Origin of the sequence: Tahibacter aquaticus (assembly GCF_004363655.1) — a bacterium.
GTDB lineage: Bacteria > Pseudomonadota > Gammaproteobacteria > Xanthomonadales > Rhodanobacteraceae > Tahibacter > Tahibacter aquaticus.
This window is the reverse complement of record NZ_SNZH01000001.1, coordinates 54,569-112,239: the sequence shown is the minus strand read 5'-3', so window position 1 is coordinate 112,239 and position 57,671 is coordinate 54,569. Positions and strand designations below refer to the sequence as shown.

42 protein-coding genes (1 of these 42 cut by a window edge) are annotated in these 57,671 nt (G+C 66.8%); 27 read left to right on the top strand and 15 right to left on the bottom strand.

Annotated elements, in window-relative coordinates:
- The 3 genes from DFR29_RS00410 to DFR29_RS00400 form a co-directional block, all read left to right on the top strand.
- Positions 1-493, top strand: partial view of an MBL fold metallo-hydrolase RNA specificity domain-containing protein gene (locus DFR29_RS00410; RefSeq protein ID WP_133816579.1) — the end only. It extends 887 nt beyond the left edge of the window; 493 of the gene's 1,380 nt are visible here — the last part of the coding sequence; its start codon lies beyond the left edge, outside the window; the stop codon is at positions 491-493.
- A 71-nt stretch (positions 494-564) separates the two neighbouring features.
- On the top strand, positions 565-1,311 hold the full coding sequence (locus DFR29_RS00405; protein WP_166653782.1) for a type 1 glutamine amidotransferase: 747 nt from the start codon (positions 565-567) through the stop codon (positions 1,309-1,311).
- A gap of 58 nt (positions 1,312-1,369) precedes the next feature.
- The gene (locus DFR29_RS00400) at positions 1,370-2,977 is read left to right on the top strand and encodes a flavin monoamine oxidase family protein (RefSeq protein ID WP_133816577.1); all 1,608 of its coding nucleotides are present in this window, start codon (positions 1,370-1,372) and stop codon (positions 2,975-2,977) included.
- A 202-nt stretch (positions 2,978-3,179) separates the two neighbouring features.
- Here the strand turns inward: DFR29_RS00400 and DFR29_RS00395 are convergent, their stop codons facing one another.
- From DFR29_RS00395 to DFR29_RS00380, 4 genes are read right to left on the bottom strand one after another with little or no spacing between them, the layout of a single operon-like run.
- The gene (locus DFR29_RS00395) at positions 3,180-4,538 is read right to left on the bottom strand and encodes a M1 family metallopeptidase (RefSeq protein ID WP_133816576.1); all 1,359 of its coding nucleotides are present in this window, start codon (positions 4,536-4,538) and stop codon (positions 3,180-3,182) included.
- The gene (murU, locus tag DFR29_RS00390) at positions 4,535-5,251 is read right to left on the bottom strand and encodes an N-acetylmuramate alpha-1-phosphate uridylyltransferase MurU (protein WP_133816575.1); all 717 of its coding nucleotides are present in this window, start codon (positions 5,249-5,251) and stop codon (positions 4,535-4,537) included. Before murU ends, DFR29_RS00395 begins: the two co-directional genes overlap by 4 nt.
- Complete coding sequence (locus DFR29_RS00385; RefSeq protein ID WP_133816574.1) at positions 5,248-6,255, bottom strand: aminoglycoside phosphotransferase family protein; 1,008 nt, start codon at positions 6,253-6,255, stop codon at positions 5,248-5,250. The genes murU and DFR29_RS00385 overlap by 4 nt, the downstream gene beginning before the upstream one ends.
- 13 nt (positions 6,256-6,268) lie before the next feature.
- Positions 6,269-8,530 carry a winged helix-turn-helix domain-containing protein gene (locus DFR29_RS00380; RefSeq protein ID WP_133816573.1) on the bottom strand — a complete coding sequence of 754 codons (2,262 nt, stop codon included), beginning with the start codon at positions 8,528-8,530 and terminating at the stop codon, positions 6,269-6,271.
- 121 nt (positions 8,531-8,651) lie between these two features.
- Here DFR29_RS00380 and DFR29_RS00375 point away from each other — a divergent pair, with 121 nt between their 5' ends.
- The 17 genes from DFR29_RS00375 to DFR29_RS00295 all read left to right on the top strand — a co-directional run bounded on the left by DFR29_RS00375 (position 8,652) and on the right by DFR29_RS00295 (position 26,308).
- On the top strand, positions 8,652-10,037 hold the full coding sequence (locus DFR29_RS00375) for a Vgb family protein (protein WP_133816572.1): 1,386 nt from the start codon (positions 8,652-8,654) through the stop codon (positions 10,035-10,037).
- Positions 10,038-10,246: 209 nt separating this feature from the next.
- The gene (locus DFR29_RS00370; protein WP_133816571.1) at positions 10,247-10,696 is read left to right on the top strand and encodes an SUF system Fe-S cluster assembly regulator; all 450 of its coding nucleotides are present in this window, start codon (positions 10,247-10,249) and stop codon (positions 10,694-10,696) included.
- A gap of 19 nt (positions 10,697-10,715) precedes the next feature.
- On the top strand, positions 10,716-12,155 hold the full coding sequence (gene sufB, locus DFR29_RS00365; RefSeq protein WP_133816570.1) for a Fe-S cluster assembly protein SufB: 1,440 nt from the start codon (positions 10,716-10,718) through the stop codon (positions 12,153-12,155).
- Between the two features lie 63 nt (positions 12,156-12,218).
- Positions 12,219-13,013: a hypothetical protein gene (locus DFR29_RS00360; RefSeq protein WP_133816569.1), complete on the top strand. Its 795-nt coding sequence runs from the start codon at positions 12,219-12,221 to the stop codon at positions 13,011-13,013.
- A gap of 54 nt (positions 13,014-13,067) precedes the next feature.
- Positions 13,068-13,835, top strand: a complete 768-nt coding sequence (sufC, locus tag DFR29_RS00355) for a Fe-S cluster assembly ATPase SufC (RefSeq protein WP_133816568.1) — start codon at positions 13,068-13,070, stop codon at positions 13,833-13,835.
- On the top strand, positions 13,832-15,130 hold the full coding sequence (gene sufD / locus DFR29_RS00350; protein ID WP_133816567.1) for a Fe-S cluster assembly protein SufD: 1,299 nt from the start codon (positions 13,832-13,834) through the stop codon (positions 15,128-15,130). The genes sufC and sufD overlap by 4 nt, the downstream gene beginning before the upstream one ends.
- On the top strand, positions 15,127-16,353 hold the full coding sequence (locus DFR29_RS00345) for a cysteine desulfurase (protein WP_133816566.1): 1,227 nt from the start codon (positions 15,127-15,129) through the stop codon (positions 16,351-16,353). The genes sufD and DFR29_RS00345 overlap by 4 nt, the downstream gene beginning before the upstream one ends.
- Before the next feature lie 2 nt (positions 16,354-16,355).
- Positions 16,356-16,802, top strand: a complete 447-nt coding sequence (sufU, locus tag DFR29_RS00340; protein WP_133816565.1) for a Fe-S cluster assembly sulfur transfer protein SufU — start codon at positions 16,356-16,358, stop codon at positions 16,800-16,802.
- The gene (locus tag DFR29_RS00335) at positions 16,799-17,353 is read left to right on the top strand and encodes a GNAT family N-acetyltransferase (RefSeq protein ID WP_133816564.1); all 555 of its coding nucleotides are present in this window, start codon (positions 16,799-16,801) and stop codon (positions 17,351-17,353) included. Before sufU ends, DFR29_RS00335 begins: the two co-directional genes overlap by 4 nt.
- 22 nt (positions 17,354-17,375) lie before the next feature.
- The gene (locus DFR29_RS00330; RefSeq protein WP_133816563.1) at positions 17,376-17,699 is read left to right on the top strand and encodes a non-heme iron oxygenase ferredoxin subunit; all 324 of its coding nucleotides are present in this window, start codon (positions 17,376-17,378) and stop codon (positions 17,697-17,699) included.
- 321 nt (positions 17,700-18,020) lie between these two features.
- Positions 18,021-18,641 carry a PepSY-associated TM helix domain-containing protein gene (locus tag DFR29_RS00325; RefSeq protein ID WP_133816562.1) on the top strand — a complete coding sequence of 207 codons (621 nt, stop codon included), beginning with the start codon at positions 18,021-18,023 and terminating at the stop codon, positions 18,639-18,641.
- A gap of 16 nt (positions 18,642-18,657) precedes the next feature.
- Complete coding sequence (locus DFR29_RS00320; protein WP_425598814.1) at positions 18,658-19,191, top strand: DUF2271 domain-containing protein; 534 nt, start codon at positions 18,658-18,660, stop codon at positions 19,189-19,191.
- Positions 19,192-19,206: 15 nt separating this feature from the next.
- The gene (locus DFR29_RS00315) at positions 19,207-20,013 is read left to right on the top strand and encodes a DUF4198 domain-containing protein (RefSeq protein ID WP_133816560.1); all 807 of its coding nucleotides are present in this window, start codon (positions 19,207-19,209) and stop codon (positions 20,011-20,013) included.
- 72 nt (positions 20,014-20,085) lie between these two features.
- Positions 20,086-21,078, top strand: coding sequence for an FAD:protein FMN transferase (locus DFR29_RS00310; RefSeq protein WP_133816559.1), 993 nt, complete (start codon positions 20,086-20,088; stop codon positions 21,076-21,078).
- The gene (locus DFR29_RS00305; RefSeq protein ID WP_133816558.1) at positions 21,075-22,700 is read left to right on the top strand and encodes a sulfite reductase subunit alpha; all 1,626 of its coding nucleotides are present in this window, start codon (positions 21,075-21,077) and stop codon (positions 22,698-22,700) included. The genes DFR29_RS00310 and DFR29_RS00305 overlap by 4 nt, the downstream gene beginning before the upstream one ends.
- Positions 22,701-22,970: 270 nt before the next feature.
- Positions 22,971-25,406, top strand: a complete 2,436-nt coding sequence (locus DFR29_RS00300; RefSeq protein ID WP_133816557.1) for a TonB-dependent receptor — start codon at positions 22,971-22,973, stop codon at positions 25,404-25,406.
- A 215-nt stretch (positions 25,407-25,621) separates the two neighbouring features.
- Positions 25,622-26,308, top strand: a complete 687-nt coding sequence (locus DFR29_RS00295) for a Fe2+-dependent dioxygenase (protein WP_133816556.1) — start codon at positions 25,622-25,624, stop codon at positions 26,306-26,308.
- Between the two features lie 135 nt (positions 26,309-26,443).
- Here DFR29_RS00295 and DFR29_RS00290 read toward each other — a convergent pair whose 3' ends face one another.
- From DFR29_RS00290 to DFR29_RS00265, 6 genes are all read right to left on the bottom strand, one after another.
- Positions 26,444-27,052: a HutD/Ves family protein gene (locus DFR29_RS00290; RefSeq protein WP_133816555.1), complete on the bottom strand. Its 609-nt coding sequence runs from the start codon at positions 27,050-27,052 to the stop codon at positions 26,444-26,446.
- Positions 27,052-27,519, bottom strand: coding sequence for an SET domain-containing protein-lysine N-methyltransferase (locus tag DFR29_RS00285; protein WP_133816554.1), 468 nt, complete (start codon positions 27,517-27,519; stop codon positions 27,052-27,054). Before DFR29_RS00285 ends, DFR29_RS00290 begins: the two co-directional genes overlap by 1 nt.
- Positions 27,520-27,556: 37 nt before the next feature.
- Positions 27,557-28,561 (bottom strand): polyprenyl synthetase family protein, encoded by a 1,005-nt coding sequence (locus DFR29_RS00280; protein WP_243745916.1) that lies wholly within the window; start codon positions 28,559-28,561, stop codon positions 27,557-27,559.
- Between the two features lie 238 nt (positions 28,562-28,799).
- Positions 28,800-29,441 (bottom strand): response regulator, encoded by a 642-nt coding sequence (locus tag DFR29_RS00275; RefSeq protein WP_133816553.1) that lies wholly within the window; start codon positions 29,439-29,441, stop codon positions 28,800-28,802.
- A 60-nt stretch (positions 29,442-29,501) separates the two neighbouring features.
- The gene (locus tag DFR29_RS00270; protein ID WP_133816552.1) at positions 29,502-31,331 is read right to left on the bottom strand and encodes a sialidase family protein; all 1,830 of its coding nucleotides are present in this window, start codon (positions 31,329-31,331) and stop codon (positions 29,502-29,504) included.
- Positions 31,332-31,516: 185 nt separating this feature from the next.
- Positions 31,517-35,110 (bottom strand): GAF domain-containing protein, encoded by a 3,594-nt coding sequence (locus DFR29_RS00265; RefSeq protein ID WP_133816551.1) that lies wholly within the window; start codon positions 35,108-35,110, stop codon positions 31,517-31,519.
- Between the two features lie 231 nt (positions 35,111-35,341).
- Between DFR29_RS00265 and ssb the strand changes: the two genes are divergently transcribed.
- Entirely contained in the window at positions 35,342-35,902 is a 561-nt protein-coding gene (gene ssb / locus DFR29_RS00260; RefSeq protein WP_133816550.1) for a single-stranded DNA-binding protein, read from the top strand.
- Between the two features lie 454 nt (positions 35,903-36,356).
- Complete coding sequence (locus DFR29_RS00255) at positions 36,357-44,699, top strand: beta strand repeat-containing protein (RefSeq protein WP_133816549.1); 8,343 nt, start codon at positions 36,357-36,359, stop codon at positions 44,697-44,699.
- A 432-nt stretch (positions 44,700-45,131) separates the two neighbouring features.
- Here the strand turns inward: DFR29_RS00255 and DFR29_RS00250 are convergent, their stop codons facing one another.
- From DFR29_RS00250 to DFR29_RS00235, 4 genes are read right to left on the bottom strand one after another with little or no spacing between them, the layout of a single operon-like run.
- Positions 45,132-45,782 (bottom strand): 2-dehydro-3-deoxy-6-phosphogalactonate aldolase, encoded by a 651-nt coding sequence (locus DFR29_RS00250; RefSeq protein ID WP_243745915.1) that lies wholly within the window; start codon positions 45,780-45,782, stop codon positions 45,132-45,134.
- A complete protein-coding gene (locus DFR29_RS00245; RefSeq protein ID WP_166653781.1) occupies positions 45,764-46,642 on the bottom strand; it encodes a 2-dehydro-3-deoxygalactonokinase in 879 nt (292 codons plus the stop codon). The genes DFR29_RS00250 and DFR29_RS00245 overlap by 19 nt, the downstream gene beginning before the upstream one ends.
- A gap of 1 nt (position 46,643) precedes the next feature.
- Complete coding sequence (locus DFR29_RS00240; RefSeq protein WP_133816547.1) at positions 46,644-47,402, bottom strand: SDR family NAD(P)-dependent oxidoreductase; 759 nt, start codon at positions 47,400-47,402, stop codon at positions 46,644-46,646.
- 1 nt (position 47,403) lies between these two features.
- A complete protein-coding gene (locus DFR29_RS00235; protein WP_133816546.1) occupies positions 47,404-49,140 on the bottom strand; it encodes an SMP-30/gluconolactonase/LRE family protein in 1,737 nt (578 codons plus the stop codon).
- An 84-nt stretch (positions 49,141-49,224) separates the two neighbouring features.
- On the opposite strand from DFR29_RS00235, the gene DFR29_RS00230 reads away from it, so the two are divergent.
- The 4 genes from DFR29_RS00230 (at position 49,225) to DFR29_RS00215 (ending at position 56,248) form a co-directional block, all read left to right on the top strand.
- Positions 49,225-50,367, top strand: a complete 1,143-nt coding sequence (locus tag DFR29_RS00230; protein ID WP_166653780.1) for a mandelate racemase/muconate lactonizing enzyme family protein — start codon at positions 49,225-49,227, stop codon at positions 50,365-50,367.
- A gap of 100 nt (positions 50,368-50,467) precedes the next feature.
- Complete coding sequence (locus DFR29_RS00225; RefSeq protein ID WP_166653779.1) at positions 50,468-52,897, top strand: TonB-dependent receptor; 2,430 nt, start codon at positions 50,468-50,470, stop codon at positions 52,895-52,897.
- Positions 52,898-52,973: 76 nt separating this feature from the next.
- Positions 52,974-54,713 carry a sodium:solute symporter family transporter gene (locus tag DFR29_RS00220; protein ID WP_133816543.1) on the top strand — a complete coding sequence of 580 codons (1,740 nt, stop codon included), beginning with the start codon at positions 52,974-52,976 and terminating at the stop codon, positions 54,711-54,713.
- A gap of 116 nt (positions 54,714-54,829) precedes the next feature.
- A complete protein-coding gene (locus DFR29_RS00215) occupies positions 54,830-56,248 on the top strand; it encodes a hypothetical protein (protein ID WP_133816542.1) in 1,419 nt (472 codons plus the stop codon).
- Here the strand turns inward: DFR29_RS00215 and DFR29_RS29585 are convergent.
- On the bottom strand, positions 56,222-56,428 hold the full coding sequence (locus tag DFR29_RS29585; RefSeq protein WP_208113479.1) for a hypothetical protein: 207 nt from the start codon (positions 56,426-56,428) through the stop codon (positions 56,222-56,224). The genes DFR29_RS00215 and DFR29_RS29585 overlap by 27 nt on opposite strands.
- A gap of 35 nt (positions 56,429-56,463) precedes the next feature.
- Between DFR29_RS29585 and DFR29_RS00210 the strand changes: the two genes are divergently transcribed.
- On the top strand, positions 56,464-57,671 hold a 1,208-nt coding region (locus DFR29_RS00210), incomplete at its 3' end, for a glycoside hydrolase (RefSeq protein ID WP_208113478.1).

Genomic DNA, 57,671 nt, shown 5'->3' with positions numbered 1-57,671 from the left:
CCGCGCATTGTGGGCGCGCCGGCCGCATCCGCTGCGCCTGCCCAACCTGCAGGTGACCGAGTCGGTGGCCGAATCGCAGGCGATCAACCAGCACCGCGGCGGTGCCATCATCATTGCCGGTTCCGGCATGTGCAACGGCGGCCGCATCCGCCATCACCTGCGCCATCACCTGGGCCGGCACGACGCGCATATCGTGTTCGTCGGCTATCAGGCCCAGGGCACGCTGGGGCGGCTGCTGGTCGATGGTGTCAAGCGCGTAAAGCTGTTCGGCGACACCATCGACGTGCACGCGCACCGGCATACCGTAGGCGGCCTGTCGGCGCACGCGGACCAGGCCGGCCTGCTCGACTGGTACGCGGCCATAGGCACGCGTGCGCCGGTATACCTGGTACACGGCGAGGACATCGCGCGCGAAGCCTTGGCAGAAAAGCTGCGCACGCATTTCCGCTGCCGCGTTGAGCTGAGCATGCCCGGCATGCAGGTACTGGTATAGCGAGGCGGAATATGCGCCTCGTGCGGCGCAGGCCTGGGTTACAGTGGCCTGCCCGCCGTCATCGCCGAACCATGTCCCGATTACTCGTCTTCCAGCATGTTGCAGCCGAGCCGCTGGGCACGCTGGACCGCCTGATCCGCCAGCGTGGCCACCGCATCAAGTTCGTCAATTTCGAGCGTCACGCCGAGGCCAGTCCCTGTGTGGACCGCTACCGAGGACTGGTCGTGCTGGGCGGCCCGATGAACGTCGAAGACCGCGCCCATCGCGCCCACCTGCTGACCGAGATGCATGCGATCGAAGCCGCTTTGCACCAGGGCAAGCCCGTACTGGGCATCTGCCTGGGGGCGCAGCTGCTGGCGCATGTGCTGGGCGCGCCGATACGCCGTCAGCGCGACGCCGAGATCGGCTGGTACGAGGTGAATACCACGGCGCAGGGCCAGGCCGACCCGGTGCTTGCGCCGCTGGGCACGGCGGCGCCGCTGTTCCAATGGCACAATTACACCTTTGAAATACCGCGCGATGCCGCACATCTGGCGCACAGCGACAGCTGCGCCAACCAGGCCTTCCGCTACGGCAGCAATGCCTATGGTTTCCAGTTTCACCTGGAAGCGAATCAGGCCCTGATCGAGCGCTGGCTGGCCACGCCGGCGTATCGCGAGGAACTCTGCGCCGCCGGCCTGGCCCAGGACGCCGACGCCATCCATGCGCGCACCCTGGCCGAAGTCGCGGCAATGGAGCAGCGTGCCGAGCAGGTATTCGGCGAATTCCTTGACTTGGTCGGGCGGCCGCTGCGGCGTATCAGCCTCGGTTCGCGCTGAATCGCCACGGCGGGCGCGAATAAGGTATACATCGGCCACTCTGGGAAGGGGGCTTCGCATGACTCGCACACCGTTGGCGCGCCTGCTGGCGCGCGCCTATGCCATCGCCCGCAGCGCCGCCCATCGTGGCGTTGCGCTGGATGAAGTTCTGCAGCAGGCCGACGAACGGCGCGCGGCGCGACGGCGATTCCTGCAGCAGGGCGCGCTGGCGGCGTCGGCGCTGGCAGTGGGCGCGTGTACGCCGCTGCCGCAACGGCGCGAGGGCGGCGACCCCGTGGTCGTCATCGGCGCCGGCATCGCTGGTCTCAGCGCTGCCTGGCAGCTGCGCCGGGCGCACAGGGACGTACGCGTGTTCGAGGCACAGAACCGCGTCGGCGGACGCATCTACAGCCTGCGCGATCATTTCGCCGACCAGCAGGTGTGCGAGCTGGGCGGCGAGCTGATCGACAGCGGTCACGAGCGCATGCACCGGCTGGTGGCCGAGCTGGGCCTGCACCTGGACGACCTGATCGGCACCGAGACACCGGGCCTGAGTGATTCCTGGTATTTCGGCGGCGCGGCGCGCAGCGAGCACGAGATCCTGCAGGCTTTCGTCCCCGTAGCCGCGGCCATTGCACGTGACCAGGCTGTGATCGGCGACGGCGAGATCGATTCGTCCAGCAGCGCGGCGATCAGGTCGCTGGACCGCCTTTCGCTACGCGACTGGTTCGCGCAGAACGGCGCCGACGGCTGGCTCGGCGAATTGCTCGACGTGGCCTATACCACCGAAATGGGTCTGGAATGCGCCGAGCAGTCGGCACTGAACCTGCTCACCTTCATTGAACCGGATACGGAAAAATTCAAACTGTTCGGCGACAGCGACGAGCGCTATCACGTGACTGGCGGCAACGACCGCGTGACAACCGCGCTGGGCGAAAAGCTTGGCACCGCCGTGGAAACCGGCTGCGTGCTGGAAGCGCTGCGCCAGTCCGCCACGGGGCGCTATACGCTGTCGCTGCGCCGTGGCAACGCGAGTTTCGAAGTGCAGGCGACGCAGGTGATTCTGGCGATTCCGTTCACCACCTTGCGCGAGGTGAAGCTGGATCTCGACCTGCCGGCGCCCAAGCGCGAAGCGATAGCGCGCCTGCGCTACGGCACCAATGCCAAGCTGATGATCGGCTACGAGCGGCGTGTCTGGCGCGAAGGGCCGCGCAGCAACGGCAGCCTGATGTGCGACCTGGGCCCGCAGACCACCTGGGAAACCAGCCGGCGCCAGGCCGGCGCGGCTGGCATCCTGACCAATTTCACCGGCGGCCAGCATGGCGTGGACATCGGCAGCGGCACGCCGAAACAGCAGGCCGACCAGGCCACGGCACAGCTGGAAGCCGCATTCCCCGGCCTGCTCGCCAGCCGCGGCACTGCGCGCGAGGCGCGCTTCCACTGGCCGAGTTTCCGCTGGACCCAGGGCAGCTATGCCTGCTTCGCTCCCGGCGACTGGACGACGATTCGCGAACATATCGCACCGAATAGTGGAAACCTGTACTTTGCCGGCGAACACTGTTCGCCCGACAACCAGGGCTTCATGGAAGGCGGACTGGAGTCGGGCGAAGCGGTGGCGGCGCAGATTCTCGGCCGGCAGAATGCGGCGGCGATGCCGTTGCGACGGCGTCTGCTCGGCGTGGCCTGAGCGCCGCATCGGCTATCTCTCGGACCCGTCGCGCAGCACGCTTCCGACGCAAGCACTGCCTGCTTCGTAGGGTACGATGAGCGCAGCGAATTGCACCATCGCAGACTTCACATGCGCGGTACGGCAGGGATTGTGCGGCGCCATTCGCTGCGCTCATTACGCCCTACGAGTGCGGCACCGATGCTAGGCGCACCCGCTTGCGTCACCGCGGGCCGTAGATCGCTGCATTGATAAAGCCGGAGTGTTCGGCCGGCGCGACCGCACGCATTGCCGCGACGAAGTCGGCGCTGTCGACTGCCGTGCCGAAATGTTTTTTCGTATACAACGCGATGCCGCGCCAGAACGCGTCCTCGCCCAGGTGCTCGCGCAGCTGGTGGAGGAAATAGGCGCCTTTCTGGTAGACCACGGCACGATCGTCCGCCGACGGCTGGTTCCAGTCGGCAAAGTGCAGCGGCTTGTCCTTGCCTGCGGCGACGAGTTCGTCCACGCGCTTGCGCCAGCCTTCCACCTGGCGCAGATAGGCTTCGCGGCCGAAGCGATGTTCCAGGTAGGTCGCTGCCATGAAGGTGGCAAAGCCTTCGTTGAGCCAGAAGTCGGTCCAGTCGCGGCAAGTGACTTCGTTGCCCCACCACTGGTGGGCGGCTTCATGGGCGATCAGTCCGACGGACTCGGGTTGTTCCAGTACGCGGCGGCCGTAAGCATCGGAATACAGGGCCAGACCAGCCAGTTCCTGGCCGATGGTCTCGCTGACCAGTGCCTGGGAGTATTCGCGGTACGGGTAGGCGACGCCGGCGCGGCGGGCGAAATAGGCCAGCATGTCGCTGCTGTCGGCGAATACGCGGCGCAGTTCTTCCTGGCCAAGGCTGGCGCTGTAGGCGTTGAAGAATAGCGTGTCGTCGTACCACTGCGCGGAGTCGAATTTGCCGGCGACGAAGCCCATCACATAGGCCGGGATCGGCCGCGTCTGGCGCCAGTGGAATATCTGCCGCCCGCTGTCGAGATTTTCGCTCGAAACCAGCTCGCCACTGGCGGCGGCGCCGAAATCGCCGGGCAGGATGACACGCAGGTCGAAGCCCGCACGTTCGCCGGGCCGGGCAATGCCGGGTACCCATTGCTGCGTGGAAAAAATCGTATACAACTGCGCCTGGTCGGCGGGAAACTGCAGGCCGAAGCGCGGTTTGCCGTGGTAGCGCAGCTCGATGTCGAGCAGTTCGCCGCGCTGGCGCGGCCGCGGCAGCATGACCTGCAGCTGCTTGCCGGCGGCCAGCGTCGTCACCGCTTCGCCGTCCAGCCTTGCGGCATCGATCGCCAGCCCGTCGCTGTCGAGCAGCAGGTGATCGGCAACGTCGGCCTGCAGGCGCAGGCGCAATACCACCCTGCCGCGCACCGTGGCCGTGGCCAGGTCGGGTTGCAGCTGGATGTCGTAATGCAGCAGGTCGATGGGATTGACGGTGTCCGCCGGCGTGCTGCTGGCGACAGCGGCGGGCGGATTTTGCGGTGAGCAGGCGGCGAGCGCGCTGCAGAGCAGTGCGACGGAGCAGTAGCGGCGGTGCGTGTTCATGTGCCGGCTTTCAGCGTCGTATCGAGTTCAGCCAGGCGTTGCGGTGTGCCCACGTCGATCCAGCTGCCACGATGGTGCAGACCGGCGACGCGGCCCTGGGCGATCGCCTTGTACAGCAGCGGCGCCAGCTTGAAGCGTGGCGGCTGCGCCTGCGCGCCGGCGCTGTCGCCGATGGTTTCGCGCCAGCCGTCGAGCAGGGCCGGGCGGTACAGGCCGATGCCGGCGAAGGTCAGGCTTTGCGTCGCGCTGCTGCTTTCGCTGTGCAGGCGTCCGGCGGCAAAGTGGAAATCGCCGCGTAGGTGGTGATCGGGATTGTCGACCAGCACCAGCGTAGCCAGGTCGTTCGCATCCAGGTGCAATTGCGACAGATCCATATCGCAAAAAATATCGCCGTTGACGGCGAGGAACGGCGTGTCCTCGCCAAGCAGCGCCAGCGCGCGGTACATGCCGCCGCCGGTTTCCAGCGGTTCGGCGCCTTCTTCGCTGTAGTGCAGGCGCAGGCCCCAGCGGGTGCCGTCGCCCAGGGCGGCCGGAAACTGCGCGGCCAGCCACGAGGTATTGATCACCACGTTGTTCACGCCCAGGGCGGCCAGCCGTTCCAGATGGCGTTCGATCAGGCGCTTGCCGCCGGCGTACAGCAGCGGCTTGGGCGTGTGTTCGGTCAGTGGGCGCATGCGCTCGCCCTTGCCGGCGGCGAAAATCAGCGCCTTCATGCGGACAGCCCGGCCGCGCGCTGCTGGCGCAGGTCGATGCCGGCGGTTGCGCGGCGGAGCAGGGCGGCGAAGTCGGCCAGCTCTGCATACGCCGCCGACACTTCAAGTACGTAGTGCAATACCAGCGGCAGATCGTCGAGGTACTGCGGCTTGCTGTCGCGATAGCACAGGCGGCAGAACAGCCCCAGCACCTTGATGTGCCGCTGCAGGCCGGTGTAGTCGAACCAGCGGCGGAACTGTGCCGCATCGGCCGTGGTGAGCCCGGCGGCGACCACGCGCTGGCGATAGTCTTCGCGCCAGCCGTCGACCTGCGCCGGCGGCCAGGCGATGTAGCAGTCGCGCAGCAGCGAGGCCAGGTCGTAGGTGAGCGGGCCGTACAGCGCGCCCTGGAAATCGATGATGCCGGGCGAATGCCGCGTCGTGATCATCAGGTTGCGGCTGTGGAAGTCGCGGTGCACGAACACCTGGGGCTGTTCGGCCAGCACATCGAGGATGCGGCGGAAGGCGAGTTCCAGCACGTCCCAGCCGGTGCAGTCCAGCGTTTGACCGAGATGACGCTGCAGCAGCCACTCGGGCAGGTATTCCAGCTCCAGAGTAAATCGCGCGGCGGAATAGGCTTCGATGTCGTCACCGCGCACGCGCGTCTGCATCTGCAGCAGCGCTGCCAGCGCATCGGCATACAGCGCATCGACGCTGTGCGCATTCAGTTCGGCCAGCAGGGGGCGCGTACCCAGGTCTTCGATCAGCAGCAGGCCTTGTTCCAGATCGGCGGCCTGGACGCGCGGCACATGCAGGCCGGCACCCGCCAGGCGCTGGCCCATGTCCAGCCAGGGCTGTAAGGGTTCCTTGTCGGTTGGCGAGTCCATCACGATCAGGCTTTCGCTGCCGCGCTGCACGCGCCAGTAGCTGCGGAAACTCGCATCGTTGGAGGCAGGCCGCAGGCTGGCCGGGTCGGCCGCATGGGCGGCGGCGAACGCGCGCAAGGCTTCGAGTCGGGAATTCATGGGGCTGTCGTGTTCAGTGCGTTGCAGCTGCGGGGCCGGCGGGCGCGCGCGTCTCGCCCAGATACAGGTCGATCACGACGCGGTCGTTGCGCGCATACACCAGCCAGCGTCCGTCGGGGCTGAGGTCTACTGCTGGCGCGAAGGTAGTGGGTGCATCGGCGAGCAGTTCGACGATGCGGCCGCTGGCGATGTCGTAGCGCTGCAGATGGCGCTTGCCGTCGCTGTCGCGGGCGACAAACAGCAGTGCACCGTTGCGCAGTACCGCGTAGGTGTTGTCGGGCATGGCGCCGGAGAGTTCGGCCTTGTCCAGGATGACGCGGCAGCTCTTGCCGTCCAGGTTGCACAGGCGCAGGCCGGCTTCGGTGGCCACGTCGACGACGAGGTGCTGCTCGTCGAGGGTGAAGTTTTCCACATTGGCGTCGAGGACCAGGCGCGCACCGCTGCCGTCGGCGGCGGCGCGCCAGAGCTGGTCGCGCTCGTTGCCGCGGCGCAGGAAGTAGATCGCGCTGCCGTCGCTGCTGTACTGGCCGTAACGCGCATCAGTGCCCAGTCCTGGCACCGGCTCGGCCCGGTGCGCGGCCAGGTCGTACAGGAACATGGCGCTATGCTCGCTGCTGCAGGCATAGGGCAGGCATTCGGTGCCGTTGCTGCGATTGAGGATCGCCGTGACCAGCAGGCGGTCGCCGTTCGGATGCCAGCTTGGCCGCACCCAGCGCTGGCCCGGGTCCAGCGCCAGCCGCTGCACGCCGCTGCCGTCCGGCTGGGCCAGGTACAGCGCTTCCAGGCCGTCGCGGTTGGAGGCAAAAGCCAGCCGGCTCGCATCCGGCGCAAAGAATGGCTGGTTGTTGTAGCGCTGCGACTGGGTGATCGGCTGCGGCGCGGCGTGTGGATCGCGCAGGTCGGCGCGCCAGAGATTGGCCTGGTAGTCGGCCACTTCGTAAAGCAGTGCGCCGTCACCGGCGACATCGGGATAGCGCGCGCCGCGCGCGCCGAGGAATTCCAGTGCGCCGGTGGCTGAGTCGGCCCGGTACAGCGCGCGATAGCCGAACAGGTCGCCGGCCAGTATCACGGCGGTATCGCCGGGCAGCCAGGCAGCCCCGTACAGCAGGCCGCTTGCGTCGACCAGCATGCGCGCCCGTGCCGGCGCCGACAGCGGCAACAGCCACAGACGCTGCTGGCTGTGCTGGCCGCGCGTGAAGACCAACTGGCTGCCGTCGCTGGAAAAACGCGGGTTCTGGTCGGTCAGGGCCAGATCGCCGGGATCGGTCAATGTGCTGACCTTGCCGCTGGCACGTTCCAGCAGGGCCAGGCCGGTACGGCCGGGGCCGACGCTCTGGGCGAACACGACCTGGCGTCCGTCGGGCGACACATCGATGCGGCTGGTCGTCGGCGGCGGCGCGCAGCTGCCGATCAGGCGCGACTGGCTGGCGATGACTTTCTGTTCGCGCAGCTCGCAGCTGTTGGCGGTGTAGCGCAGGAAGATCACGCTGCTGTCGCCGTCGACGAATACGGGCGACATGTCCCAGGCGGTGCCTTCGCTGAGGACGCGCCGGGTCTGGCTGTCGCGCGAGCCGATCCAGATATGCGCACGGCCCAGTTCCGGATCGGACGCCGACCAGGCTATCCAGTGGCCGTCGCGGGAAAAGCGTGCACTCTGGTCGAAGCCGGGTTCCAGCGCGAACGGCCGGGCGCGATCGACGCGGCCGCGCAGGTCGGCGGCGGCGTGATCGGCGCCGGGCGGCTGCGGCAGGGTCAGCGCGAGCAAGGCGACCAGGGCGACAACGACGCCGCCGACGATCAGGCTGGTGGTGAAAGTGCGCCGCTGCAGGCGCGGATCGGTACGCGGCAGACCGCTCGCGTCCAGCCCCGGGTCGCTGCCGGCTGCCTTGGCGGATATCGGCGATGTTGCGGAAACTGCGGGCGCGGCATCGCTCTGCGGCAGGGTAATCAGCCGGTAGCCCAGCTTGGGCACGGTCTCGATATAGCGCGGCGAGCGCGGGTCGTCGGCCAGCAGCTGGCGCAGCTCGGCCATGGCGCGGGACAGGGCTTCGTCATTGACGTAGCGGCCTTCCCAGACGTCTTCCAGCAGTTGTTCGCGGCGTACCACCTGGCCCGCTTCGCGCGCCAGGCGCAGCAGCAATTGCATCTGTCGTGGCTGCAGGCGTACGCGGCCGGCAGCGGCGATGAGTTCGTGATTGGGCGCATCGACCAGCCATTCGCCCAGGCGGAAGCGCAGGGGCACGGCGTCGGGAGTGGAGTTTGCGCCGCCAATCATGCGTAAGCGACTGATTGCAAAGGGCCGCGGTTTTGCGCACAGCTGGCGAAGGTGTTGCGCAGGACGCCGCCGCGCGCCCGTCGCCACGCTGCAGCCTCACCGTAGTGCGAGGAGCATCGATATGAGCAACACAGGCAATGGGCTGGGGCGTTGGGCGGTCCTGATTTCACTGTTTCTCTTCCTTTCGTGCGCACAGGCACAGGACTGCAAGGGCGTCCGTGTCCTGGTCAGTGGCTATTACAGCAATGTGCATGTCTATGATGCCTGCACCGGGCAATTCCTGCGCAATCTGGACGACAGCGGCCGTATCCAGGGCGCCCAGGCCGTCAAGGCCGGGCCGGACGGCAAGCTGTGGGTGGTCAGCGAGGGCGCCGGCACGATACTGCGCTACGACCTGAAGACGCTGGCGTTTTCCGACACCTTCGCCAGCGTCGGCGCGCCGTTCGGCGTGACCGGCCTGGCCTTTACGAACGACGGAGACGTGTATCTGGGCAGCTATTCGACCAGTGCGCTGCGCCGCTACAGCATCGCCACAGGCGCCAGCGAAAACATGCCGCTGGCCGGGCTCAGCCTGCTCAAGGGGCCGGACAACGGCCTGATCTACGCACCGCAGGGCGAACTGCTGATTCCCGGCTACGACAGCAACAATGTCGTGGGTTTCAATCTGGCCACGCGCAGCTACCGGCAACTGGTCGCGCCGCGTGCCGACGGCCTGCGCGCCACCCGCGGCCTGCTGCTGTCGCTGGACGCGACCAAGCTGTATGTGACGGGCGAGCGGTCCAACCAGATCCTGCGCTACAACTATCCCAGCGGCACCCTGGACAAGGTGATCAGCACCAGCATCAACACGCCGACGGGCATTGCCTGGTTCGACCCCACCACCTTGCTGGTCGCCGGCAGCGGCAGCATGGGGTCGGGCGTGCTCAAGATCGATGCGGAAACCGGCGAGGAGAAGTCGCTGTTCATTCGGGTAGGGGCTGGCGGCCTGTCCGGCCCGACCTATATCGCCGTCGTGCTGTCGGGGCTGGACCCGGACCCGCAGCCCAATGCCCGCGTGCTCGGCTCGCAGTACTGGGTGACTGCGCTGGGCCGCCTGTCCGGCACAACAGTGGACATGGAGGCGCATACCGCAGTCGGTGGCAGTTTCGGCGAGGATTTCGATCCCAGCTTTGTGACCAAGCCGCGCTGGGGCTCGATTTCGCTGAACTTCCTCAGTTGCACCGAAGCGGAAATGCGCTGGACCTCGACGGGTGAGGATTCCGGCAATTTCGGCAGCGGCGGCTACCGCATCCAGCGCAATCTGAGCAACCCGCAAGTCGCTGCCTGCCAGCGCACCGGCATCGCCGGCACGCCGGACAGCAGCTGGCTGCAAGGCGCCTGGTATGGCGGGCCCAGCCGTGACGGCGAAGGCTTCGTGCTGGATACCGACGGCAATGGTCTGGTTTTCCTGACCTGGTTCACCTATCGGCCGTTTCAGCAGCAATTGCCGGACGGCGGCTCGCCTTGAGCGCGGTCGGCCTGGTGCTGCCGGGCCGGGCCATTCGCGCAGTCGATTGATAACTTAGACGCCCGGCCGCCAGGCCCGGCGTTTTCCGTTGCCGGCAATGGCGCCAGGCTTGCGTCTTGGCCGTGGCCTGCCTATGCCGCACAGGGCGAATTGACCCGCCTGGCCGCAAAACCGTACCATTTCGGTACGCTTTCCCTCCGGCCCCCTTCATGCTTCGCGTCAGCAAGCTTACCGACTATGCCACCGTGGTGATGACTGTCCTTGCCGAGGCCGGCAACGACGTGCTCAGCGCCCAGGTACTGGCTGAGCGGGCCAGGCTGGAAATCCCCACGGTGTCCAAGCTGCTCAAGCAACTCGGACATGCCGGCCTGGTCGAGTCGTTCCGCGGCGTTAACGGCGGCTACCGCATTGGCCGTGCTCCGGAATCCATCTCGGTGGCCGAGATCGTGGTGGCGATGGAAGGGCCGATCGGCATGACCGAATGCAGCGTGACCAGCGGCCTTTGCGGCCACGAACACCATTGTGGCGTGCGCGGCAACTGGCAACGCATCAACCAGGCCATTGCCGACGCGCTGGCCAGTGTCAGCCTCGCCGATATGATGAAACCGCCAGGGCCCAAGCGCCCTGTGCCGACGCCGTTGCGCGTCGCCCTGGCATGAAGAACTACTAGGCAGCCTAATGGCAACCGAACGCACAGACATCGACAACGCGCTGAACCGGCGCTACGAAGCCGGTTTCGTCACCGACATCGAAACCGAATACCTGCCGCCAGGTCTGTCGGAAGACATCATCCGCCAGCTCTCGGCCAAGAAGAACGAACCGGAGTGGATGACCGACTGGCGCCTCAAGGCCTATCGCCACTGGCTGACCATGCCGGTGCCGCATTGGGCCAAGCTGAAAATCAGTCCCATCGATTTCCAGTCCGTCAGCTACTACGCCGCGCCCAAGGCCAGGCCCAAGTCGCTCGACGAAGTCGATCCCAAGCTGCTGGAAACCTACGAAAAGCTCGGCGTGCCGCTGCACGAGCGCGCCAAGCTCGCCGGTATCGCCGTCGATGCGGTATTCGATTCGGTCTCGGTCGGCACCACCTTCCGCAAGGAGCTGGCCGAGGCCGGCGTGATTTTCTGTTCCATGTCCGAAGCCATCCATAACCATCCGGACCTGGTGCGGCAATATCTCGGCACGGTCGTACCGGTGGCGGACAACTATTTCGCTGCATTGAATTGCGCGGTGTTTTCCGACGGTTCCTTCGTGTTCATTCCCAAGGGCGTGCGCTGCCCCATGGAGCTGAGCACGTATTTCCGCATCAACGCGATGAACACCGGCCAGTTCGAACGCACCCTGATCGTGGCCGAGGAAGGCAGCTACGTCAGTTATCTGGAAGGCTGCACCGCGCCGCAGCGCGACGAGAACCAGCTGCACGCGGCGGTGGTGGAACTGGTCGCGCTGGACGATGCGCAGATCAAGTATTCCACCGTGCAGAACTGGTATCCCGGCGACGAGAACGGCGTCGGCGGCATCTACAACTTCGTGACCAAGCGCGGCGACTGCCGCGGTGCGCGTTCGAAGATTTCCTGGACCCAGGTCGAAACCGGTTCCGCCATCACCTGGAAATACCCCAGCTGCGTATTGCGCGGCGACGATTCCACCGGCGAGTTCTATTCGGTCGCGCTGACCCATCACGCGCAGCAGGCCGACACCGGCACCAAGATGATCCACATCGGCAAGAACACCAAGTCGAAGATCATCGCCAAGGGCATCAGCGCCGGACGCGGCCAGAACAGCTATCGCGGTCTGGTAAAAGTAGAAAAAAGTGCAGAAGGCGCGCGCAACTACACCCAGTGCGATTCGCTGCTGATCGGCAAGAAATGCGGCGCGCACACCTTCCCCTATATCGAGGTCAAGCACCCCAGCGCGATCGTCGAGCACGAGGCCACCACCTCGAAGATCTCCGACGACCAGCTGTTCTACTGCCGTTCCCGCGGCCTGGGCGAGGAAGACGCGGTATCGATGATCGTCGACGGCTTCTGCAAGCAGGTCTTCAAGGAGCTGCCGATGGAATTTGCTGTCGAGGCAAAGAAGCTGCTGGAAGTGTCGCTGGAAGGCGCGGTGGGCTGACCGGGGCCTTTTCCGGCTGTCCTGCGTTGCGTTCGTCCGAATCGAACAACCGGGGGGAATATCTTGTTCATTTTCTGGGGTACCAAGCGTGTACAGAAGAGGCTCGGCTATGTGGCCGATTTTTGCCCTCTGTGCCGTAGTCCGCGGGCTTTTCGCCTGAGTCGTATCGGCATGGCCGGTCATGTCTATGGAGTTTCCGTCGGCGGTGGCAAATTGGCTGGATTCGAACGTTTCTGCCTGACCTGTAAGACCGTGCTCGGTGCCGAACACGAAGCCTACAGCAACATCGCCAAGGACTATCCGCTGGAGCGGGTGCCAGAATCGAACCAGATCAGTCATTTGATTCGCGCAACTAATCCCGAATTGGCCGAGCGCTATGCGCGCCGTCTCGAATTGGAACAGGATCTCAGGCGTGGCAATGCTGTGATCGACACGGCTACTCGCAAGCACCTGATCAAGGAACCTTTCCTGATCCTCGCGCCTGCTGTCGAACGGGCTTTCGAATCTACCCATATCGATCTGCCGCTGCTGTTGACCATCGCGGCCGCCATCGCCGTACCTATCGGCGCTTTCTGGCTGTTCGACCTGTTCCTGGTCGGCGATGCCAAGGAATTGATGCCTATGTTTCTCGCCGCCATTGGTCTAGCTTCCTTCGTTGCCGTGCTGGTGCAGGGGCATCTGGCCAAGAACCGGTTCCTGCGTCGCCATTTCTATCCGAAGCTGGCTCAGGCGCTGGTGCCGTTGCGACCGCAGCCGGCGGAGTTGGCGATGGTGCTGAGCGAGCTCCGCCAACTGGGATTTGCTCTGGGCAAGCGCACCAATCCTGCCGCACTCGAACCGCTATTGCGTCCGGCATGAACAGCCGGGCTTTTTCGTCGAATTCCGCTATCGAATTGCAGATACCACACTAACATGCTCAAAATCGAAAACCTCCACGTCCGCGTCGCGGGCAAGGAAATCCTCAAAGGCCTGAGCCTGACGGTAAAGCCGGGCGAAGTGCACGCGATCATGGGGCCGAACGGCGCGGGCAAGTCGACCCTGGGCAATGTGCTGGCCGGGCGCGAAGGCTATGAAATCACTGCCGGTACGGTCGATTTCGGCGACAAGGATCTGCTGCAGCTGGAGCCGGAAGAGCGTGCCGCCGAAGGCCTGTTCCTCGCTTTCCAGTACCCGGTGGAGATTCCCGGCGTCAACAACACCTATTTCCTCAAGGCGGCGCTGAATGCGCAGCGCAAATACCGCAACGAGGCCGAACTGGATTCGATGCAGTTCCTCAAGCTCGTGCGGGAAAAACTGCGCGTGCTGCATATTTCCGACGACCTGCTGCACCGCGCGGTCAATTCGGGCTTTTCCGGCGGCGAGAAGAAGCGCAACGAGATTTTCCAGATGGCCCTGCTGGAGCCGCGCCTGGCCATACTCGACGAAACCGATTCGGGCCTGGACATCGACGCCCTGAAGATGGTCGCCGAAGGCGTCAACCATATGCGCAGCGCCGAGCGCGCGTTCGTGGTGATCACGCACTACCAGCGCCTGCTCGACTACATCGTGCCCGACTACGTCCATGTGCTGGCAGAAGGCCGCATTGTGGAAAGTGGCGACAAGAGCCTGGCGCACAAGCTGGAACAGCAAGGCTATGCCTGGCTGGAAGAACGCCGCCTGCCGGAGCGCAGCGGCGTATGAGCGTGCCGTTGCTGGCCAGTCTGGAACAGGCTTTTGCACAGCTGCCCGCAGCTGCGCTGCAGGCAGCGCAGCTGGGCGAATCGCGCCGTACCCACCTCGCCGCGGCGCTGGCCGACGGCTTGCCCACGGCACGTGCGGAACGCTGGCGCTATACGCCGCTGCGTGCGCTGGAACGGCGCCCGTTCGTCACGGCGGCGGCGCTGGCCGAGATCGATCCGGCTGTGTTGCCGGCGGGCGAGGGGCCGCGCCTGGTCTTCGTCAACGGCGTCTTCGCTGCCGCGCATTCGCGCCTGGACGGCTTGCCGGCCGGGGTGGAACTGCTGCCGCTGTCGCAGGCCTTGCTGGGCGCCGACGCACGCGATCTGGCTCACCTCGCACGGCGCTTCGACGCCAGCGACGACACCTTCGCGCGCCTCAATGCGGCCTTCGCACTGGACGGACTGGTACTGCGCGTCGCCGCCGGCACGCGCTGCGAGCAGCCGGTCACCGTCGTCATGGTCGGTGCGCCGACCACGACGGATATCGCTGTCCATCTGCGCCACCTGGTGGACATCGGCGAGGGCGCCAGCCTGCGCCTGGTCGAGCACCAGCTGTCCGCCGGCGCGCAGGCGCACCTGGTCAACTCGCTCTGCCATGTCCATCTCAAGCCCGGCGCGCGCCTGAGCCATCTGCGCGTGCAGTGCGAAGACGTGGCGGCGACGCTGTTCACCCGCACCGAAGGCGTGCTCGCCGGCGCAGCGGAATACCAGCGTGCCGATCTCGAACTGGGTGCGGCACTGTCGCGGCATGAACTGAACATCGCGCTGCAGGGCAACGGCGCGCGCCTGCGCAGCAATGGCGTGCTGCTGGCCGACGGCCGGCGCCATCTGGATACGCGCCTGGGCATAGACCACATCGCGCGCGATACGCGCTGCGAGCTGACCTGGCGTGGCCTCGGTGCAGACCGTGGCCGAGCGGTTTTCCACGGCGGCATTCTGATCCGCGCCGGCGCCGACGGTACTTCTGCACAATTGTCGAACAAGAACCTGCTGCTGTCGCCACATGCGGAAATCGATACCCAGCCGGTGCTGGAAATCCATGCCGATGAAGTGCAGGCCAGCCACGGTGCGACGGTAGGCCAGCTCGATGCGAATGCGCTGTTCTATCTGCGCTCCCGCGGTGTCGGCGAGGCGCAGGCGCGCACTCTGCTGACGCTGGCATTCTGCCGCGTGGCGCTGGACGACCTGGATGACGACGCCTTGCGCGAACAGATCGATGCGCTGCTCGCCGCCCGCCTGCCCGAGGTAGCCGCATGAGTTCTGCTTTCGATCCGCAACGCTGGCGCGCCGACTTTCCGGTATTGCGCCGCAGCGTGCACGGCAAGCCGCTGGTCTACTTCGACAATGCCAATACCGCGCAGAAACCGCAGGCAGTGGTCGATGCAGTGGACGGCTATTACCGCGAATACACCGCCAACGTCGCGCGTGCCGTGCACAGCCTGGGCGAACAGGCTACGGCGGCCTACGAAGGTGCGCGCGACAAGCTGGCGCGCTTTCTCAATGTGCCCAGCCGCGACCAGCTCGTTCTGACCAGCGGTACGACCCAGGCCATCAACCTGGTCGCCTACAGCTACGCGCTGCCGCGGCTGCAGCCGGGTGACGAAATCCTCGTCACGCAGATGGAGCACCACGCCAATATCGTGCCCTGGCAGCTGGTGGCGGCGCGCAGCGGCGCCAGCGTCAAGGCCGCGCCGATCAGTGCCGACGGCGAGCTGCTGCTGGACCGCTTCGAGGCGATGCTGACGCCGAAGGTGAAGCTGGCCGCCGTTGCGCACGTGTCGAACGTGATTGGCACGGTCAATCCGGTGGCCGAGATCGCCCGGCTGTGCCGCGCCCGCGGCATTCCGCTGCTGGTCGACGGTTCGCAGGCCTGTCCGCACCAGCGCGTCGATGTGCAGGCGCTGGGCTGCGATTTCTACGCCATGACCGGGCACAAGCTGTTCGGCCCCACCGGCACCGGGGCACTGTGGGCGAAACGCGAACACCTGGACGCCATGCCGCCGTTCTTCGGCGGCGGCGAGATGATCCGCACGGTCAGTTTCGACGGCACGGTCTTTGCCGATCCGCCGCACAAGTTCGAGGCAGGCACGCCGAATATCGCCGGCTTCATCGGCCTGGGTGCCGCCATTGACTATGTGGAAAATGTGGGCATTGCCGCCATCCAGGCGTACGAGGCGGAACTGCTGGCCTATGCGACCGAGGCACTGCAGAGCGTGCCCGGACTGCGCCTGTTCGGCCGCGCGCGCCAGCGTGCGGCGGTGATGTCGTTCCTGATCGAAGGCGTGCACGCGCACGACGTGGCCACTCTGCTCGACCACGAAGGCGTTGCCGTGCGCTCGGGCCATCACTGCGCGCATCCGCTGATGCAGTTCTTCGGCGTGCCGGCGACGGCGCGCGCCTCGCTCGCGTTCTACAACACGCGCGAGGAAGTCGATGCGTTCGTGCGCGCGCTGGACAAGGTCCGGCGCCTGTTGGCCTGAGCATGGACACGCCGGCGCTGTATCGCGACATCGTGCTGGCACACCAGCGTGCGCCGCGCCGTTTCGGCAGCCTGCAACAGCCCAGCCATCGCTGCGACGGCGTGAATGCGCTGTGCGGCGATTCGCTGCAGATCGAGATACTGCTGCGCGACGGCCGCATTGCCGACTACGCCTTCCGCGGCGAATGCTGCGCCATCGCCATGGCGACCGCCTCGCTGCTGGGCGAGCGCGCAATAGGCCTGGACGCGGCCGCGCTGGCCGCACTGCAGCAGGAATTCACGGCCCTGGTGCAGGGCGAATCCGCTGGCCTGGCGCTGGGCGATCTCGCTGCGCTGGGCGAACTGGCGCGCTATCCTGCGCGACGCAAATGTGCGCTGCTGCCCTGGGCTACGCTGGCCGCGGCGCTGGCCGGCCACGCGCATACGACAACCGAAAAGGACGCTGCATGAATGCTGTTGCCGAATCTGCACCGCTGACCTTCCGCGCGGCCACCGTGGCCGACCTCGATGCCATCGTCGCCCTGGTCGAGTCGGCCTATCGCGGCGACGTGAGCAAGCAGGGCTGGACGACCGAAGCCGACTTCCTCGATGGTCAGCGCACCGATCCGGGCTCTGTCGCCGAATTGCTGGCACGCGGCTACAGCCGCGTGCTGCTGGCCGAACGCGACGGCCAGTTGCTGTGCTGCTGCCATGTCGAGCGGCTGCAGGAGCAGGGGCGCAACATCGGCTATTTCGGCATGTTCGCCGTCGATCCCAGCCTGCAGGGCGGCGGCGTCGGAAAGCTGGTGCTGGCCGAGGCGGAACGCATTGCCACGGTGGAATGGCACTGCGCAGAAATGCAGATGACCGTGATCACCATCCGCGACAGCCTGATCGCCTGGTACGAACGCCGCGGCTATGTGCGCACCGGCGTGCTCAAGCCCTTCCCCTACGGCGACGCGCGCTTCGGCCTGCCCAAGCGCGACGACCTGCAGTTCGAAGTGCTGGCCAAGCGGCTCTGAAGCCTCTCGCCGCGCCGCCGCCATGAGCGAGAACTGGATCCGCGTCTGCGCCACCGCCGAGCTGCTGCCCGGCGAATTCCGCATCGGCTGGGATGGCGATGTCGCCATCGCCGTGTTCAATATCGACGGCGAGCTGTACGCCGTAGAAGATGTCTGCACCCATGACGGCGGCGAACTCGCCGGCGGCCCGGTCGAGGGCTATACCATCGAGTGCATACGCCACGGTGCCAGGTTCGACCTGCGCAGCGGCGCCGTGCTCTGCCCGCCGGCGTACGAGCCCATCGCCAAGTTTCCGGTCAAGACCGAAAACGGCGCCGTGTTCACGCGCGACGATCGCTGGGACTGAAATCGGCTAGTTGTGCACAAAGCCGCATCGCGCGCGTCAGTGGCGCACCGCTTCAGGGCAATACGCCAGGGGGCGGCTGTGCAGAATGGTTGGCCTGCCGGCGCGGGCGTGGAACGGCAGGCCGATATGCTGGCTGAGGCGCAGGAATGGGCGGTTCATTACCGGCGTGATGCCAGTGGCGGTGTCGCCTGCATTGCCTGCGACAAACGTCGGGGGCTTTCGTGTTATGTGTGGAATTGAGACTGATTCTCATTTGTGCTGTAATCGCGGCCCTTGCGCCGTTGCCCGGCGCGCCGCAGTAGCGCGAGCCGTCCGACTTCCATGGCCAACGATCCACAACGCCGCGCCTGGTGGTTGAAGACCTTGCACGAATGGCATTGGATTTCCTCGGCTGCCTGCCTGATCGGCCTGCTGCTGTTCGCGTTTACCGGCATCACCCTCAATCACGCCAGCCAGATCGGTGCCGAGCCTGTGGTCAGCAACCGCAAGGCGGAACTGCCAGCACCGCTGCGCGAATCGCTGCAGCAGCTGAAACTGGAAGGCAAGCAGGCAGTAGTGCCGGAACTGGCGCAGTGGTTTGCGCAGGCCCTGGATGTGCGCGTTGCCGGCGGCCAGGCCGAGTGGAGCGAGGACGAGGTGTATATCTCGCTGCCGCGGCCCGGCGGCGATGCCTGGGCCAGCGTCGACCTGGCCAGCGGCGCGGTCGAGTACGAACGCACCGACCGCGGCTGGATTGCCTGGCTCAACGATCTGCACAAGGGGCGCAATACCGGCGCGGCCTGGACCTGGTTCATCGACATCTTCGCGCTGGCCTGCCTGGTATTCGCCATCACCGGCCTGTTCCTGCTGCAGCTGCATGCGCCGCGGCGGCCGGCGACCTGGCCCATGGTGGCGCTCGGCCTGGTAGTGCCTTTTTTACTGGTGATCCTGTTTATTCATTGACGAGGTAGAGATGCGTATCAGACTCAAGCTCTACGGTGCGCTAGGCGCACTGCTCGCCGGCAGCGCTGCGGCCGCCGATCTCAACGTCGGCGTGGAAGTGCCGAACCTCAACGTGGCCGAATACCATCGTCCGTATATCGCGGTCTGGGTCGCGCACGAGGACAACAGCGTCGCGACCAACCTGGCTGTCTGGTACCAGCAGAAGACCGGCAAGGATGCGGGCAGCGGCAAGCAGGAACAGGGCAGCAAATGGCTGGCCGACCTGCGCCAGTGGTGGCGCCGCAGCGGTCGCAGCAGCACCTTGCCCATCGACGGCGTCAGCGGCGCGACGCGCCCGGCCGGCGTGCACAGGCTCAGCTTCAACGACAAGCAGCCGCAGCTGGCCGGCCTCAAGCCGGGCAAGTACGAACTGGTGGTCGAGGCCGCGCGCGAAGTCGGTGGCCATGAACTCGTGCGTATTCCGTTCCAGTGGCCGCCGGCCGCCGCCAGCCACGCCGATGCCAAGGGCGAAGTGGAACTGGGTTCCGTCTCGCTCGATCTCGCGCCCTGATTCCCGGAGAAAACCATGAAGACGATTCGCCCTCTCGCCGCCCTCGCACTGGCCCTGTTCGCCGCCGGCGCCGCCCATGCGCACAAGGCCTGGCTGCTGCCCTCGGCCACGGTGCTGACGCCGGACCAGTGGATCACCGTCGATGCCGCCGTATCCAACGACCTGTTCTACTTCAACCATGTGCCGCTGCGCCTGGACAACCTGGTCATCACCGCGCCCGACGGTGCGGCGGCGACGGCGGAAAACCCGTTCACCGGCAAGTTCCGCTCCAGCTTCGATCTGCACCTGGACAAGAACGGCACCTACAAGGTGGCCCTGGTCAACAACGGCCTGTCCGCCAGCTATGAACTCAACGGCGAGAAAAAGCGCTGGCGCGGCAAGGCCGAAGACTTGGCCAAGGACATTCCCGCCGAGGCCAAGAACGTGCAGATCACCCAGTCGACAGGCCGCGTCGAGACGTTCGCCACCGCCGGCAAGCCGAACGACACTGCGCTGAAGGCCAGCGGCAAGGGCCTGGAAATGACGCCGGTCACGCATCCGAACGACCTGTATGCCGGCGAGCCAGCCAAGTTCCGCTTCAGCCTCGATGGCAAGCCCGCGGCCGACCTGAAGATCGAGATCGTTCCCGGCGGCAGCCGCTATCGCAATGCCCAGAACGAGATGAACCTGACCACCGACAAGAATGGCGAAGTCAGCGTGACCTGGCCTGCAGCCGGCATGTACTGGCTGGAAACCACGCTGGAAGACAAGAACGCCAGCGTGCCCAAGGCCACCTCGCGTCGCGCCAGCTATGTGGCGACGTTCGAGGTACTGGCGCAGTAAGCGCATGACGCTTGCGCTCGCACCACTGCCGGCCGGCGCAAGCCTGGCCGGCCTTGCCACGGCAGCGTGCGCATGAGCGCGTCAGCCTTCGCGCGCCGGCTGCTGCCGCGACGCCTGCTGCAGTGGCCGGTGAAGGCCTGGTCCGGCCTGAGCATGGGCACGAGCTGGTCGGTCAAGGCCTGCGCCTATGGCGGCTTCGACACGGTGCGCGTGCCCCAGGCCATTGCCGCGGCGCTGGACGGCGTCGACCGCCAGATGAGCACCTGGCGCAGCGATTCGGACCTGAGCCGCTACAACACCGCCGCGGCCGAAAGCTGGGTCGAACTGCCGGCGCAGTGTTTCCATGTCGTCGCCACGGCGCTGGCCGTCGCCCGGGAAACCGACGGTGCCTACGACCCGACCGTCGGCCGCCTGGTCAATCTGTGGGGCTTTGGACCCGACGGCCAGCGCAGCGCACCGCCCGAGGCTGCCGCGATAGACCGCGCCCGCGCCGACTGCGGCTGGCAGCGCCTGCGTGTCGATGCCGGCCGGCTTGCGGTATGGCAGCCTGGCGGTATATTTCTTGATCTTTCTGCAATTGCCAAAGGTTATGCGGTCGACCAGGTCTGTGCGACGCTGCGCTCGCTCGGCGTGCACGACTACCTGGTCGAAGTGGGCGGCGAACTGCGCGCCTGCGGCCGCCGCGGCGACGGCCAGCCCTGGTTTGTGGCTATCGAATCGCCGCAGCAGGAGCACGGCCTGCCCCTGGTCGGCGTGCTGCGCGACGGCGCCATCGCCACCTCGGGCGACTACCTGCGCTATTTCGACAGTGCCGGCCGGCGCTATTCCCACACCATCGATCCGCGTACCGCCCAGCCGGTCAGTCATGGACTGGCGGCGGTCAGCGTGCTGCATGCGGAAACCATGCTGGCCGACGCCTATGCGACTGCGTTCAGCGTGCTCGGCGCCGAAGCCGGCCTGGCCTTCGCCCAGCGCCACGATATTGCCGCGCATTTCGTCAGCCGGGTGGGGCAGGGGCTGGCGACGGTGGAATCGGCGGCGTTCGCGCGCTTCCGCTACGCATGAGCGAATCGCCGTCGCCACCCGACTGGCCTGCGCGGCTGGGAAATGCCGGCGTGCTGCTGCTGTTGGCTGCCCTGGCCTGGCTGGCGGCCGGGTTGCAGTCGCGCGAGCTGGCCTGGACCGATCCGGGACTGCAGCGCTGGCTTGCGGCTGCTGCGGCAGTGGTGGCATATGTTGCTTTCTGCACAATGATTCATTGGCGGCAGCGCCGGCGCCAGCGCGCGCCGGCGTTTGCCGCAACCGGCAGCGACGCGATCCTGGTTGCCTACGCCAGCCAGACCGGCATGGCCGAAGACCTGGCCCGGCGCACCGCCGCCGCCTTGAGCGAAGCCGGCGGCGGCGTACGCCTGCTCGCGATCAACCGGGTCGACGCCCAGGTGCTGCGCGACAGCAGCCAGGCGCTGTTCGTGGTCAGCACCTATGGCGAAGGCGATCCGCCCGACATGGCCGCCGGCTTTGCCCGGCGCGTACTCGGCAAGGACCAGGCATTGGCCTCGCTGCGCTATGCCGTGCTGGCGCTGGGCGACAGCAGCTATGCGCAGTTCTGCGGCTTTGGCCGCCGCCTGGATGCGTGGCTGCGCCACCAGGGCGCCCAGTCGCTGTTCGATCGTATCGAAGTGGACAATGCCGAGCCGGGCGCGCTGCGCCATTGGCAGCACCAGGTCGGCGTGCTGGCCGGGCGTAGCGACCAGGCCGACTGGTCGACACCGCACTATGCGCGCTGGCGTCTGCAGGCCCGCGCGCAGCTCAATCCCGGCAGCGCCGGCGGCGCGTGTTTTCATCTGGCCCTGGTGCCGGAGGACGGCACCGAACTGGCCTGGCAGGCCGGCGACGTTGCCGAAATCGGTCCGCGCCACAGTGCCGAGGCGGTACGCCAGTGGCTGCAGCGGCAAGGCCTGGACGGCAACGCCGTCGTCGCCGACGGCGAACCGCTGGCGGCGTTCCTCGCACGCCATCAATGGCCGCAGCCGGCGCAGCTCGAAGGGCGCTCCGTGGCGCAGTGGGCGGCGCAACTCAAGCCGCTGCCGCACCGCGAATACTCCATCGCTTCGATTCCCGCCGACGGCCGCCTGGAATTGCTGGTACGGCAATGGCGGAGCGAAGACGGCAGCCTGGGCCTGGGCTCGGGCTGGCTCACCGCTGTGGCCGCGGACGGAGCAGGCATCGATCTGCGTTTGCGCACAAATAGTCATTTCCACATGCCGGCAGGGCCGTGCCCGCTGATCCTGATCGGCAACGGCACTGGGCTGGCCGGCCTGCGCGCCTTGCTCAAGGCGCGCATTGCCGCCGGCCAGCGGCGCAACTGGCTGCTGTTCGGCGAGCGCAATCGCCGCAGCGACTATTTCTTCGAAGCCGAGATCGAAGGCTGGCGCGAATCCGGCTGGCTGGAACGCGTCGACCTGGTTTTCTCCCGCGACCAGGCGGAAAAGATCTACGTGCAGCAGCGCGTCGGCGAGGCCGCCGCCGCGCTGGCAGAGTGGGTTGCCGCCGGCGCCTGCATCTACGTCTGCGGTAGCCTGCAGGGCATGGCGCCCGCCGTCGATGCGCAGTTGCGCGCGGCGCTGGGCGCCGAGGTGCTGGAGCAGCTGGCCGAGCAGGGGCGTTACCGGCGCGACGTGTATTGATGGCGCCTGAGTAGAGGCGGCACAGCACGCCCGATAGCGTTTCCGCTGCGCCTGTTATCGCGTATCCGACTAAAAACTGAGTTGCGAATCATTCTTATTTACTGTTAAGATTTCATGGTTGGCAGCGCCCGCGGCCCACTTGAGGGGCCGCTTCGGGGTCGCGTAGCTCGCGCAGGGGATCACTGCTTTGCCCATGCCCGGCAACGTTCGGCGCCACAAATCGCGCCTGTCGTCCACGAATTCGCCTTAACTACGACTCAGGGAAACACCATGTCGAATGCCTCGTATATCCGTTCCGCAGCGGCTACGCCGCCGCGCCTGCTCAGCACGGCCCTGGGCCTGGCGCTGGCAACGGCAGCACCGCATGCCTTCGCCGACGTTGCCACCGAAGCCGCCGCTGCTGCGAGCAGCGCGGACATGCCCGATGGCGCCGACGGCCGCCGCGGTCGCGCCAACGAGACCAAGCTCGACGCCGTCGACGTGACGGGTGTTTCGACCAAGCAGGCATCCTCGCCCAAGTACACCGCACCGCTGCGCGATACACCGCAGTCCATCGAAGTCGTGCCGCAGGAAGTGATGGCCGGTCAGAACCTGCTGTCCCTGCGCGATGTGCTGTCCACCTTGCCGGGCATCACTTTCGGCGCGGGCGAAGGCGGCGGCGGTTTCGGCGACAGCATCAACCTGCGCGGTTTCTCTGCCAACAACGACATCCAGGTCGACGGCGTGCGCGACAGCGCGCAGTACTCGCGCACCGACACCTTCAACCTGGAGCAGATCGAAGTCGTCAACGGTGCCAATTCGGTCTACTCCGGTGCGGGCTCGGTCGGCGGCACCATCAACCTGGTTTCCAAGGCCGCGCGCGAAGGCAATTTCACCAATCTCGGCGTCGGCGTCGGTACCGACAGCTACGGCCGCGTAACCCTGGACAGCAACCAGAGCATCAGCGACAGCGTCGCCGTTCGCGTCAACCTGATGGGCCACCGCAACGACGTGCCGGGCCGCGACGTGGAAGAAATGAAGCGCTGGGGCTTCGCGCCGTCCATCGCCTTCGGCCTGGGCAGCGACACCACCTTTACCCTGAGCTACCTGCACCAGTACGACGACAACACGCCGCAATACGGCGTGCCGTATTTCTTTGTCGGTAACAGCGGCACGCCGCTGCCGGGTCTGGACCCGAGCACGTACTACGGCTACCGCAATGTGGACATGCAGGAAATCGAAGTCGATTCCTTCACCGGCGTGTTGAGCCACACCTTCAGCGACAACCTCAGCCTGCGCAATTTCACCCGCGTGCAGGAAGTGAATCAGCTGCTCATCGTCGATCCGCCGCAAGGCACGTACTGCCTGGCCAACAACCTGACTCCGGTCGGCGGCAGCTGCACCATCGGTACCGGTGCGACCCAGATCGTGGTTCCGCCGAACACATATATGCCTTCTGGTCCGCGCGGCAATGTGCGCGACACCACCAACCGCATGCTGGTCAACCAGACCGACCTGACCGCGAAGTTCAGCACTGGCGCAATCGAGCACACCCTGGTCGGCGGTTTTTCCCTGTCGCACGAAAGTTTTGCGCTGGTCGGCAGTAGCGAATTCCGCAATGCCGACGGCAGCAATCCGTATGCGGCGCCGAATCATCTGCCATTTACCGATCTGTACAACCCGGATACCTATTACACCGGCCCGCGCAACCGCACCCTGACCAGCAAGACCGATGGCGAACAGGACAATGCGGCAATTTACGCATTCGATACCTTGAAGTTCAGCGAGCAGTGGCAGTTGAACCTCGGTGCGCGTTACGAACACAACGAGGGCAGCAGCACGGCCTATACCGTTTCCACCGCAGCCGGCGCCGCCGGCCCCATCGGCACGATCACCGGTGCGAGCGCGCCGAGCAAGAACGCCGACGACCTGTTTTCCTATCGCGCCGGCCTGGTGTTCAAGCCGGTCGAGGCGGGCAGCATCTATATCGCCTACGGCAATTCCAAGACGCCGTCCAAGGCTTCGGTCAACGGCTCCTGCACGGTGGGCAGCACCACCGGCACGAACAACTGCAACGTCGATCCGGAAACCGCGGTCAACTACGAAATCGGCACCAAGTGGGATCTGCTCGACCAGCGCCTGTCGCTGACCGCGTCGATCTTCCGCAACGACCGCGAGAACTACCGCGTCGCCGATCCGGGCAATCCGGACAACCCGGCCGGCGAACAGCAGCTCGACGGCGAAGCGCGCGTCGATGGTGTGATGCTGGGCGCCAGCGGCAACATCACCAAGCATTGGGCGGTATACGCCAACTACACCTACCTCGACAGCGAAGTGCTGCAGGGCGTGTCCAATCGCCAGGCCGGCCAGGGACTGGACTACACCCGCGGCGACGAACTGGTGGTGGTGCCGGAACATTCGTTCAACGTCTGGACTACCGTCGACGTCGGCCAGTGGCAGTTCGGCTACGGCATGAACTACCAGGGCGAGTACTACCTGAACCAGCACAGCGCGGCCAATATCAACGGCCCGCTGGCCAAGGCCGACGACTACTGGACCCACCGCGCCATGGCCGCGTGGAACGTGAACCGCGATCTGCGCCTGCAGCTCAACGTGAACAACCTGTTCGACAAGGAGTACTACGTGCGCATCCGCACCGCCGCCAGCGGCTGGGCAACGCCGGGCGAAGGCCGCCAAGTGACCTTGCAGGCGACGTATTCCTTCTGACACCCGTTGTGGCTACGCGCTGCAGGGACGCGGCGGTTTTTCGGGATGGAGCGGCCGGGCGCAAGCCTGGCCGTTTCCTTTTGAGGATGGCGTTCGCTGCGAGTGTGGTTGCGCGGGCAGCGCCAAGCCCCGGACCACGACCGCTTGACCCGAATCAACTCCGCCGCTTTCCATTCCGCTTACCATCGCCCGCACGCCATCCAAACCCAACGCCCATGTTGCTACACGTCGCCCAAGTCCTGACTGCCCAGGAAGTCGCCCACTGCCGCGAGATGCTTGCCGCGGCGGAGTGGTCGGATGGACGCATCACCGCCGGCTACCAGTCGGCCAAGGCCAAGCAGAACCTGCAACTGGCGGACGACCATGCCGTCGCGCGCGAACTCGGCGCGCTGGTTGTCGATCGTCTGCGCCGCCATCCCACCTTCATGGCCGGCGCGCTGCCGCAGCGCATCTTTCCGCCGCTGTTCAACTGCTACCGCGTCGGCCAGTCGTTCGGTTTCCATGTGGACAATGCGGTGCGCTATCCGCGCACGGGCGACGATCGCAGCGCTCTGCGCACCGACCTTTCGGCCACGCTGTTCCTCAATGCGCCGGAAGACTACGACGGTGGCGAGCTGGTGATCGAGGACAGCTTCGGCACGCACAGCGTCAAGCTGCCTGCGGGCGATCTGATCCTGTATCCGGCCAGCAGCCTGCACCAGGTCACGGCGATCACGCGCGGCGAGCGGCTGGCGTCGTTCTTCTGGATACAAAGCCTGGTGCGCGACGAAGGCCAGCGCCGCCTGCTGTTCGACCTCGATGTATCGATCCAGAGCCTGACCCAGCAGCACGCGGAACACCCGGCCCTGGTGCAGCTGGTCGGCGTCTACCACAACCTGCTGCGACGCTGGGCCGAGGCCTGAGCGGCGCTGCAGTGTGATCCTGCACCGCCGCCCGTTGTGCAATGACACGGCACAGCGAAACACCGCGTAGCGAAAAACGGCGCAGCGAAACAAAGCCGGCTGTGCCTGGCGGGGGCGAACCGGCCGGCCGGCGCCTCAGGCCAGTGCCGCTGCCTCGGCAGCCGAATCGACCAGCCTGACCATCACCCATTCGCCGCTGCCGTTGAGCACCAGTGGCTGGGCTGCGCGTTGCTCGAATTCGATCAGCAAGGTATCGCCGGCCGCGGCCGCGGCAATGTCGGGCCGGTCCTTGCAGATGGCCTCGCCGCTGGCCACATGGATCAGCCAGTTCGTCGCCACCGCCGGAAACAGCAGCTGCGGGCCGACGATGGTGCGCGCCAGCAGTTCGGCGCGGCAGCGGCCGCGCCGCACCATGACGTTGAAATCGCGCGTAGGGCCGTCGAGCAGGCGGCAGCTGACCGGTGCTTCGCCGGGGAAGGCGTGCTTGCGGTAGCGCGTGTCCAGTATCACGTTCTCTTCGCTGCCGATCAGCAGCTCGATGCCGCCGCCGTCGAGCAGCATCAGCTCTCGGTCTACATCGGGAAAGATGGAAAAATCACCATCCTGCGCAATTTCCGCAATCGATATGCGCCAGTCGAAATCGTCGCCAGCGGCGGGGCTGCGGGCGATCTCGGTAGTGATGCCGCCGCCGTTCTTCCACACCATGCGGCGGTAGTGGCTGCTGTCCAGGCGGCGGATGCGCATCAGCGCCGCTCCGTCAGTGCCAGCAGCTGCGCCGTGGAGGTGCGCAGGCTTTCTTCCCAGCTGTAGCCGACGATGGCGCCGCCGGTGCGGGCGTCGGGGAAGTCTTCGCTCTGGCCGGGCGCGAGCAGGTGGCGGTAGTCGACCGTGATTTCCGTGCCGGGCGCAAGGTCGTGCAGGGCGAATACGAAGCCCAGGTGCCACAGGCCGCTGGGCTCGAACGAGTGGTTGATGTAGCACTCGTCCGGCCATTCCGGCGTCACCGTATAGCGGTCTTCGAACCAGCGCACGGTAGCGGGCAGCAGCTGGGCCGCATCGGGCATGCGCTCGATTTCCTCGAAGCGGTATACCTGTGGAATAGCGTCCGGTGCCGTGATCAGGCGTCCACGCGCGACGAACTCGTCGGCGAACAGGCCTTTGCCGGCGCCCGGAATCAGCGAATCGGCAACGCGATAGCGCGGCAGGATCATGCGCGCGGCCCGGCTGTGCAACGCAGCGATACGCGCATCAGTACGAGCGCTCCACCGCGTAGCGGGCCAGCGTTTCCAGCGCGTCGCGGGCGGCCGAGGGCGGCAGTTCCCCCAGGCTGGAGCGGGCCGAATCGGCATAGCCCAGGGCCTTGGCCCGGGTCAGCTCCAGCGCGCCGGAATCGCGGATCGCGCCAACGATATTGCCCAGCGAATCCAGCCCGCCGGTCTCGATCGCCCGGCGCAGGCTCTGCGCCTGTTCCGGCGTGCCGCGCCCGATGGCGTAGATCAGTGGCAGGGTCGGCTTGCCTTCGGCGATGTCGTCGCCGATGTTCTTGCCCAGGGTGTCGGCATCGGACACGTAGTCGAGCAGGTCGTCGGCGATCTGGAAGGCGAAGCCCAGGTCCATGCCGTAGCGGTACAGCGCTTCTTCCTGTGCGGGCGGCAGGTCGGCCAGCACGGCGCCCAGGCGCGTGGCGGCGCCGAACAGCACCGCGGTCTTGCGTTCGATCACGCGCAGATAGGCGGTTTCGTCGGTGTCCGGGTTGCCGATATTCAGCAGCTGCAGCACTTCGCCTTCGGCGATGGCATTGGTGGTATCGGCCAGGATCTGCATCACGCGCGGGCGCTGCAGTTCCACCATCAGCTGGAACGAGCGCGAATAGAGGAAGTCGCCGACCAGCACGCTGGCCGCATTGCCCCACATGGCGTTGGCGGTCTTGCGTCCGCGGCGCAGGTCGGATTCGTCGACCACGTCGTCGTGCAGCAAGGTGGCGGTGTGGATGAATTCGATCACGGCGGCCAGCTGCACGTGATCGTTGCCGGCATAGCCGGCGGCACGCGCCGCGAGCAGGTGCAGCATCGGCCGCAGGCGCTTGCCGCCGCCGCCGATGATATGGGCCGATACCTGGTTGATCAGCACCACGTCGGAAGCCAGGCGTGAGCGGATCAGCTGGTCCACCGCCTGCATATCCGGCCGGGCCAGTTCCTGCACGGCGGCAAAGTTGGGAAGTACGGGCGATGGAATCGCAGCGGCACTGGGCATCGGACGGGGGGCTCGGGCGAAATTTGAGCGGATTATAGCGGGCCGGCACCACGGTACGCCGGCACGGCCGCGCCGGGCGCGGCTGCGGCGATTCGCCGCGTCAGGCCTGCGTCTGCGGCGATTCGCGGCATCTGGCCGCATAGGCAGCGATGCGCGCGCGAGTGCCGGCATCGGCGGCGATCCGCCGGATCGGTCCTGCATCTGCAGGCCGATGGCAGATCGTCTCGCGCCTGCGGCTTCAGGCCGGTGGCGCGCCGAGGCCGCGCGCATACAGGGCGGCCTGCAGCCGGTCGTTGGCGTTGATCTTGGGGAAGATCTGGCGCAGATAGCTTTTCACCGTGCCCTCGGTCAGGCCCAGCGCCTGGGCGATGCGCTTGTTGCTGAGGCCGCGGCCGAGCAACTGCAGCACGTCGCGTTCCCGCGGGGTGAGTGCTGCCGCTGCGGGTACGTCCTGGCGCAGCAGCTGCAGCACGCGGCCTTGCAGGGGCGGATGTATCCAGTTGTTGCCGCCGAGCACGGCGCGCACGGCGGTCAGTATTTCCTCGCGCCGCGCGTCCTTGAGCACATAGCCGGCCGCGCCCGCGGCCAGCACGGCACGCACTTCGGCATCGACGAAGAAACTGGTCAGCACCAGCACACGCAGTTGCGGATGGCGCCGGCCCAGCGCCTGTACGGCGGCCTCGGCCGGCATGCCCGGCATGCGCAGGTCGAAGGTGGCAAGGTCGACCGGTGTGTGGGCGAGGAAGTCCAATGCTTCTTCGGCCGAGCCGACTTCGCCGACGACGTGCAGATCGGGCTCGGTATCGAGCAGGGAACGGATTCCCTCGCGCACGACGGCATGGTCGTCGACGAGCAGGATGCGGTGCAGGGGCGGGGTCATGGCGGCATTGTGGCCAAGCCCGGCTTCTGCGCCAACGCGCAGGCCCGGGCCGGGGCGTGTTCAGCGGACCGGCGTGGCGCTGTAGTAGACATTTTCCCGCGCATGCGGCTGGCCCGAGATCGGGTCCAGCGGATTGAGCGGCTGTACCAGGGTCTCGCCCGAGTCGCCCCAGACCGAATGTACGGTGTGGTTGTCGACCGCGATGCCGGCATAGTCGCCGAGGGAGACGCAGGCGCCTTTCATGCGGTTGTAGTGGGTGGTGCGATAGGCATTGCGCGCGTCGGCCAGCGGGATATTGCTCGGCGCCAGGGTCGAGGGCACGGACGAAAGCTGGCGGATATTGCGCGCCGCAAAGCTGTCGCCGCGATCCGTCGAGCGGGCCAGGCGCCGCACCAGGCTGCCGTCGGGCATTTGTACAGAGTAGGCAATGTGCACATCGCCGGGCGCGGGCAGCAGCGGCGACTCCAGCTCTGCCTTGCTGCGGCCCAGTGCGATCGCCGGCAGCACCTGGCGTGCGTTGTCCGCGCCGCTGCGATCGACGACCAGCGGCGCGCTCCAGCTCGCGCCGTTGTTGCGCGAACGCAGGTAGTGGATGCGCGCGCCCGCATCGGCGGCGCCGAACACGGTGCTGGTGGAATTCGACCAGGCCAGGTGCAGATTGCCCTTGGACACCGCCAGCACCGGCTGCAGGTTCACCCGCGTCGCGTGCTGGAAGCGCGGCAGGCCGCTGGCCGAGCCGCCGAGGTCGGCGCCGCTGTGCAGGGTCAGCAGGTTGTTCGGGTAGTAGGCGGCCTGTCCGTCGGGCAGATCCTGGCGCGCCGCACCGCATTCGCTGAAGGTGCCTGGCTGGGTTACCGGATAGACCTGCGCATTCGGCGCGCCAGGCACGTTGAAGGCCAGCGCGCGGAAGCTTTCGCCGCCGTCGTCCGAGGTGAAAATGCGCAGATAGTCCTGCGCGACGAAGCCGAACTGCAGCAGGGCGATATACAGGCGGCCGTCGGCGCTGTCGGTGGCGATCATGGGGAACTGCACCACGTTCTGCGGATTGGCCGGCTCGGCATCCGGCGGCGGCGCGAACACGGTCTGGCTGCTGTAGCTGCGGCCGCCGTCGCCGGAGCGGGCAAAGCGCAGCACGCTGGCGCCGGCTGCGTCGAAGGACACCCAGGCAAGGTATACATTGTCGTGCTGCGGCGAGCGCGGGTTGGGCCCGGTTGCCAGCCAGGCCTTGTCGACCTGGCCTTGCGCATCCACCGCGACGGCCGCAGCGAAGTTGCGCCCGCCGTCGGCCGACTTGTTCACGCTGACAGTGAGCTGGTTGTCGGCCGAGACGCCGATGCCGCCGATATAGAAATTGCCGAAGCGGTCGGCCGCGACGCTGCCGAAACCCAGCGAGGTGCTGCTGCCGGGCAGCGGCGGCAGGTAGGCACTGTCCCAATGCCGGCCGCCGTCGCTGGAATAGGAATAGGCCAGGCCGTCGTTGCGGATCACCGACAGCGCGCTGTTGTCGCCGACGGCGATTTCCACACCCGAGGCGCTATGCGCGGAAACCAGATGGGAACGGAAGCTGGCGATGGTGCCTTCGGCCACGCTGGTGTTGACGAAGGGGCGCGTGCCGGCAATGGTCTGGATCGAATCCAGTGCGCGCGCGTTGATGCGTCGATCGCTGCCGCTGCCGGCCCAGGCCGGCGCCAGCGCGGGTAGCGCAGCGGTCTTGCTGCGGTCGGCGGGGGCTGCTGTGGCGCGGGCGACGATCGCATCGCGCACGCTGAGCCGGCCGCCGGCCTTGGCGACGCTGTGGCCGGCGACCAAGGTCGTGTCGGGCGGCGGCATCTGCGCCAGGGCGGTCGTGGCCACTGTCAGCAACGGCAGAAAAAATGTAGTTCGCAACATGGGGAAAATACCTGCGCAAGTGGCGGCGCGACGGCACCGCTGGGGGCAGGTTCGCCCAGGGCCAGGGCGGCCGGTAGCTATGATCGGAAGTAGTGCAGCCCCTGTCGTCGGACAGGGGGCGATACGGCGGCTTGCCGCCGTGTTGCGGCGTGCGGTCGCCGCCAGGCCGCAAAACGCGCGCAGCGTCAGCGATCGTGGCGCGGCAGCCAAGCCTGCACGACAGTGCCGCCGGCGCTGCCCGCGCCACTGTGCAGGCCGCCGCCCAGTGCCGCGACGCGGGCGCGCATGCTTTCCTGGCCCAGGCCTTTGCGCCGCTGCCGTGCCGGCATGCCCTTGCCGTTGTCGGCCACGCTCACGCTGGCCGTGTCGGCATCGACCTGGCCGAGGACGCGCAGTATCGAGGCGCGTGCATGGCGCACCGCATTTGATACGGCTTCCTGCACGATGCGCAGCAGCGCCTGTTCGTGCCCGGCCTGCTGCGCGACATAGCGGCTGAAATCGAATTCGACCACGATGGCCGGCGGCACCATCAGGCGCAACAGCTGCTGCACGGCGTCGGGCAGCGAAGTGCTTTGCGGCAGGGCGGCATTGGCGGCGGCGTGGGGCTCGGCCGGACGCAATTCCTGCAGCAAGGCGCGCATTTCCCGCACCGCCAGCTGGGCCAGCTCGGCCACGCGCACGGCGCGCTGCATCGGATCGGCCGACGGTATTGTGGAAATGTGTGCAAGCGTCTGCGCCTGCAGGCTGATCGACGACAGGATCTGGATGATGTTGTCGTGCAGGTCGTGCGCCACGCGGCGGCGTTCGGCCAGCACGGCCGACTCGCGTGCCTGGCGGAACAGGCGTGCGTTCTCGATCGCCACGGCGAGGTAGTCGGCGACGATGGCCAGTCCGGCAGTATCCAGGTCGTCGAACGGCTGGTCGCCTTCGACGTTGAGCACGCCCAGCGGCGTATCGCCGATCAGGATGGGTATGGCCAGCTGCGCGCGATTGGCGCTGCTGCCCGGTGCCTGCCGGCAGCGTGCGTCGGCGTCAGTGTCGTTGATGCATTGTGCGCGCCGTTCGCGCACCGCCGCGCCCATGATGCCGGCATCCAGTGACAGCCGTTGCGCTGGCGCGCCGGCCTGCCTGTGCCGGCCGCCGCGCGCACGGACCAGCAGCGCCGACGCGTCGGCGGGATCGAGCAGCGGAATATCCACGCTGGCATAGCCGAGCACGTCGTGGATCGCGTCGGCCGAGTGCTGCAGCAGGCTGTCCGCATCGAGGTTGGCGGAAATCAGCGCGGCGATGCGTGTGATCAGGTGAAAGCGCTCCTTGCGCCGGCGCTCCTCGTCGTTGAGCGCCGACAGCGCGCGTTCCGCCGCCAGGCGCTCGTCTATCTCGGCGCGCAGTGCGACGTTGCTGGCGCGCAATTCCTCGGTGCGCGCGCCGATGTGCTGCTCCAGCGCGCGATTGCGCGCCTGCAGCCGCGCCAGGCGCCAGCGCACGCCCAGCAGCACCAGGCCTGCCAGCAGCAGCGCCGCCAGGGCGCGCAGCCAGCCGGCCTGCCACCAGGGCGGCGGAATGGTGAACGCCACGCTGCGCAGCGGCCCCCATTCGCCGTCGCGGCTGCGCGCGGCCACTTCGAAGCGGTAGTCGCCTGGCGCCAGTCCGAAGTAGTGCTGTTCGTTGGCGCTGCTCTGGCGGAATTGCGCATCCTGGCCGAGCAGGCGGCTGCGGTATTCGCGCTGCTCCTCGTCGGCATAGTTCAGCGCTGCGTAGCGAAAACTCGCGCGCTGCACGCCGGCGGGCACGGCCAGTGCCGCCGCGTCGGGATCGGCCCGCTCGGCACCGAGGCGGAAACCGGTGATCACCACGGCCGGTGGCGGCAGTGCCTGGCGCGGCGAGGCCGCGTCCATCGCGCCGTCCAGGCGCGCCAGGCCGGCACTGGTGCCTATCCAGACATCGCCGTTGGCCTCGGCCAGGAAGGCCATGTTGTTGACGTCCTCGCCGACCAGGCCGTCGGCGCTGCCGAAATGCCGCCAGCCCTGGCTGTCCCGCCGGTACAGTCCGCGGCTGCCGCCCAGCCACAGGCGCTGCTGCGCGTCTTCGCCGATCAGATAGATGCCGCTCGCGGCCGCGGCGGCTGGCAACGGCACCGGCTGCAGCGTGAAGCGGCCTTCGCTGTAGCTGGCCTGTGCCACGCCCTCGGTGCCGAAATAACCGACCAGCATGGCGCCGCTGCGCAAGGGCGCGAGATAGGCGACATGGTCGCTGCGCAGGCCGTCGCCGGTGCCGAAGCGCTGCCAGCGGCCGGCATCGAAAAGCGCAAGGCCGTGGCGGCCGGCGGCCCAGAGGCGGCCGGCATTGTCCTGCCTGATGTCGCCGACGAATTCGCCCGGTGTGCCGCCGGGCAGCTCGACCCGGACAAACGCTTCGCGCCCGGGCGCCGGGCTGCGCAGCAGGCCCTGGTCTTCGCTCGCCGCCCATAGCGTGCCGCTGCGGTCGCAGAACAGGCGCAGCACGCGCGCCGAGGCCAGCGCGTCCAGGGCAATGCGCTGCACCGTGCCGCTGGCCGGATCGTGGGCAAGTATCGCGTCGCCGGGCAGGCCGGCGGTATACAAGGTTCCGTCGCTGCATTCGGTAATTGTGCGCAGATGGTAACCCTGCGTGGCGGCGAGCGGGCGCCGCCCGTCCACGCCCAGCTCGGCCAGGCCGCTGCCGGCCAGCCAGAGGCGCTGGCGACTGTCGCGCAGCAGGCTCCAGGCAGCATTGCCGTCGATGCCTTCGCGGCCGGCGTAGGCGCGGAACGGGCTGTCGTAGCGCAGGCGGTGCAGGCCGCGCGCGCCTATCCACAGATTGCCCTCGCGGTCTTCCAGCACGCTGCGCGTCCACGCGGCCGGCAGGCTGTGGGATACGTCGCGGTGAGTCCAGACGTCGCCGCTCAGGTGCAGCAGGCCGTTGTCCACCGGCGCCCAGATGTCGCCGCGCCGGCCTGGCAGCAGATAGCCGCGCGCCGATTTCAGCTGCCCCGCCAGCGACGCCGGCAATTGCGCGCGGACGAACTGCACTGGTGCCTGCGCCGGCCTTGCGGCGAGCAGCAGCGCCGTGCCCTGGCGCGCCCAGATACGCTGCTGGCCGTCGCGCGCCAGCGCATCGATACGCGCGGCGGCGGCTTGTGCCGTCAGCTGGGCCGGCTGCCAGCCGGTGCCGGTCCAGTAGCGCATTTCGGCACGCTCGCCCCAGCGCGCAACCCAGGCCGTGCCGGCCTGCTCGCCGGGCAGAATGGCTGTGGCCGCCTGGCCTGGCCAGTCCGGCAAGGCCACGGCTGCGCCCGTGCCGGCGATACGCAGCGGCCCGCTGCCGCTGGCAATCCAGACCGTGTCGCCGGCACTGGCCAGTCCGCTGACGTCGAGCCCGGCCGTGCCTTGCACCCGTGCGAAACCCTCGCCAGTGCGGCGATACAGGCCGGCGCGCGTGCCTACCCACAAACCGCCTGCGTCGTCCTCCTGCAGTGCCGTCGGTGCCGCCGCCAGGCCGCTGTCGGCACCGAACCGCTCGAAGCGGTGCGCGTCGTAGCGGTACAGGCCTTCCTCGGCCGCCACCCAGACAAAACCCGTACGGTCCTGCAGCAGGGCGCGGATGCTCACATCGGGCAGTCCCTGGGCCGGGCCGTAGCTGCGCGCCGGCACATGGCCCGGCAGCGGGGCCGGCGGCGCTGCCCTAGCCGCCGCGCCGCCGGCCAGGGCGAGCGTGCCGGCGAACAGGCGTGCGCAGCAGCGGAGGGAGAGCGGCGGCATCCGGTCAGCGTCTCAGTCCATGGGATTCCCTACTGTAATTTCGCGCCCTTGTGGTTGGTACTCACCGACGAGGGATTGCCTTTCCGGCCGCGTTGCGCACAACCGCCGTGGCTTGCGCTTCGGACGATTCCGACCCTTGGCGGGGCGGATGCCTGACGAGGCGGCGCGGGCTGCGTGGTATCTTTCCCGCCCTGTCGGCCCCGAGGGCCCACTTGTTATAAGGACAATTCCATGGCACGCGGCATCAACAAAGTCATCCTCGTCGGCAATGTCGGCAAAGATCCCGAAACCCGCTACAGCGCCGGCGGCATGGCCGTGACGACGATCAGCGTGGCCACGTCCGAGGCGTGGAAAGACAAGCAGACTGGCGAACAGAAAGAAAAGACCGAATGGCACCGGGTGAAATTCTTCGGCCGCCTGGCCGAGATCGCCGGCGAGTACCTGAAGAAGGGCAGCCAGGTCTATGTGGAAGGTTCGCTGCGCACCGAGGAATACGAGAAAGACGGCGTCAAGCGCTATTCCACCGACATCGTCGCCGCAGAAATGCAGATGCTCGGCGGCCGCGCCGGCGGTGGTGGCGAGATGGGTGACGGCGGTGCTTCCCGCGGCGGCAGCAGCGGTTACGAAGGCGGTGGCGGCGGTTCCCGCAGCGGCGGCGGTTACGAAGGTGGCGGTGGCGGTGGCGCCGCCCGCGAACGCGGCCCGGCACGCGGTCCCCAGTCGGCGCCGCAGCGCAGTGCACCGCAGCCGGTGCAGAACACCGGGTTCGACGACGACGATATTCCGTTCTGAGCGGCCGCTCTGCGCCCATAGGCTCGATTTCATGACAAAACCCCCGGGAAACCGGGGGTTTTGTTTTGGACTCCGAGGCGTCCTGCAGGCGGAGCAGGGCTTGCCGGCGGCAGCTGTCAGCGCCCTGGCGTTGCCCAATTTCATGTAACAATATTTACAAAATAACTATTTAAATAGTTTGTGCTGATGCCGGCATTGGCCGGTTCGGCTTGCGGGCCGATCCATGCCCGCATTCATCGACCTGTTGGAAGCAGCTGCTTATCCCGCGCGCTGCAACCAGTTTTTGCTGGTACCTGGCGGCGAATCTGATCAGCTCGCTCCAGCCCGGTGCTTCGCCAGACACCCTGGTTTTTCCCTATTGCGATTCACTTTCCCGATTGTCGATACTCCGGCGCATCTATACGGGCGCGTGTTGTAAGTGCCTGTTCCGGGGTTGGTCGCAGGGGAACAGTTGATGAAAACGGCAGCGCGCCGCTGGCTTGCGTATGGATTTGTCGTGGCCGGCATTGCCGTCACCCTGCCGGCCTGGTCGGCACAGCTCAACAATGCGACGGCGACGGGAACTATCGGTGTCAACGGTGCCTCGACGAAGCCGTATCCATCGCTGCTGACGACCACGTATACCGTCACCGGCGCCAGCTACCAGATCGTTGCCAACAACGGCCCGCTGACCACGCTGGGCGGTGCGACGGCGGCCATGTTCACACCGAACGTGCCGACCGCGACCACGGGTATCCAGCTACAGGCCGACGGTGCAGGCTGTTCCTTCGCCAGCAATGCCGCAACGAGCACGACCTGCACGCGCGGCACCTTGCAGATCGCTTTCAGCCGGCCAGTGACCAACCCCATCGTGCATTTCGTCGGCCTGGGCAGCGTGCGCAGCATCACCGGCGATACGGTCACCATCACCGCCGGGCGTGCCGTCCATACCATCGCCAGCTCGGTGCCTGCCGGCGCGACCATGACTTTGCTGCCTGGCGCGGTGAACCTGCAGACCCTGGCCGGCGGCACCTCGCTCGACCTCATCAACACCAACTACAACGGCACCAATTGCAGCGCCATCGCCGCGCCGGCAACCCAGCTGGCCGGCTGTGGCAGCGTGCGCATCAACGGCACGGTGTCTTCGCTCACGTTCAATGTGTCGATGTCCGGCACGCGCAACGTGTTCAATGCGACCATCGGCAACGACGTCGGCGCCGAAGGCTACATGGTCACGACCACGGTCGACGAGGACTTCGGCGATGCGCCGGCCAGCTACGACGCGGTGGAAGCGGCCAGCCATATCGTCGACGGCATCCGCCTGGGCGCTTCTGTCGACGCCGAAAACACGAACACGTTCAACCTGCAGGCGACGCCGACAACGCCGAGCCCGAACGCCGTCGCTACGGGCGCCGACAACAATGGCGCAGCCGGCGACGGTGCCGACGAGGACGGCCTGGCCACGCCGCTGGCGACGCTGCACACCGGCCTGATCGGCCAGACCTACACCCTGACGCCGTCGCTCAGCGGCGTGACCGCCGCCGGCTCGGTGTGCGGCTGGATCGATTTCAACCGCAACGGCGTGTTCGAGGCGGCGGAAAGCACCTGTACTGCTGTCGGCAGCGGCGCCACCTCGGCGGGATTGAACTGGACCGTCCCCATCACGACCACGGCCGGCCGCAGCTACGTGCGCCTGCGTGCCAGCCACGACTCCGTGAATGTGCAGAACCCGACCGGCCGCCTCGACAGCGGCGAGGTCGAGGACTACATGATCGAGATCAAGCCGGCCGTGCGGGTAATCAAGCAACTGAGCCCGACATCGGACACGGGGCGCTTCGACCTCGGCATCGGCGGCACAGCGTTCGCGCTCGCCGCAGGCCACAACGGCACGACCGGCTTCCGCACGCTGTATCACAACAGTGCCTCGGGCGCGCCCGACCTGACCGTGGCGCAGAACATCACCACGACAGCGATCACCACCACGGTTACCGAAGTACCGACGCCCGCGACCACCGGCGTGTATACGAATACCTATTCTTGCGTGAACGGCTCGGGCGCGACGATCGCTATCGGCACCGGCACCAGCGTCAATATCACCTTGCCGGTATCGGTCACCGGCGCCGCGGCCAACGGCCGTGCCCAGGCGGTGACCTGTACTTTCACCAATACCGCCGTGCCGACCGGCACCATCGTCATCGTCGAAAACGCGGTTCCCAACGACGCGCAGGATTTCGCCTTCACTACCACCGGCACGGGCCTGAGCAGTTTCAGCCTCGACGACGATGCCGATCCCACCTTGCCGAACACGCGTACCTTCAGCGGCCTGAGTGCCGGCGCGTATACGGTGACGCAGACTGCGCCGCCGGTGAACTGGCCGTTGACCGCGCTGTCCTGTGTCGATCCTGACGGCGGCACGACAGTGACGCCGGTCGCGCGCCTGTCCTCGATCGATCTCGACCCGGGCGAGACGGTCACCTGCACCTATACCAACAGCCTGCTCGCGATGACGGTCGCCAAGAACACCACGGCGACCTCGATCAGCGCACCGGGCAGCATTCCCTACACCATCGTCGTGACCAATACCGGCGCTGCGCCACTGACCGGCGTTGCGGTGAATGACACGCTGCCCGGCGGCGGCGCAGGCACCGTCACCCTGGTTTCCGGCGACGGCAACGGCAACAACGTGCTCGACCCGGGCGAGGCCTGGACCTATAGCACCAGCTACAACGCGACCCAGGCGAATATCGACGCGGGCACTGCGCTGGTGAACAACGTGTCGGTGACGACGGCGCAGATCGCCACGCCGGTGACGAGTTCGGCCACGACGACGATCGTGCGCACGCCGGCCATGACGGTGAACAAGACCACGCCGACCACGTCGATCAATGCGCCCGGCACGATCAACTACTCCATCGTGGTGGCGAATACCGGCAATGTCTCGCTGACCGGCGTGACCCCGGTCGACACCCTGCCCGGCGGTGGCGCCGGCACGGTCACGCTGGTTTCCGGCGATACCAACACGAACAACGTGCTCGACGTGGGCGAGACCTGGACCTACAGCGCGAGCTATGCAGCGACCCAGGCGAATATCGACGCCGGCACCACGCTGGTGAACAACGTCAGTGTGACGACGGCGCAGATCACCACGCCGGTCACCAGTTCGGCCAGCACGACGATTACGCGCACGCCGGCCATGACGGTGAACAAGACCACGCCGACTACCAGCATCAGCGCGCCCGGCGTCATCAACTACAGCATCGTCGTGCGCAATACCGGCAATGTGACCCTGACCGGCGTGACGCCCGTCGACACCTTGCCCAATGGTACAAATGGAACACTGACCCTGGTGTCCGGCGATATCGACGGCGACAACCAGCTCGACGTTGGCGAAACCTGGACCTACAGCGCCAGCTACACCGCGACCCAGGCGAACATCAACGCCGGCACCGCGCTGGTGAACAACGTCAGCGTCACCACCACGCAGATCGCCTCGCCGGCGACCAGCTCGGCCACGACGACCATCACGCAGAGCGCGGCCATGACCGTGGCCAAGTCGACCACGACGACGACCATCAGCGCGCCCGGCACGATCACCTACAGCATCGTCGTGACCAATACCGGCAATGTCGCGCTGACCGGTGTGACCCCGGTCGACACCTTGCCCGGCGGTGCGAACGGCACGGTCACTCTGGTATCCGGCGATACCAATGCCAACAACGTGCTCGACATCGGCGAAGCCTGGACCTACAGCGCGAGCTATGCCGCGACCCAGGCGAACATCAACGCCGGCACGGCCCTGGTGAACAACGTCAGCGTGACCACGGCGCAGATCGCCACGCCGGTGACGAGTTCGGCCACGACCACGATCGTGCGCACGCCGGCCATGACGGTGAACAAGACCACGCCGACCACGTCGATCAACGCCCCCGGCACGATCAATTACTCCATCGTGGTGGCGAATACCGGCAACGTGTCGCTGACCGGCGTGACGCCGGTCGACACCTTGCCCGGCGGTGCCAACGGCACGGTCACGCTGGTTTCCGGCGATACCAACGCCAACAACGTGCTCGATGTCGGCGAAAGCTGGACTTACAGCGCGAGCTATGCCGCGACCCAGGCGAATATCAACGCCGGTACGGCGCTGGTGAACAACGTCAGCGTGACCACGGCGCAGATCGCCACGCCCGTGACCAGCTCGGCCACGACGACGATCGTGCGCACGCCGGCCATGACGGTGAACAAGACCACGCCGACCAACAACATCAGCGCGCCCGGCACGATCGGTTACAGCATCGTGGTGCGCAATACCGGCAATGTGACCCTGACCGGCGTGACGCCGGTCGACACCTTGCCCAACGGCACGAACGGCACGGTCACCCTGGTGTCCGGCGACACGAACGCCAACAACGCGCTCGACGTCGGCGAAACCTGGACCTACAGCGCGAGCTACAGCGCGACCCAGGCCGACATCAAGCTCGGCACGGCGCTGGTCAACACCGTCTCGGTCACCTCGGCGCAGACGCCGGCACCGGTCAGCAGCAGCGCCACGACGACCATCTCGCAAGGTCCGGCGATGTCGGTGCAGAAGACCACGCCGACCACGACCATCAGCGCGCCGGGCACCATCGGCTACAGCATCGTCGTGCGCAATACCGGCAATATCGCATTGAACGCGGTGACGCCGCTCGACACCTTGCCCAGCGGCAGCAACGGCACGGTCACGCTGGTATCCGGCGACACAGATGGCGACGGCGCACTGGATATCAGCGAAACCTGGACCTATTCGGCCAGCTATACAGCAACCCAGGCCGACATCGACGCGGGCGCCAACCTGGTCAACAGCGTGTCGGTCACCTCGACACAGACGCCGACACCGGTCACGTCGAGCGCGATGACCACGGTCACGCGTACGCCGGCCATGACGGTGAACAAGACCACGCCGACGACATCGATCAATGCGCCGGGCACGATCAGCTACAGCATCGTCGTGGCCAATACCGGCAACGTCACGCTGAGCGGCATCGTGCCGATCGACACCTTGCCCAGCGGCGCCAACGGCGTGCTGACCCTGGTCTCCGGCGATGCCGACGGCGACGGCCAGCTCGATGTCGGCGAGTCCTGGACCTACAGCGCCAGCTACGCAGCGACCCAGGCGAATATCAATGCCGGCACCAGCCTGGTGAACAACGTCAGCGTGACCACGACGCAGATCGCCACGCCGGTGACCAGTTCGGCCACCACGACCATCGTGCGCACGCCGGCGATGACGGTGAGCAAGACCACCCCGACCGCCAGTGTCAGTGCGCCGGGTATGATCAGCTATTCCATCGTCGTGGCGAATACCGGCAATGTCTCGCTGAGCGGCGTCGCGCCGCTGGATACCTTGCCCAACGGCACGGCAGGCACAGTCACGCTGGTGTCCGGCGATACCAATGCGAACAACGTGCTCGACGTCGGCGAAACCTGGACCTATAGCGCGAGCTACGCGGTCACCCAGGCGAATATCGATGCAGGCACGGCGCTGGTGAACAACGTCAGCGTCACGACGACGCAGATTCCCACGCCGGTCAGCAGCTCCGCCACGACAACGGTCACGCGCGCACCGGCCATGACGGTGGCGAAGACCACGCCGACGACGACCATCGGCGCACCGGTCACGATCAACTACAGCATCGTCGTGACCAATACCGGCAACGTGTCGCTCACGGCCGTGACACCCGTAGACACTTTGCCCAATGGAACAAATGGAACAGTGACGCTTGTTTCCGGAGACGGCAACGCGAACAGCGTGCTCGACGTGGGCGAAGCCTGGACCTACAGCGCGAGCTATGCCGCGACCCAGGCCGATATCAAGCTTGGTACGGCGCTCGTCAACAACGTCTCGGTCACCTCGGCGCAGACGCCGGTGCCGGTGACCAGCAGCGCGACGACCAGCATCACCCTCGGCCCGGCCCTGTCGGTCAGCAAGACCACGCCGATCACCACCATCGCTGCGCCCGGCACGATCGGCTACAGCATCGTGCTGACCAATACCGGCAATGTGGCGCTGTCCGCGCTCGCCCTGGTCGACACCATGCCCGATGGTTCCACCGGTACGGTCACCTTCGTGTCCGGCGACAGCGACGGCGACAACCAGCTCGATGTCGGCGAAACCTGGACCTACAGCGCGAGCTATGCCGTGACCCAGGCCGACATCAAGCTCGGCACGCCGCTGGTCAACCGCGTGTCGGTCACCTCCACGCAAACACTGACTCCGGTCACCGCCAGCGCGACCACGACGATCAGCCAGGGCGCGTCCATGAGCGTGCTGAAATCGACGCCGACGACGAGCATCGGCGCGCCAGGCACGATCAACTACAGCATCGTCGTGACGAATACCGGCAATATCGCGCTGAGCGCGGTCACGCCTGTCGACACCTTGCCGAACGGTTCCACCGGCACGGTCACTTTCGTCTCCGGCGACAGCGATGGCGACAACCAGCTCGATATTGGCGAAACCTGGACCTACAGCGCGAGCTACACGGCGACCCAGGCGAATATCGATGCGGGCACGACCCTGGTGAATACCGTGTCGGTCACCTCGACGCAGACACTGTCGCCGGTCACCTCCAGCGCCAGCACCAGCATCGTGCGTACGCCGGCCATGACGGTCAGCAAGACCACACCGACCAGCAGCATCGGCGCCCCGGGCGTCATCGCCTACAGCATCGTCGTGAGCAACACCGGCAACGTGTCGCTGACCGGCGTGACGCCCGTCGATACCTTGCCCAACGGCACGGCGGCGAGCTTGACCCTGGTCTCCGGCGACACGAACAGCAACGGCATCCTCGATGTGGCCGAAGTCTGGACGTACACCGCCAGCTATACGGTCAACCAGGTTGCCATCGACGCGGGCAGCAGCCTGGTCAACACCGTATCGGTCACCTCCACGCAGACGCCCGCGCCAGTCACGGCCAGCGCCACCACGACGGTGACGCGTGCACCGGCCATGACGGTGACCAAGACCACGCCGACGACGGCGATCGGTGCGCCGGGTACGATCGGCTACAGCATCGTCGTGACCAATACCGGCAACGTTTCGCTCAGCGCGATTGCGCCGGTCGATACCTTGCCCAACGGCAGCGTTGCCACGCTGTCCCTGGTTTCCGGCGACGTGAACAGCAACAGCGTGCTCGATGTGGGCGAAGCCTGGACGTATGCGACCAGCTATGCCGCGAGCCAGGCCGACATCAACGCCGGCCAGCCGCTGGTGAACACCGTGTCGGTCACTTCGGCACAGACGCCGGCACCGGTCACGGCCAGCGCGACGACGACGGTCACGGCCGGTCCGGCCCTGTCGGTCGCGAAGACCACGCCGACGACCTCGATCAGCGCCCCGGGCACGATCAGCTACAGCATCGTCGTGGCCAATACCGGCAATGTGTCGCTGACCAACGTCGTACCTGTCGACACCATGCCCGACGGCAGCATCGGCACGGTCACGCTGGTTTCCGGCGACAGCAACGCGAACAACGCGCTCGACGTCGGCGAAACCTGGACCTACAGCGCGAGCTATGCGGCGACACAGGCGGATATCAACGCCGGCACGCCGCTGGTGAATACGGTGTCGGTCACCTCGACGCAGACGCCGGCACCGGTCACGTCCAGTGCCACGACGACGATTGCCCAGGGCGCGGCGATGACGGTCAACAAGACCACGCCGACCAGCGCGATCGGCGTGCCGACCAGCATCGTCTACAGCATCGTCGTGACCAACACGGGCAATGTCGCGCTGACCAACATCGTGCCGCTCGACACCATGCCCGACGGCAGTGCCGGCGCGCTCGCTTTCGTATCGGGTGATACGAATGCGAACAGCGCGCTCGACGTCGGCGAAACCTGGACCTACAGCGCGAGCTATGCGGCGACACAGGCGGATATCAACGCCGGCACGCCGCTGGTGAATACGGTGTCGGTCACCTCGACCCAGACGCCGACGCCGGTCACGGCCAGTGCGACCACGACCATCACCTCGGGTCCGGCCATGACGGTGAGCAAGACCACGCTGACCACGTCCATCGCCGCGCCCGGCACGATTGCCTACCGCATCGTGGTGACGAATACCGGCAACGTCGCGCTGACGGCGATCGCGCCCGTCGACACCTTGCCCGACGGCAGCAACGGCAGCCTGGTGCTGGATTCCGGCGATGGCAACGGCAACAGCGTGCTCGATGTGGGCGAAGCCTGGATCTACAGCGCGAGCTATGCGGCGAGCCAGGCAGCCATCGATGCGGGCCTGAATCTGGTCAACACGGTCAGCGTCACCGCGGCGCAGATCCCGGCACCGGTCACCAGCTCGGCCACGACGGCCATTGCCCAGGCGCCGGCGCTCAGCGTGGTCAAGACCACGCCGGTGCTGAGCATCACGGCGCCGACGACGATTCCCTACACCATCGTCGTCGCCAATACCGGCAACGTGACCCTGACCGGGCTGAACCTGGCCGACCTGATGCCCGACGGCAGCGCCGGCGTGCTGACCTACGTGTCTGGCGATGCTGATGGCGACAGCCAGCTCGATCTGGGCGAGTCCTGGGTCTATACGACCAGCTTCGCCGTCGGCCCTGCCGATATCGTCGCGGGAGGCCAGCTGGTCAACACCGTGACCGTCACTTCCACGCAGACGGCGTCGGCAGTGTCGGCGACGGCATCCACGGTAATCACCGGCGGCCCGCCAGTGCCTGTGCGACCGGTGCCGGCGCTGGGGCGTTTCGCGCTGCTGGCTCTGCTGGCGGGTCTGTGCGGCATCGCGTTCACGATGCGGCGCCGGCGTTATCGCTGATCGCGGCCGATTTCCTGCTCCAGGCCGGCGGTCGTACCGCCGGCCTGTTCGGCCAGGATTGCCGCGTCCACCGTCGCATCTAAGTGCAGAAAGATATTTGTGATTCTAGAGAAGGGGTGGGGCGGGCGACAGTCCGTGCCGATCGGGCGAGGCCGCCGTGGCGGGTTGCGGCGTCGATACCGCGCAACCCGCCGGTGACGATGGCGCTCTTGCTGTTGCTGCTCATGGCCTTGCTCCCCCAGTGGACGCCGGATGGCGTCGCCGTGGCAGCGGTGTTCGTGTTCGGTACTGTCCGATACACCGGCTGGTAACGGCAGGGCCGCTCGTCGAATCGGAACAATGCTCGGGTCTTGGCCGTGCAATCCGGGCAGCAAGCGCAATCGGAGCGGCGGTGTCCGTCGCGGCCTGGGCCGCAGGCGGTTTGTCGGGCTGCTACGCCGAAGCCGCGGCCCAGGCGCGCACCAGCTCTTGCGCCGTGCGCCGTATGCCCGCGCCGTCCATGCCCGGCCTGAACAGCGTAGCGCCGATGCCGACACCGTCGGCGCCGGCGGTGCGCCAGTCGGCCAGGTTGGTGCTGCATACGCCGCCAACCGCGAACACTCGCGTTGCCGCGGGCAATACCGCGCGCAGGGCACGCAGGCCAGCTGGCCCGAGCACGTCGGCCGGAAACAGTTTCAGCCCGTGCGCGCCGGCGGCCAATGCCTGGAATGCCTCGCTGGGCGTGAACACGCCGGGCAGGCAGACCAGCCCGGCGGCGCAGCTCGCCGCAATCACGCCGCGATCAGTATTTGGCGACACGATCAGCTGCCCGCCCGCAGCGGCCACGGCGGCGACCTCGCCCGCGTCGAGCACGGTGCCCGCGCCGATCAGCGCGTGTTCGCCGTAGCGCTCGCTCAGCAGGCGGATGCTGTGCAGCGCGTCGGGCGAATTCAGCGGCACCTCGATCGTGCCTATGCCGGCGTCCAGCAGCGCCGCAGCGACCTCGACGGCGCGGTCGGGCGTCAGGCCGCGCAGGATCGCGACGATGGGCGAGCGCGCCAGCATCGACAGGCGGGCCTGCACGGTCAGCGCCTGCCCTGCCATATGCTGCTCAGGCCTTGTGCCACGCAGGCGGCGGCGTCGAGCCGCGTCGCGCGATGGCCGCTCAGCGCGAGTGCATGCGCATAGCGCGCCGACAATGCCGCGGCGCCGACGATGCGGCGCGGCCGGCCCGCCGCCATATCGTCGCAGGCCGCCAGTTCGGCGCCGATCAGCAGGCCCGACAGATAGTCGTGGATTTCGTCCGGGCGCAGGCACGCCGTGGCATAGCCGGCGCGCACGGAAAACAGCGCGGACAGCAGCGGCGTTGCGTGTCCCGCGGCGAGGCCGCGCTCGAATGCGGCCCAGTCGGTCTGCGCCGGTGCAGGGCCGACCAGCGGCAGCCAGCGCGACCAGAGCGCGTCGAACAGTTCGCCGGTGATGCTGCTGCGGAACGAGCGAATTTGCCCATTTTCAATATGTATCCATTTGGAATGCGTGCCCGGGCAGATCAGCATGATGTCGTCGACCGCCGCGGCGGCGCCGAGTGCCTGGGTTTCCTCGCCGCGCATCACCTCGATGCCGGTGCCGGCGTCGTAGCGCACGCCGGGCACCAGCCAGATGTCGGCCGCCACCGGCAGCAGGCCTGCAGCCAGCGCGGAGGCGTCGGCGGGGCAGGGGCAGTAGGCCACTTCCTGCCAGCCGTTGCGCGCGCCGGCCATGCCGCAGACGAGTACGGGCAGTCCCGGCCTGCGCCAGTCGGCGATGAGGCGGTCCAGCACGGCAGCGTGGCCGCCCGCGGCGAGCGACAGGGCCGGGCAGGCGATCTCGCGCTGCCCGCCGGCACGGCCCCGCGCGTCGATGGCGAAAGCGCGCAGGTTGCTGCCGCCCCAGTCGACGCCGATCAATACGGTGGACGTATCCATGTCAGACCACGCCGCCGTCGACGACGAAGGTCTGCGCCGTGCACATGGCGCTCTCCTCGGCGCACAGCCACAGAGCGAGTTCGGCCACATGCGGCGGAAACAGGTGGCTCTTGAGGCACTGGCGGTCCAGATAGCGCGTGAACTTGGCCGGGTCGGCGCGCCCCTTCTCCAGCTGCCGCTCGGTCAGCACCCAGCCCGGCGCGATGGCGTTGACGCGGATATTGTCGCCGCCGAGTTCGCGCGCGAGGCTCTTGGTCAGGCCGGCGACGGCCGACTTCAGCGTGGCATACACCGGCACGCCGGCCGCGCCCATCATCCAGGCGATCGAGCCCAGGTTGACGATGGCGCCGCTGCGCACCGCGCGCATGCGCGGCGCGACGGCCTGGGCGAGGAAGAACTGGTGGCGCAGGTTGACCGCCACGCGGTCGTCCCAGTCGGCCAGCGTGACGTCTTCCAGCGGCTGGGCCTGGTCGTTGCCGGCATTGTTGATCAGCGCATGCGGCGCGCGTCCCTGCAGCAGTGCCTCGACGGCCTGCAGGGTGCGCGGAATGTCGCGCAGGTCGCAGACCGCATGGCGCGGCGCGGCAGCGCCGCCGTCGACGATCGCGCGCACCGTCTGCGCGGCGCCGGCCGCATCCACGTCGATGAAGACGACCTCGGCGCTCTGCCGGGCAAACGCCGCGACGATGGCCGCGCCGATGCCGCCGCCGCCGCCGGTGACCAGGATCAGCCGGTCCTGCAAAGAAGGATAGATCGCCATGTCAGCCGCCGTACTGTCCGACCGGCGCGCCGGCAATATCCAGCTGCACTGCCAGGATGCTGCCCGACAGCGGTGCCGCGGCCAGCTGTGTGGCGGAAAGTCGGATGCGCGCGGAAGTGATGAACAAGGTGCGCAGCCCCTCGCCGCCGAAGGCGCAGCTGGTCGGCCGCGGCACCGGTAGCGCGATGGTCTGCTGCAGCACGCCGGCCGGCGTATAGCGGCGGATCGCCCAGCCGTCCCACATGGCGCACCAGAGATGGCCTTCCGCATCCACGGCCAGGCCGTCGGGCATGCCTTCGCTTTCGCCAAAGCTGACCAGCACCGATTTGTTCGCCAGGGTGCCTGCGGCGAGGTCGTAGTCGTAGGCGTAGATGACGCGCCGGCCCGAGTCGGCCAGGTAGAAGCGGCGCGAGTCCGGGCTCCAGCCCAGTCCGTTGCAGATATGCAGGCCGCTTTCCATCTCCTGCAGCGAGCCGTCGGTGTCCAGCCGGTACAGCGAGCCGCGGTCCGGGCTGGCGTCCAGCGCCAGCGTGCCGGCCCAGAGCCGGCCGGCGGCGTCGCATTTGCCGTCGTTGAAACGGCGCCCCGACATGCCGGGCGGACTGGCCAGGGCGGCCATCTCGCCGCTGTGCAGGTCCAGGCTGCGGAAGCCGCTCTGGGTTGCCGCGACATAGCCGCCGCGCCGGCGCGGCACGACCATGCCGACCAGTTCCGGCAGCGGCGTAGTGCGCGTGTCGCCATTGGTCAGATTGGACATGTGTACAGAAGGCGTGAGGATGTCCACCCACAGCAGCGATTGTGTCGCGCTGATCCAGTGCGGCGCCTCGCCGAGAAAAGCGCTGGAGGGAACCACGCATTTGACGTGTGCGTCGGCGGCATGGCTGGGGCTGACCGCGGTCGAGATGGACATGAAGGTTTCACCCACATTGCCGGAAATGCGGCGTGCCGCTTCGATGACGTCGCGCCCCAGTGCATGCAGCCTGTCCAGCGGCAGGCGAAACGAGGGGCCGCTGATGCTGATGGCGCCAATGGCTTCGCCGCGATGGTTCAGTACCGGCGCGGCGACGCCGCTGACGCCGAGCGCCTGTTCCTCGATGGAGACGGCGTAGCCGCGCGCCTTGACCAGGTCCAGTTCGCGCTGCAGCTCCAGCGGATTGAGGATGGAGTTCGGCGTATGCGCGCGCAGGGCGCCGCCGGCCAGGAAACGCTGCAGTTCTTCCGGCGGCAGGTACGCCAGCAGCGCCTTGCCGACGGCGCTGGCGCTGGTCGACAGCCGACTGCCGACACCGTAGGCCATTCGGACAGGTTGCAGCTCTTCGCGCTGGTCGATGATCAGTGCTTCGCTGCCGTCGAGGATGCCTAGCCGTGCCGTTTCGTGGGTCAGGTCGCGCAGCCGCATCAGTTCCGGTTCGGCCGCGCTGCGCAGGTCGAACTCGCTCCACACCTTGTGCGCCATTTCGAACAGGCGATGGCCCAAGTGATAGGTCTGCGAGGTTTCGTTGAGGCGGATCAGGCGGAAGTCGGTCAGCGCCTGCAGCATGCGGTGCAGCGTGCTTTTCGGCATGCCGGAATATTTCACCAGGTCGCCGAAGCGCAGCGCATGCGGCGCATCCGCAATGAGGGTGAGCAGGCTCAGCCCCTTCGACAGCGCCTGCGCGCCGGGTACCGCGAAACGCTTGTCGTCGTCGCCGCTTTCGGGAAGGTCGGCGCCGTCGCCGACGGGTCTGGCATGACTCATTTGATCTGCCTTTGCATGAAGTGGCGTGTTCTATCCTACAGTATAGAACACTGTTCCGTAAACTGAGAGTGACGAATGAAGATCGTGAAAGTAACCCATTGGATGGTCCGCATGCCGCTGACCGAGTCGATTGCCTGGGCCTCGGGGGCGCGCAGCGGCGCCACGCGCCTGCTGGTCAAGATCGAGACGGACACGGGAGTCGTCGGCTGGGGCGAGACCATCTGCCTGATCGAGACGGTCCGCGCAGTATTCGAAAACGTGGTGGCCCGGCTGGCCGTGGGCTATTGCGTCAGCCAGGTCGAGCGTTTCGGCCGGCACGTGCTCGGCGCCGGCTACTACCACCACAAGCGCGCGGCGGTGATGGCCATTGCGGCGATGGAAATGGCCATGTGGGACGCGCTGGGCAAGGCGGCCGGGCAGCCTTTGCATGTGCTCTGGGGTGGTCTCTGGCGCGAGCGCGTGCCGGCTGCTGCCTACCTGTTCCTGAGTGATCCCGCGGCCTGCGCCGACAAGGCAGCCTGGTTCCTCGACCAGGGCTACGGCACGTTCAAGGTCAAGATCGGCTTCGGCGAGCGGGCCGACTACGCCCTGCTCGAAGCGGTGCGCGCGCGCATCGGCTCGGCGCCCCTGCGCGCCGACGTCAACGGCGCCTGGCGGCCGGGCACGGCCAAGCGGCTGCTGCGCCGGCTGGAGCCGCTGGACCTGGCCTATATCGAGCAGCCGCTGCCACTGGAAAACCTGTCCGGGCACGCCGACTTGCGTCGTTCCCAAAGCACGCCGGTGGCGCTGGACGAAAGCGCCTACACGCTGGAAGACGTCGCGGCGATCGTGCGCGCCGACGCGGCCGACGTGGTCCTGCTCGATCCGCACGAGGCGGGCGGGCTGTGGCAGACGCTCAAGGCTGCTGCCATCGCCGAGGCCTTCGACCTGTCGGTCACCCTGCACAGCGGCGGCGAGCTTGGTGTGTCGCAGGCGGCCTACGTCCATCTGGCGGCAGCCATCCCGAACATGGACATCGCCATCGACACCGAGCGCGCCTACCTGGCCGGCGATGTGGTGCGCGATCCGCCCCGCGTCGTTGATGGGTACTACGCAGTGCCGATGGCGCCAGGTCTTGGGGTGGATGTCGACGAGGAGGCGGTAGCCCGCTATCGCGTCGATGCCATTTCCGGGGCCTATCTCGATCCGGCCAGGCCCGGTTGGTTTCCGGTCAAGCCGGCATATTAAATCAATATATGGAACATCGTTCCATATTCGGAAAATCGGTGTTATAAGGCAGTTGGCCCAAGGCCACCAACGAAAAGATCAACCCAGGGGAGGACCAACGATGCAGACCAAGAATTTAGTAATGGCGATCGTCGCGGTGTTGTGTGCCCAGTCCGCACTGGCCCAGCCCGTAGCGACAAACCCGGCGGCCATACCTGTTCAGCCGGATGCCACGGCCAGCGACGACGGCGCCCAGGCCGCGCCGGCGAGCGCCGCCAGCAGCGCCTCTGCGGCGCCGCTGGACAAGGCCGCCGCCACGCCCCCCCAGGACGATCCCGCTGCGCTGGAAATGGTCACCGTCACCGCGCAGCGGCGCGAGGAGAACGTGCAGAAGATTCCGGTCGCCGTCGCGGTGATCAGCGGCGATGCGCTGGAGCGCGCCAATGCCGTCGACGTCAGCAACCTCGCCGCGCTGATTCCCAGCGTGACGTTTTCCGCCGGCAACGAACTGCGCAACAACTCGATCCGCCTGCGCGGCGTCGGCACCGACGTGTTTTCCACCGGTGTTGAAGCCAGCGTCTCGACCGTGGTCGACGGCGTGGTGCTGCAGCGTCCCGGCTCGGCCTTCAGCGATCTCGGCGACATCGAGCGCATCGAGGTATTGCGCGGACCGCAGGGCACGCTGTTCGGCAAGAATTCCTCGGCCGGCGTGATCAACGTCGTCACACGCGCACCGGATTTCGACTACCGCACGGGAGACCTGTCCTTCCTGGCGGCGCAGGACAACGAATACCGTGTCAACGGCGCCGTGTCCGGCCCGCTCGGCAACGGCTTCGCCTACCGCATGGCCGGTTTCTACCGCAGCCAGGACGGCAACGTGACCAACCGCGCCACCGGCGACAGCGTCAACGGCCAGGAGGCCTACGGCTTCCGCGGCAAGCTGGCCTGGAAAGCCGACGATTCGCCGCTGGACCTGCTGTTCAGCGGCGACTATTCCAAGCTCGATGCGCAGTGCTGCGCACTGCCGCTGATCATTGCCAGCGACAATCCGCGTGCCGTGATCACCGGCACGCCGGTCGGCCGCGACAACGACCAAGTCAACAACGACGTGGATCCGTTCGTGCGGCAGAAAAACTACGGCGCCTCGCTGACCGCCAACCTGGCCCTGGGCGAGTACACCCTGACCAGCATCAGCGCCTACCGCCGCTTCGACAACGAAAGCGATGTCGATCTGGACAACACGCAGGGCCAGTTCATCCGCTCGAATTTCAATATCGAATCGAGCACGACGAAAACGCAGGAGCTGCGCCTGTCCTCGCCGCGCGGCGGCGTGCTCGACTACGTGCTCGGCGCCTATTACTTCAACGGCAGCGCCTACAATTTCCTCGACCGGCGCGGACTGAACATCGGCGCCATCGAGACGATCAATCCCGACGGCAGCGTGGTGCCGCGCGTGCCGGGCGACGAGGCGGTGCTGACCGGCAATTCCGTCGTCGATACGCGCAATTTCTCGCTGTTCGGCCAGGCCAACTGGCATATCGGCGAACGCCTGACCCTGACCGGCGGCCTGCGCCATCTCAAGGAAGACCAGCGGCTGCGCTTCGTGCGGCCGATTGCCGGCTTCTTCAACGGATCCAACCAGCCGGCGACGAATCCGGCCTTCGGTCCGGTCACCGGCAACTACGACGACAGCGCGACCATCGGCAAGGCCAGCGCGACCTACCAGTTCACGCCGCAATTCATGGGCTATCTGAGCTACAGCACCGGCTACAAGAGCGAAGGCCTGGCCGCGACGCTGGGCCTCAGCGCCGCGCAGTTCGCCCAGCTGCCCGCGCCGGCCGAAACCTCGAAACTGATCGAGGCCGGCGTGAAGACGCAGCTGTTCGACAACCGCCTCTGGCTGAACTTCACCGGTTTCCGCACGCGCTTTGCCGACTACCAGGCGCAGACCTTCAATTCCGCCGCGGGCCTGGTGGTGCTGACGAGCGCCGGCGGCGTCGCCATCGACGGTGCAGAAGTGGAAATTACTGCACGGCCCTTGCGCAACCTGAGCATCAGCGGCGGCGTGACCTGGCTGGATGCGCGCTTCGAGGACGTGCCGAACGGACCCTGCTACACCGGCCAGACCGCGGCGCAGGGCTGCGCTCCGGCGGCAGCGGGCGGCCCGCCGGTGCAGAACCTCAACGGCAAGCCGTTCGTCAACGCGCCGGACCTGCGCTATACCGTGAGCGGCCGCTACGAGGTGCCGCTGTCCGGCGACATCGACGGCTACCTACAGGCCGACTATCGCTGGCAGGAAGCGGTGGTATTCGACATCAGCCAGAACCCGAAACTGACCCAGGATGCCTACGGCGTCGCCGATCTGTCGCTGGGCCTGATCTTCGGCGGCGGAAAGTACGATCTCGGCCTGTTCGTCAAGAACGTGTTCGACCAGCAGTATTCGGCCGGCATGATGGCGGTCGGCACGGCCGGCGGCGCGAATGCCTACGCGCAGCAGGTCGGGCGTGATTTCCGCCGCTACGCCGGCGTGACGTTCCGCGCCCACTTCTGATCGCTGCGCCGCGTCGCTGCACAACCTGGCGCGGGCCGCAACGGGCCCGCGCTCCTATCCTGCGTCGAGAACCCTCATGTCGCTGATCGACAGTCTCGTGCTTGCCTTCTACCTGATCGGAACCCTGGCGATCGGCCTGTACTACGTCGGCCGCAACCGCGGCTCGAAAGACATGTTCGCCGCCGGCGGCAAATCGCCCTGGTGGGTATCGGGCCTCAGCGGTTTCATGACCCTGAAGTCGGCGGGCACCTTCGTGGTCTGGGGTGGCCTGGCCTATCGCGAAGGCGTGGTCGCCATCGCCATCAATACCTGCATCGGCATTTCCGCCATCCTGGTCGGCCTGTTCGTCGCCGGGCGCTGGCGCCGCACCGGCGTGACCACGCCGGCCGAGTTCGTCGAACTGCGCTTCGGCCGGGGCGCTGTACAGTTTTATACCTGGGCCATGATGGGCGTGCGCATCCTGTCCACCGGCGTGGCCCTGTACGCCGTCTCGGTGATGCTGGTGGCGCTGGTACCGCTGCAGCCGGGCAACCTGCTGCGCGACGCGGCGACCGGGCAATTGTCGGTGAGCTTCGCGATCTTCTTGTTCGGTGCCATTGTCATCGCCTATACCGTGGCCGGCGGGCTCTGGGCCGTGCTGATGACCGACGTGCTGCAGTTCATCATCCTGCAGCTGGCCGTGCTGTTCGTCATCCCGCTGCTGCTGTTGCGCCTGAACAGCGGTATCGAACTCGTGCCGCTGCCCGCGACGTTCTTCTCGCCGCTGTCGGAGCAGTACACGCTGTGGTTCATGGCCGGCTGGGTCGGCGTACACTTTTTCCTGGTCGGCGCGGAATGGGCCTTCGCCCAGCGCTATATCTGCGTCCCGACCGACAGCGATGCGCGCAAGAGCGCCTATCTGTTCGGCGCGCTGTACCTGATCAGTCCCGCGCTGTGGCTGACGCCGCCGATCCTGTTCCGCATGATGCGCGCCGATGCCAATCCGGAGCAGGCATATATCCTGGCCAGCCAGGCCGTGCTGCCCGTCGGCATGCTCGGCCTGATGATGGCGGCGATGTTTTCCGCCACGGCCAGTGCCATCAGCGGGCAGATCAATGTCTTCGCCGGCGTGCTGACCGAGCAGTTCTATCGCCGCGTGTTCCGGCCCGCAGCGAGCGATCGCGCACTGGTCGCGGCCGGGCGCTGGTTCACGCTGCTGATCGGCATCGCGCTCGTCATTGTCGCGCTGCTGGTGCCGCAGCTGGGCGGCGCCGAGAAGATCATCCTGACCCTGACCGGCCTGCTGTTCGGTCCCCTCATGGCGCCGACGATCTGGGGCCTGCTCAGCGGCCGCATCGGCGCGCGCGCGGTACTCACGACGGCGCTAGTGAGTTTCGCCGCGGGCCTCTGGGTCAAGTTCGCCATGGCCGTGGGAGCGCCGTTCGGCGCGAGTGCGATCGCCGTGTGGATGCAGGGCAATCCACGTATTACCGACGTGCTGATCGGTGCCGTGCTGCCGGTCGTCGTGCTGGCCGTGGCGCATCTGCTCGCCCGCGGCGACCACCCGGCCTGGGGGGCGATCCGCGCACGCAGCGCGAACTATGTGCCGACGCCGCTGGCGCCGGGCGAAGACGTGGACGACGCGCCCGCGCGCATCGTCGCCATCTGCCTGAGCGCCTCGGGCGTGCTTACGCTGCTACTGGCCCTGCTGAACGAGCGCGACCAGGGGGCACTGGTGCTGTTCGGCGCCGCCATGCTCGGCATTGCCTTCGTCGCCTGGCGTGTATCTGCGCCTTCGCCGCCCGCCGCGGCGGCCGAACGCGGTCCATCGGCCTAGCCAGTCTGCTTCCGTCGCTGCGCGGCCACGGCATGCGCCGCACCGGTTCCGTTGCATTGAAATTTCTAACTCGCTTTTCAAAAGCCCGGTACACGGGCCTATCGAGGGAGGAAGCAATGAGCAAGAACGCGCTGTACAAGACGTTGTTGAGGATGGTTGTCGGCATGATTGCGGTACTGCCGCAGGCGCTGCTGGCGCAGGAATACCGGGTGCGTCTCGACGTGCCCAGGCAGCGCATCTGGGGCCTGGGCGTAGAGATCCAGAGCGATTCGATCGGCTCGGGCAACAACGGGCTGCCGGCGGTGACCACGTCCGTGCCGCACGATCTGGTGCCGAGCGAGCGCGCGCGGCTGGCGACGGAATTGATCGGCCGCGGCCATGGCTTTCGCTATGTCCGCCTGGCCGGCGGTCTCTATCTGCGTGGCCTGCGCAACGGCGACAAGAACCTGGACGGCCGCTGGCCCGAGCAGCTGCCCGAGCTGGCGCAGCTGATCAGCGCATCCGGCGTCGAAGGCGTCGACCTGGAGTACTGGTCGCCGACGCCATACTGGAAATCTACCAATAGCTACATCGGCGGAACGCTCAAGCAATTCGATGCGACCTTCCTCGGCCAGTTCGGCGACGCGGTCGTGGAAGACATCCGCTATCTCACGGCGAACGGCATTCCGGTGGTGCAGTTCGGCCTGCAGAACGAGCCGGGCATGACCTCGCCGGTTGCCTATTCGCACTGCGTATACGGCAACAGCAACTATGTCTCCGCCTACAACACCGTGGCGGCGAAGGTCAGGGCGGCCTATCCCGCCATCCATCTGCACGCCAACAGCTGGGACGGGCAGAACCGCGCCGCGCTGCGCAGCGGACTGAACCTCGATCTGGTCGACGCCTGGACCTGGCACCGCATCGGCGCCAACTCCAACGAGCAGATCGACGACGCGGCGATGTTCAACGCCAACACGCTGGGCAAGCCGGTGTATAACAACGAGTTCGAATACCTCGACAACAAAACCTCCGAAGCGCGCATGATGAACACCGCGCAATCGGTGATGAACTGGTTCGCTTTCGTTGACTCGCCCACCTGGTACTGGCTGCACGCGCTCAAGCCGACCTATAACGCCGAAGCGCAGGGATACGCGCTGGGCTACTGGCGGCCGCAGGACGACAACGATTTCAGCAAGTTTTCCCATATCCGGAAAGGCCATTTCGATTACGAACTGCGCAACTGGCGCGCACTGGTCGGTTTCCTGGAATGGATGCCCTGGGATTCGCAGCGCTACCAGGTGGACGAGACCACGGTGCGCAAAGACCAGCGCATCCTCGCCTTCCGCCAGGGCGGTCCGACCGGCAAGCTCGCGGTGGTGCTGACCAATCGCGGTGCGAGCAATTTCACCTTCCGCATCGACGCCGGCATGGCCGGCAGTTTCCAGGGCCATCGCTATCGGCTGGATACCTGGAACGGCACGCTGCCCAAAGTGGCAGGGCCGAACCTGAATCTGATCGTGCCGCCGAACTCAATCGAGTTCTGGGTGCAGCAGTAGCGTGCGCCGGCGCTGCCGTTCGGGCGAACGGCGGCGCCGGCCGCGTTTTTGCAGGCCGTTGCGGAATATCCAGTCCGGCAAGGGGCCGCTGTTGTTGCTGATGCGCTGGATCAGGGTATGGCTGCGGCCGGCGCACTGGCGACGATGAGCTAGCCTTGAAATTTCAAACGCGCTTTTCAACAGCCCGATCCACGGGCGTATCGAGGGAGGAAGCAATGTACAAGAACACGTTGTGCAAGACATTGTTGCTGATGGCAGTCGGCATGGCTGCGGTGCTGCCGCAGGCGCTGCTCGCGCAGGAATACCGGGTGCGTCTCGACGTGCCCAGGCAGCGCATCTGGGGCCTGGGCGTGGAGATCCAGAGCGATTCGATCGGCTCGGCCAGCAACGGCATGCCGATGGAGACCACGTCCGTGCCGCACGATCTGACGCCGGCCGAGCGCACGCGCCTCGCTAATGAACTGATCGGCCGCGGCCACGGTTTTCGCTATATCCGCCTCGCCGGCGGGCTTTACTACCGCGGGCTACGCAACAACAACAAGAACCTGGACGCGCGCTGGCCGGAACAGCTGAGCGAAATTGCCGCGCTGATCCACGAGTCCGGTGCCGAGGGCGTTAATTTCGAATACTGGTCTCCGCCGACAGCCTGGAAGAGCAATGGCGCCTATATCGGCGGCAAGCTCAAACAGTTCGATGCGGATTTCCTTGGGCAATTTGGCGATGCCGTAGTGGAAGACATACGCTATCTGCAGGCGAACAATGTACCTGTCGCGGCGTTTGGCCTGCAGAACGAACCGCCGGCCGATCCGGCCGGCTATTCCTCCTGCAACTACAACGACCAGGAATTTATCGCCACCTACAATATCGTCGCCGGCAAGGTTCGCGCGGCCTATCCGGATATTCACCTGCATGCCAACAGCTGGAGCGGACAAAGCAGCGGCGCCCTGCGCAACGGACTGAAGCTCGATCTGGTCGATGCCTGGACCTGGCACCGCATCGGCAAGGACTCCAACGAGCAGATCGACAATGCGGCGAAGTACAACGCCAACACGCTGGGCAAGCCGGTCTACAACACCGAGTTCGAATACCTCGACAGGAAAACGTCCGAAGCGCGCATGATGAACACGGCGCAGTCGGTGATGAACTGGTTCGCTTTCGTCGACTCGCCCACCTGGTACTGGCTGCACGCGCTCAAGCCGACCTACAACGCCGAAGCGCAGGGCTTCGCGCTGGGCTACTGGCGGCCGCACGACGACAATGATTTCAGCAAGTTTTCCCATATCCGGAAAGGCCATTTCGACTACGAACTGCGCAACTGGCGCGCACTGGTCGGTTTCCTGGAATGGATGCCCTGGGATTCGCAGCGCTACCAGGTGGACGAGACCACGGTGCGCAAAGACCAGCGCATCCTCGCCTTCCGTCA

Coding starts and splice junctions, on each gene's coding strand:
- DFR29_RS00405 (WP_166653782.1), top strand. CDS start 565: ATGTCCCGATTACTCGTCTTCCAGCATGTTGCAGCCGAGCCGCTGGGC.
- DFR29_RS00400 (WP_133816577.1), top strand. CDS start 1,370: ATGACTCGCACACCGTTGGCGCGCCTGCTGGCGCGCGCCTATGCCATC.
- DFR29_RS00395 (WP_133816576.1), bottom strand. CDS start 4,538: ATGAACACGCACCGCCGCTACTGCTCCGTCGCACTGCTCTGCAGCGCG.
- murU (WP_133816575.1), bottom strand. CDS start 5,251: ATGAAGGCGCTGATTTTCGCCGCCGGCAAGGGCGAGCGCATGCGCCCA.
- DFR29_RS00385 (WP_133816574.1), bottom strand. CDS start 6,255: ATGAATTCCCGACTCGAAGCCTTGCGCGCGTTCGCCGCCGCCCATGCG.
- DFR29_RS00380 (WP_133816573.1), bottom strand. CDS start 8,530: ATGATTGGCGGCGCAAACTCCACTCCCGACGCCGTGCCCCTGCGCTTC.
- DFR29_RS00375 (WP_133816572.1), top strand. CDS start 8,652: ATGAGCAACACAGGCAATGGGCTGGGGCGTTGGGCGGTCCTGATTTCA.
- DFR29_RS00370 (WP_133816571.1), top strand. CDS start 10,247: ATGCTTCGCGTCAGCAAGCTTACCGACTATGCCACCGTGGTGATGACT.
- sufB (WP_133816570.1), top strand. CDS start 10,716: ATGGCAACCGAACGCACAGACATCGACAACGCGCTGAACCGGCGCTAC.
- sufC (WP_133816568.1), top strand. CDS start 13,068: ATGCTCAAAATCGAAAACCTCCACGTCCGCGTCGCGGGCAAGGAAATC.
- sufD (WP_133816567.1), top strand. CDS start 13,832: ATGAGCGTGCCGTTGCTGGCCAGTCTGGAACAGGCTTTTGCACAGCTG.
- DFR29_RS00345 (WP_133816566.1), top strand. CDS start 15,127: ATGAGTTCTGCTTTCGATCCGCAACGCTGGCGCGCCGACTTTCCGGTA.
- sufU (WP_133816565.1), top strand. CDS start 16,356: ATGGACACGCCGGCGCTGTATCGCGACATCGTGCTGGCACACCAGCGT.
- DFR29_RS00335 (WP_133816564.1), top strand. CDS start 16,799: ATGAATGCTGTTGCCGAATCTGCACCGCTGACCTTCCGCGCGGCCACC.
- DFR29_RS00330 (WP_133816563.1), top strand. CDS start 17,376: ATGAGCGAGAACTGGATCCGCGTCTGCGCCACCGCCGAGCTGCTGCCC.
- DFR29_RS00325 (WP_133816562.1), top strand. CDS start 18,021: ATGGCCAACGATCCACAACGCCGCGCCTGGTGGTTGAAGACCTTGCAC.
- DFR29_RS00315 (WP_133816560.1), top strand. CDS start 19,207: ATGAAGACGATTCGCCCTCTCGCCGCCCTCGCACTGGCCCTGTTCGCC.
- DFR29_RS00310 (WP_133816559.1), top strand. CDS start 20,086: ATGAGCGCGTCAGCCTTCGCGCGCCGGCTGCTGCCGCGACGCCTGCTG.
- DFR29_RS00305 (WP_133816558.1), top strand. CDS start 21,075: ATGAGCGAATCGCCGTCGCCACCCGACTGGCCTGCGCGGCTGGGAAAT.
- DFR29_RS00300 (WP_133816557.1), top strand. CDS start 22,971: ATGTCGAATGCCTCGTATATCCGTTCCGCAGCGGCTACGCCGCCGCGC.
- DFR29_RS00295 (WP_133816556.1), top strand. CDS start 25,622: ATGTTGCTACACGTCGCCCAAGTCCTGACTGCCCAGGAAGTCGCCCAC.
- DFR29_RS00290 (WP_133816555.1), bottom strand. CDS start 27,052: ATGCGCATCCGCCGCCTGGACAGCAGCCACTACCGCCGCATGGTGTGG.
- DFR29_RS00285 (WP_133816554.1), bottom strand. CDS start 27,519: ATGATCCTGCCGCGCTATCGCGTTGCCGATTCGCTGATTCCGGGCGCC.
- DFR29_RS00280 (WP_243745916.1), bottom strand. CDS start 28,561: ATGCCCAGTGCCGCTGCGATTCCATCGCCCGTACTTCCCAACTTTGCC.
- DFR29_RS00275 (WP_133816553.1), bottom strand. CDS start 29,441: ATGACCCCGCCCCTGCACCGCATCCTGCTCGTCGACGACCATGCCGTC.
- DFR29_RS00270 (WP_133816552.1), bottom strand. CDS start 31,331: ATGTTGCGAACTACATTTTTTCTGCCGTTGCTGACAGTGGCCACGACC.
- DFR29_RS00265 (WP_133816551.1), bottom strand. CDS start 35,110: ATGCCGCCGCTCTCCCTCCGCTGCTGCGCACGCCTGTTCGCCGGCACG.
- ssb (WP_133816550.1), top strand. CDS start 35,342: ATGGCACGCGGCATCAACAAAGTCATCCTCGTCGGCAATGTCGGCAAA.
- DFR29_RS00255 (WP_133816549.1), top strand. CDS start 36,357: ATGAAAACGGCAGCGCGCCGCTGGCTTGCGTATGGATTTGTCGTGGCC.
- DFR29_RS00250 (WP_243745915.1), bottom strand. CDS start 45,782: ATGGCAGGGCAGGCGCTGACCGTGCAGGCCCGCCTGTCGATGCTGGCG.
- DFR29_RS00245 (WP_166653781.1), bottom strand. CDS start 46,642: ATGGATACGTCCACCGTATTGATCGGCGTCGACTGGGGCGGCAGCAAC.
- DFR29_RS00240 (WP_133816547.1), bottom strand. CDS start 47,402: ATGGCGATCTATCCTTCTTTGCAGGACCGGCTGATCCTGGTCACCGGC.
- DFR29_RS00235 (WP_133816546.1), bottom strand. CDS start 49,140: ATGAGTCATGCCAGACCCGTCGGCGACGGCGCCGACCTTCCCGAAAGC.
- DFR29_RS00225 (WP_166653779.1), top strand. CDS start 50,468: ATGCAGACCAAGAATTTAGTAATGGCGATCGTCGCGGTGTTGTGTGCC.
- DFR29_RS00220 (WP_133816543.1), top strand. CDS start 52,974: ATGTCGCTGATCGACAGTCTCGTGCTTGCCTTCTACCTGATCGGAACC.
- DFR29_RS00215 (WP_133816542.1), top strand. CDS start 54,830: ATGAGCAAGAACGCGCTGTACAAGACGTTGTTGAGGATGGTTGTCGGC.